58 protein-coding genes (2 of these 58 only partly in view) are annotated in these 54536 nt (G+C 59.1%); 23 read left to right on the plus strand and 35 right to left on the minus strand.

Annotated elements, in window-relative coordinates; all coding sequences use genetic code 11:
* The 5 genes from HYI44_RS06070 to HYI44_RS06090 form a co-directional block, all read right to left on the minus strand.
* Positions 1 to 1123, minus strand: the 5' portion of a protein-coding gene (locus tag HYI44_RS06070) for a nucleoside recognition domain-containing protein (protein WP_122840888.1). The gene continues 107 nt to the left of window position 1, outside the view; only the first 1123 of its 1230 coding nucleotides appear in the window; its start codon is at positions 1121 to 1123; its stop codon lies off the left edge, out of view.
* Between the two features lie 268 nt (positions 1124 to 1391).
* Positions 1392 to 2723, minus strand: coding sequence for a glutamate/aspartate:proton symporter GltP (gltP, locus tag HYI44_RS06075; protein ID WP_122840887.1), 1332 nt, complete (start codon positions 2721 to 2723; stop codon positions 1392 to 1394).
* Positions 2724 to 3436: 713 nt separating this feature from the next.
* Positions 3437 to 3901 (minus strand): inhibitor of vertebrate lysozyme family protein, encoded by a 465-nt coding sequence (locus tag HYI44_RS06080; protein ID WP_122840886.1) that lies wholly within the window; start codon positions 3899 to 3901, stop codon positions 3437 to 3439.
* A gap of 2 nt (positions 3902 to 3903) precedes the next feature.
* Positions 3904 to 4068, minus strand: a complete 165-nt coding sequence (locus HYI44_RS06085; protein WP_003177151.1) for a DUF1328 domain-containing protein — start codon at positions 4066 to 4068, stop codon at positions 3904 to 3906.
* Positions 4069 to 4149: 81 nt separating this feature from the next.
* Positions 4150 to 4437, minus strand: coding sequence for a hypothetical protein (locus tag HYI44_RS06090; RefSeq protein WP_225568957.1), 288 nt, complete (start codon positions 4435 to 4437; stop codon positions 4150 to 4152).
* 433 nt (positions 4438 to 4870) lie between these two features.
* Between HYI44_RS06090 and algB the strand changes: the two genes are divergently transcribed.
* On the plus strand, positions 4871 to 6217 hold the full coding sequence (gene algB / locus HYI44_RS06095) for a sigma-54-dependent response regulator transcription factor AlgB (RefSeq protein ID WP_045059125.1): 1347 nt from the start codon (positions 4871 to 4873) through the stop codon (positions 6215 to 6217).
* Between the two features lie 10 nt (positions 6218 to 6227).
* Positions 6228 to 8018 carry a KinB sensor domain-containing domain gene (locus HYI44_RS06100; protein WP_225568958.1) on the plus strand — a complete coding sequence of 597 codons (1791 nt, stop codon included), beginning with the start codon at positions 6228 to 6230 and terminating at the stop codon, positions 8016 to 8018.
* Between the two features lie 7 nt (positions 8019 to 8025).
* On the opposite strand, the gene HYI44_RS06105 is transcribed toward HYI44_RS06100, so the two are convergent.
* From HYI44_RS06105 to HYI44_RS06135, 7 genes are all read right to left on the minus strand, one after another.
* The gene (locus tag HYI44_RS06105) at positions 8026 to 9639 is read right to left on the minus strand and encodes an EAL domain-containing protein (RefSeq protein WP_122840883.1); all 1614 of its coding nucleotides are present in this window, start codon (positions 9637 to 9639) and stop codon (positions 8026 to 8028) included.
* Between the two features lie 76 nt (positions 9640 to 9715).
* The gene (locus tag HYI44_RS06110; RefSeq protein ID WP_225568959.1) at positions 9716 to 10495 is read right to left on the minus strand and encodes an N-acetylmuramoyl-L-alanine amidase; all 780 of its coding nucleotides are present in this window, start codon (positions 10493 to 10495) and stop codon (positions 9716 to 9718) included.
* A gap of 102 nt (positions 10496 to 10597) precedes the next feature.
* Complete coding sequence (locus HYI44_RS06115) at positions 10598 to 12550, minus strand: GGDEF domain-containing protein (RefSeq protein WP_225568960.1); 1953 nt, start codon at positions 12548 to 12550, stop codon at positions 10598 to 10600.
* 12 nt (positions 12551 to 12562) lie between these two features.
* The gene (locus tag HYI44_RS06120) at positions 12563 to 13426 is read right to left on the minus strand and encodes an endonuclease/exonuclease/phosphatase family protein (RefSeq protein WP_045059120.1); all 864 of its coding nucleotides are present in this window, start codon (positions 13424 to 13426) and stop codon (positions 12563 to 12565) included.
* A gap of 14 nt (positions 13427 to 13440) precedes the next feature.
* Positions 13441 to 14082, minus strand: a complete 642-nt coding sequence (locus tag HYI44_RS06125; protein WP_045059119.1) for a thiol:disulfide interchange protein DsbA/DsbL — start codon at positions 14080 to 14082, stop codon at positions 13441 to 13443.
* 199 nt (positions 14083 to 14281) lie between these two features.
* Complete coding sequence (locus tag HYI44_RS06130) at positions 14282 to 14893, minus strand: c-type cytochrome (protein WP_122840879.1); 612 nt, start codon at positions 14891 to 14893, stop codon at positions 14282 to 14284.
* A gap of 46 nt (positions 14894 to 14939) precedes the next feature.
* A complete protein-coding gene (locus HYI44_RS06135; protein ID WP_045059117.1) occupies positions 14940 to 15230 on the minus strand; it encodes a c-type cytochrome in 291 nt (96 codons plus the stop codon).
* A gap of 191 nt (positions 15231 to 15421) precedes the next feature.
* Between HYI44_RS06135 and yihA the strand changes: the two genes are divergently transcribed.
* A complete protein-coding gene (gene yihA / locus HYI44_RS06140) occupies positions 15422 to 16066 on the plus strand; it encodes a ribosome biogenesis GTP-binding protein YihA/YsxC (RefSeq protein ID WP_045059116.1) in 645 nt (214 codons plus the stop codon).
* A 380-nt stretch (positions 16067 to 16446) separates the two neighbouring features.
* Here the strand turns inward: yihA and polA are convergent, their stop codons facing one another.
* Positions 16447 to 19215 carry a DNA polymerase I gene (gene polA / locus HYI44_RS06145; RefSeq protein ID WP_122840878.1) on the minus strand — a complete coding sequence of 923 codons (2769 nt, stop codon included), beginning with the start codon at positions 19213 to 19215 and terminating at the stop codon, positions 16447 to 16449.
* Between the two features lie 74 nt (positions 19216 to 19289).
* Between polA and HYI44_RS06150 the strand changes: the two genes are divergently transcribed.
* Together HYI44_RS06150 and HYI44_RS06155 are read left to right on the plus strand one after the other, a co-directional pair.
* Positions 19290 to 19580, plus strand: a complete 291-nt coding sequence (locus tag HYI44_RS06150) for a DUF2782 domain-containing protein (RefSeq protein WP_045059114.1) — start codon at positions 19290 to 19292, stop codon at positions 19578 to 19580.
* A 58-nt stretch (positions 19581 to 19638) separates the two neighbouring features.
* Positions 19639 to 20589 carry a homoserine kinase gene (locus HYI44_RS06155; RefSeq protein WP_225568961.1) on the plus strand — a complete coding sequence of 317 codons (951 nt, stop codon included), beginning with the start codon at positions 19639 to 19641 and terminating at the stop codon, positions 20587 to 20589.
* Positions 20590 to 20711: 122 nt separating this feature from the next.
* On the opposite strand, the gene HYI44_RS06160 is transcribed toward HYI44_RS06155, so the two are convergent.
* Positions 20712 to 21632: a zinc ABC transporter substrate-binding protein gene (locus HYI44_RS06160; RefSeq protein WP_225568962.1), complete on the minus strand. Its 921-nt coding sequence runs from the start codon at positions 21630 to 21632 to the stop codon at positions 20712 to 20714.
* 66 nt (positions 21633 to 21698) lie between these two features.
* Here HYI44_RS06160 and zur point away from each other — a divergent pair, with 66 nt between their 5' ends.
* The 4 genes from zur to HYI44_RS06180 are packed head-to-tail and all read left to right on the plus strand — an operon-like array spanning position 21699 to position 24501.
* Complete coding sequence (gene zur / locus HYI44_RS06165) at positions 21699 to 22181, plus strand: zinc uptake transcriptional repressor Zur (protein ID WP_045059112.1); 483 nt, start codon at positions 21699 to 21701, stop codon at positions 22179 to 22181.
* Complete coding sequence (znuC, locus tag HYI44_RS06170; RefSeq protein WP_122840875.1) at positions 22181 to 22966, plus strand: zinc ABC transporter ATP-binding protein ZnuC; 786 nt, start codon at positions 22181 to 22183, stop codon at positions 22964 to 22966. The genes zur and znuC overlap by 1 nt, the downstream gene beginning before the upstream one ends.
* Positions 22959 to 23747: a zinc ABC transporter permease subunit ZnuB gene (znuB, locus tag HYI44_RS06175; RefSeq protein ID WP_225568963.1), complete on the plus strand. Its 789-nt coding sequence runs from the start codon at positions 22959 to 22961 to the stop codon at positions 23745 to 23747. Before znuC ends, znuB begins: the two co-directional genes overlap by 8 nt.
* 37 nt (positions 23748 to 23784) lie before the next feature.
* Complete coding sequence (locus HYI44_RS06180) at positions 23785 to 24501, plus strand: PA5502 family lipoprotein (protein WP_122840873.1); 717 nt, start codon at positions 23785 to 23787, stop codon at positions 24499 to 24501.
* A 121-nt stretch (positions 24502 to 24622) separates the two neighbouring features.
* On the opposite strand, the gene katE is transcribed toward HYI44_RS06180, so the two are convergent.
* Positions 24623 to 26761, minus strand: a complete 2139-nt coding sequence (katE, locus tag HYI44_RS06185; protein ID WP_225568964.1) for a catalase HPII — start codon at positions 26759 to 26761, stop codon at positions 24623 to 24625.
* Positions 26762 to 27023: 262 nt separating this feature from the next.
* Here katE and HYI44_RS06190 point away from each other — a divergent pair, with 262 nt between their 5' ends.
* From HYI44_RS06190 to HYI44_RS06200, 3 genes are all read left to right on the plus strand, one after another.
* The gene (locus tag HYI44_RS06190; protein WP_225568965.1) at positions 27024 to 28031 is read left to right on the plus strand and encodes a methionine ABC transporter ATP-binding protein; all 1008 of its coding nucleotides are present in this window, start codon (positions 27024 to 27026) and stop codon (positions 28029 to 28031) included.
* On the plus strand, positions 28031 to 28705 hold the full coding sequence (locus tag HYI44_RS06195) for a methionine ABC transporter permease (RefSeq protein WP_045059106.1): 675 nt from the start codon (positions 28031 to 28033) through the stop codon (positions 28703 to 28705). The genes HYI44_RS06190 and HYI44_RS06195 overlap by 1 nt, the downstream gene beginning before the upstream one ends.
* 80 nt (positions 28706 to 28785) lie before the next feature.
* Entirely contained in the window at positions 28786 to 29556 is a 771-nt protein-coding gene (locus HYI44_RS06200) for a MetQ/NlpA family ABC transporter substrate-binding protein (RefSeq protein ID WP_225568966.1), read from the plus strand.
* A gap of 117 nt (positions 29557 to 29673) precedes the next feature.
* Here HYI44_RS06200 and HYI44_RS06205 read toward each other — a convergent pair whose 3' ends face one another.
* From HYI44_RS06205 to HYI44_RS06225, 5 genes are read right to left on the minus strand one after another with little or no spacing between them, the layout of a single operon-like run.
* On the minus strand, positions 29674 to 30309 hold the full coding sequence (locus HYI44_RS06205) for an SCO family protein (RefSeq protein ID WP_045059104.1): 636 nt from the start codon (positions 30307 to 30309) through the stop codon (positions 29674 to 29676).
* On the minus strand, positions 30306 to 31205 hold the full coding sequence (cyoE, locus tag HYI44_RS06210; protein ID WP_225568967.1) for a heme o synthase: 900 nt from the start codon (positions 31203 to 31205) through the stop codon (positions 30306 to 30308). Before cyoE ends, HYI44_RS06205 begins: the two co-directional genes overlap by 4 nt.
* Positions 31193 to 32272 (minus strand): COX15/CtaA family protein, encoded by a 1080-nt coding sequence (locus tag HYI44_RS06215; RefSeq protein ID WP_225568968.1) that lies wholly within the window; start codon positions 32270 to 32272, stop codon positions 31193 to 31195. The genes cyoE and HYI44_RS06215 overlap by 13 nt, the downstream gene beginning before the upstream one ends.
* Positions 32273 to 32282: 10 nt before the next feature.
* On the minus strand, positions 32283 to 32876 hold the full coding sequence (locus tag HYI44_RS06220) for a hypothetical protein (protein WP_122841276.1): 594 nt from the start codon (positions 32874 to 32876) through the stop codon (positions 32283 to 32285).
* Positions 32842 to 33582, minus strand: coding sequence for an SURF1 family protein (locus HYI44_RS06225; RefSeq protein WP_225568969.1), 741 nt, complete (start codon positions 33580 to 33582; stop codon positions 32842 to 32844). The genes HYI44_RS06220 and HYI44_RS06225 overlap by 35 nt, the downstream gene beginning before the upstream one ends.
* A 70-nt stretch (positions 33583 to 33652) precedes the next feature.
* Between HYI44_RS06225 and HYI44_RS06230 the strand changes: the two genes are divergently transcribed.
* Positions 33653 to 33856, plus strand: a complete 204-nt coding sequence (locus HYI44_RS06230; protein WP_008064738.1) for a twin transmembrane helix small protein — start codon at positions 33653 to 33655, stop codon at positions 33854 to 33856.
* A gap of 4 nt (positions 33857 to 33860) precedes the next feature.
* Here HYI44_RS06230 and HYI44_RS06235 read toward each other — a convergent pair whose 3' ends face one another.
* The 4 genes from HYI44_RS06235 to coxB form a co-directional block, all read right to left on the minus strand.
* Positions 33861 to 34748, minus strand: a complete 888-nt coding sequence (locus HYI44_RS06235) for a cytochrome c oxidase subunit 3 (RefSeq protein ID WP_122840866.1) — start codon at positions 34746 to 34748, stop codon at positions 33861 to 33863.
* A gap of 25 nt (positions 34749 to 34773) precedes the next feature.
* Positions 34774 to 35325 carry a cytochrome c oxidase assembly protein gene (locus HYI44_RS06240; RefSeq protein ID WP_045059099.1) on the minus strand — a complete coding sequence of 184 codons (552 nt, stop codon included), beginning with the start codon at positions 35323 to 35325 and terminating at the stop codon, positions 34774 to 34776.
* 78 nt (positions 35326 to 35403) lie between these two features.
* The gene (ctaD, locus tag HYI44_RS06245; RefSeq protein ID WP_034149470.1) at positions 35404 to 36990 is read right to left on the minus strand and encodes a cytochrome c oxidase subunit I; all 1587 of its coding nucleotides are present in this window, start codon (positions 36988 to 36990) and stop codon (positions 35404 to 35406) included.
* 82 nt (positions 36991 to 37072) lie between these two features.
* A complete protein-coding gene (gene coxB, locus HYI44_RS06250; protein ID WP_225568970.1) occupies positions 37073 to 38200 on the minus strand; it encodes a cytochrome c oxidase subunit II in 1128 nt (375 codons plus the stop codon).
* 368 nt (positions 38201 to 38568) lie between these two features.
* On the opposite strand from coxB, the gene HYI44_RS06255 reads away from it, so the two are divergent.
* Positions 38569 to 39219 carry a hypothetical protein gene (locus HYI44_RS06255; protein WP_225568971.1) on the plus strand — a complete coding sequence of 217 codons (651 nt, stop codon included), beginning with the start codon at positions 38569 to 38571 and terminating at the stop codon, positions 39217 to 39219.
* A 92-nt stretch (positions 39220 to 39311) separates the two neighbouring features.
* Here HYI44_RS06255 and HYI44_RS06260 read toward each other — a convergent pair whose 3' ends face one another.
* From HYI44_RS06260 to HYI44_RS06270, 3 genes are all read right to left on the minus strand, one after another.
* Positions 39312 to 40841: a SulP family inorganic anion transporter gene (locus tag HYI44_RS06260; protein ID WP_122840863.1), complete on the minus strand. Its 1530-nt coding sequence runs from the start codon at positions 40839 to 40841 to the stop codon at positions 39312 to 39314.
* Positions 40842 to 40931: 90 nt separating this feature from the next.
* Positions 40932 to 41663, minus strand: coding sequence for a carbonic anhydrase (locus tag HYI44_RS06265; protein ID WP_045059094.1), 732 nt, complete (start codon positions 41661 to 41663; stop codon positions 40932 to 40934).
* A 242-nt stretch (positions 41664 to 41905) separates the two neighbouring features.
* Positions 41906 to 42964 (minus strand): PA0069 family radical SAM protein, encoded by a 1059-nt coding sequence (locus tag HYI44_RS06270; RefSeq protein ID WP_225568972.1) that lies wholly within the window; start codon positions 42962 to 42964, stop codon positions 41906 to 41908.
* Positions 42965 to 43164: 200 nt separating this feature from the next.
* Here HYI44_RS06270 and HYI44_RS06275 point away from each other — a divergent pair, with 200 nt between their 5' ends.
* Positions 43165 to 43470, plus strand: coding sequence for a hypothetical protein (locus HYI44_RS06275; protein ID WP_225568973.1), 306 nt, complete (start codon positions 43165 to 43167; stop codon positions 43468 to 43470).
* A 186-nt stretch (positions 43471 to 43656) separates the two neighbouring features.
* Positions 43657 to 44304, plus strand: coding sequence for a tyrosine-protein phosphatase (locus tag HYI44_RS06280; protein ID WP_225568974.1), 648 nt, complete (start codon positions 43657 to 43659; stop codon positions 44302 to 44304).
* A 60-nt stretch (positions 44305 to 44364) separates the two neighbouring features.
* On the opposite strand, the gene HYI44_RS06285 is transcribed toward HYI44_RS06280, so the two are convergent.
* Both HYI44_RS06285 and prlC read right to left on the minus strand, forming a co-directional pair.
* Positions 44365 to 44652: a YheV family putative zinc ribbon protein gene (locus HYI44_RS06285; RefSeq protein WP_122840858.1), complete on the minus strand. Its 288-nt coding sequence runs from the start codon at positions 44650 to 44652 to the stop codon at positions 44365 to 44367.
* Positions 44649 to 46727, minus strand: coding sequence for an oligopeptidase A (gene prlC / locus HYI44_RS06290; protein WP_225568975.1), 2079 nt, complete (start codon positions 46725 to 46727; stop codon positions 44649 to 44651). Before prlC ends, HYI44_RS06285 begins: the two co-directional genes overlap by 4 nt.
* 62 nt (positions 46728 to 46789) lie before the next feature.
* Between prlC and HYI44_RS06295 the strand changes: the two genes are divergently transcribed.
* Positions 46790 to 47335, plus strand: coding sequence for a gamma carbonic anhydrase family protein (locus HYI44_RS06295; RefSeq protein ID WP_122840857.1), 546 nt, complete (start codon positions 46790 to 46792; stop codon positions 47333 to 47335).
* Positions 47336 to 47362: 27 nt separating this feature from the next.
* A complete protein-coding gene (locus HYI44_RS06300) occupies positions 47363 to 48013 on the plus strand; it encodes an HAD family hydrolase (RefSeq protein WP_225568976.1) in 651 nt (216 codons plus the stop codon).
* A gap of 63 nt (positions 48014 to 48076) precedes the next feature.
* Here HYI44_RS06300 and HYI44_RS06305 read toward each other — a convergent pair whose 3' ends face one another.
* Complete coding sequence (locus tag HYI44_RS06305) at positions 48077 to 49153, minus strand: aminopeptidase (RefSeq protein WP_225568977.1); 1077 nt, start codon at positions 49151 to 49153, stop codon at positions 48077 to 48079.
* A 60-nt stretch (positions 49154 to 49213) separates the two neighbouring features.
* On the opposite strand from HYI44_RS06305, the gene HYI44_RS06310 reads away from it, so the two are divergent.
* Both HYI44_RS06310 and HYI44_RS06315 read left to right on the plus strand, forming a co-directional pair.
* Positions 49214 to 49636 (plus strand): hypothetical protein, encoded by a 423-nt coding sequence (locus HYI44_RS06310; protein ID WP_122840854.1) that lies wholly within the window; start codon positions 49214 to 49216, stop codon positions 49634 to 49636.
* 40 nt (positions 49637 to 49676) lie between these two features.
* Positions 49677 to 50096, plus strand: coding sequence for a hypothetical protein (locus HYI44_RS06315; RefSeq protein ID WP_201147186.1), 420 nt, complete (start codon positions 49677 to 49679; stop codon positions 50094 to 50096).
* Between the two features lie 6 nt (positions 50097 to 50102).
* Here HYI44_RS06315 and HYI44_RS06320 read toward each other — a convergent pair whose 3' ends face one another.
* The gene (locus tag HYI44_RS06320) at positions 50103 to 50342 is read right to left on the minus strand and encodes a DUF1161 domain-containing protein (protein ID WP_045059084.1); all 240 of its coding nucleotides are present in this window, start codon (positions 50340 to 50342) and stop codon (positions 50103 to 50105) included.
* Between the two features lie 175 nt (positions 50343 to 50517).
* On the minus strand, positions 50518 to 50949 hold the full coding sequence (locus HYI44_RS06325; RefSeq protein WP_122840852.1) for an OsmC family protein: 432 nt from the start codon (positions 50947 to 50949) through the stop codon (positions 50518 to 50520).
* A 244-nt stretch (positions 50950 to 51193) separates the two neighbouring features.
* On the opposite strand from HYI44_RS06325, the gene HYI44_RS06330 reads away from it, so the two are divergent.
* A complete protein-coding gene (locus HYI44_RS06330; RefSeq protein ID WP_225568978.1) occupies positions 51194 to 52195 on the plus strand; it encodes an LLM class flavin-dependent oxidoreductase in 1002 nt (333 codons plus the stop codon).
* Between the two features lie 65 nt (positions 52196 to 52260).
* Here HYI44_RS06330 and HYI44_RS06335 read toward each other — a convergent pair whose 3' ends face one another.
* On the minus strand, positions 52261 to 52482 hold the full coding sequence (locus HYI44_RS06335; protein WP_045059081.1) for a DUF1161 domain-containing protein: 222 nt from the start codon (positions 52480 to 52482) through the stop codon (positions 52261 to 52263).
* Between the two features lie 122 nt (positions 52483 to 52604).
* Entirely contained in the window at positions 52605 to 52820 is a 216-nt protein-coding gene (locus tag HYI44_RS06340) for a dodecin (RefSeq protein ID WP_045059080.1), read from the minus strand.
* 157 nt (positions 52821 to 52977) lie between these two features.
* Between HYI44_RS06340 and HYI44_RS06345 the strand changes: the two genes are divergently transcribed.
* A complete protein-coding gene (locus HYI44_RS06345; RefSeq protein ID WP_045059079.1) occupies positions 52978 to 53304 on the plus strand; it encodes a DUF883 family protein in 327 nt (108 codons plus the stop codon).
* Here the strand turns inward: HYI44_RS06345 and HYI44_RS06350 are convergent.
* Positions 53301 to 54194 carry a LysR family transcriptional regulator gene (locus HYI44_RS06350; protein ID WP_122840850.1) on the minus strand — a complete coding sequence of 298 codons (894 nt, stop codon included), beginning with the start codon at positions 54192 to 54194 and terminating at the stop codon, positions 53301 to 53303. The two genes, HYI44_RS06345 and HYI44_RS06350, sit on opposite strands and share 4 nt — an antisense overlap.
* A gap of 112 nt (positions 54195 to 54306) precedes the next feature.
* On the opposite strand from HYI44_RS06350, the gene trpB reads away from it, so the two are divergent.
* Positions 54307 to 54536, plus strand: partial view of a tryptophan synthase subunit beta gene (trpB, locus tag HYI44_RS06355; RefSeq protein ID WP_225568979.1) — the 5' end (the start) only. Its footprint extends 1009 nt past the window's final position; the window shows 230 of its 1239 coding nt (coding positions 1-230); the start codon lies at positions 54307 to 54309; the stop codon falls past the right edge of the window.

Genomic DNA, 54536 nt, shown 5'->3' on the forward strand with positions numbered 1-54536 from the left:
CGAAGTAAACCGCCAACACATAAAACGTGGTTTCAGTGCTGCCCTGGATCGTCGCCGCCACTAACGCCGGGAAGCTGTCGACCCCAGACGTTTTCATGGTCTCAATCAACATGGCGCGGGCGGCGCTGCCGGAGAAGGGCTTGACCATCGCGGTCGGTAGCGCGTCAACGAACCGCGTGTCCCAACCCGCCCACTCCACAAGGTGCCGAATGCCATCCAGGCCAAAATCCAGCGCGCCCGAGGCCCGCAATACGCCGACCGCGCAGAGCATCGCCACCAGGTACGGCAACAGATTCTTCGCTACATCGAAGCCTTCCTTCGCACCTTCGACGAACGCTTCATAGACCTTAACTTTGCGTAGCGCGCCAATCACCAGGAACAGCATGATCAGACCAAACAGCGTCAGGTTGCCGAGAATGGAAGACAGGCCGGCCAATGCGGTGGCTGACAGCGTCGCCAGCAGTGCCATGAAGCCGCCGAGTGCCAGGGCACCGGGGATCATGTAGGCAAGCACCACCGGATCCCACAGACGCAGGCGTTGCATGAATGCCACGGATAGCAACCCAACCAGAGTCGAACAGCTGGTGGCCAGCAGGATCGGCAGGAACACCAGGGTTGGATCCGGCGCACCTTGCTGCGCCCGGTACATGAAGATCGTCACCGGCAGCAGCGTCAGCGAAGAGGCATTGAGTACCAGGAAGAGGATTTGCGCGTTGCTGGCAATGGTCGGGCTGGGGTTGAGCTCCTGCAGTGCCTTCATGGCTTTCAAGCCGATTGGCGTGGCAGCATTGTCCAGGCCCAGGCCGTTGGCGGCGAAGTTGAGGGTGATCAGGCCGATCGCCGGGTGACCGGCCGGCACTTCCGGCATCAGCCGCAGGAACAGCGGCCCCAACGCTTTTGCCAACCAGTCGACGATGCCGGCTTTCTCGGCGATTCGCAGAAAGCCCAGCCAAAGGGTGAGGGTGCCAAACAACAGGACCATGACCTCGACCGACAACTTGGCCATGGCGAAAATGCTCTCCACCATCGCGGCAAAGATCCCGGCGTTGCCGCCAATCAACCACTGCGCCAGCGCCGATACGGCGGCCACGATGAAGAAGCCAAGCCACAGGCCATTAAGCATCAGTCAAATCCCCCAAAGAATGCGGCGAATGATAACGGGGTAGCCAGAAACGACAAACCCCGGATTTCTCCGGGGTTTGTCTGGAACTGCTGGCGGCCCATTTACATGGATGGCCTCAATCTACTGTAGGAGCTGCCAAAGGCTGCGATCTTTTGGTTTTTTTAAAAGCCAGATCAAAAGATCGCAGCCTTCGGCAGCTCCTACAGAGTGATCGGCACCCCAAAAGTCATGATGAATGTTCAACATTTTGGGGGCAGACCAGCGTGAGTCAGTTTTTGGAAACTTCACCTGCCGGCAGTTTTTCCTTGCTGCGCCAGTGCGGCAACGAGTTCCAGTAGCGTTGGCCCTTGGCATCGTCGTACATGCCTTCCCAGCGAGAGATGACCAGGACCGCCAAAGCGTTGCCGATCACGTTCAGTGCGGTACGGGCCATGTCCATGATGCGGTCGACACCTGCGATGAACGCCAGGCCTTCCAATGGAATACCCACGCTGCCCAGGGTCGCAAGCAGCACCACGAAGGACACGCCCGGCACGCCGGCGATGCCTTTGGAGGTTACCATCAGGGTCAACACCAGCAGCAGTTGCTGGCTGATCGACAGATCAATGCCGTACAGCTGCGCAATGAAGATTGCCGCGATGCTCTGATACAGCGTCGAGCCGTCGAGGTTGAAGGAGTAGCCGGTCGGTACGACGAAACTGCAGATGGCTTTCGGCGCGCCGTAGGCTTCCATTTTCTCGATAACCCGCGGCAGCACGGTTTCGGAGCTGGCGGTGGAGTAGGCCAGTACCAGCTCATCCTTGAAGATGCGCATCAGCTTGATCACCGAGAAGCCGAACAGGCGAGCAATCAGGCCCAGCACCATGAAGGCGAAGAAGGCAATAGCGAAGTAAACCAGCAGCACCAGTTTGGCCAGTGGCAGCAGGGACGCGAAGCCGAAGTTGGCGACGGTCACCGCGATCAGTGCGAACACGCCAATCGGGGCATAGTTCATGATCATGTGGGTGACCTTGAACATGCTTTCCGACACGCCCTGGAACATGGTGACCAGCGGATCGCGCAATTCCGGTTTCAGGCTCGACAGACCGAGGCCGAACAATACCGAGAAGAAAATGATCGGAAGCATCTCGCCGCGAGCAATGGCCGCGAAGATATTCGACGGGATCAGGTTGAGAATGGTCTCAATGAACGCGTGTTCATGCTGGACCTCGGCAGCTGTGGCCTGGTACTTGGAGATATCCACAGTGCCCAGGGTGCTCATGTCGATGCCGGCACCCGGGTGGAACAGGTTGGCCAGTACCAAACCTACGACGATGGCGATCGTGGTGACGACCTCGAAGTAGATGATGGTCTTGAGCCCGATGCTGCCGAGTTTTTTCGCGTCACCGACGCCGGCAATGCCGACGATCAACGAAGAGATTACGATCGGAATCACAATCATCTTGATCAGACGGATAAAGATATCGCCTGCCGGTTGCAGAACGTTACTGATCCACCAGGCTTTTTCGGCGCCGAAATGGTTGAGCAGCGCACCGATTGCAATCCCCAATACCAGACCGATGAGGATCTGCCAGGCGAGGCTAAGCTTTGCCTTCTTCATATCTTTACCCTTACTTGCGTTTGACTCAGGCAGATGCGCGGAACAGGAACGCTCGTGGCGAAAAAGTCTTGTGCATCGGCCTCCGTATAAGGTGCCCCGGAGCGCTTGTTGGTAGCTCTCTGGCAGGCGAAAAAAGGCGCAACTATTCCGATGCAAGACTGCGACGTCTAATGCCGTAAACGCCTACCCTATGCCGAATCGGCATGAGCTTTTTTAATCGAAACTGGCGTCCCAACCGGTTCGAATACGACATTTCGGCAGGCAAAAGTGCCGTGAACCGGCCATCACAGCGGGGATTGAGTGTTTTTTGATCAACCGCAGAAAGGGATTTTTGGAGCAAAATTCGATGATCAGAAAGTCAAATAGCCTTGAAAAATCAGGTTATTTTTCTCGATGTACGGTCGTCAGGAAACACCGGGAAATGTATTTTTCCGGTGTGGTTGATTCGAATTGTAGAGAGGAAGGTGCAAACGAGGATTGAGTGCTAACCGAATGCCTCGATTGCATAAGCTCTTCGCAGGTTCGTCGACATTGAATATCGCGAACCTGCGTCGCAGCTTTTTTCCTGACCCGGCCCTTGCGCAGGTACTCCCTGTACCCGTAGGTCACTGCGCCCCTGAAACAGGCAGAGCGTCCCGGCCCCCTGGTCATGCGCCTGCCGTCATCGGGCAGTGCATCGGAAAGACGCCTGGCGGCCTCTTTCTATTTCAAACTCAGTACCACTTTGGATCTTTTTTCAGTTGTTCCATCAACAGGTTCTGCATGCCCTCATCGGGCTTGCCGAGGAACCGGTAAGTAGCATGTCGCGTCGGCGACTTGTCAGCCGGCAGCCCGGCTGGCACTTCAACCAGCATCCCGTAGGCGTCATCCTTGTCGAAGCTGACAGCAACGATCAGACGCTTGTTCAGACAGGTCGCCTGCGATTCGCATAGCGGTCCTACAAGGTACTTGTCGCCATCCTCTTGCACTGCATTCATTTGCTCGGCATCTCCGGACAGGTTCATCACCCATTCCGGCAGGCGTTCTTCCTTCTTAACCACGCCTTGCCAGGTTTCGCGATACTGCGGATCGGAATTCAACAGCTCGTTGACCCGCGTCTGGCCATCATTGGCTGCCATCGCCATGGCACTGCCGCCCAGTAGCAGGGCGGCTGCCAGTGTCTTCAACGAGACGTTCATGTTCAGCCTCGACCACGGCGGCCAAAGAAGAACGACGCAATGAACATCACTAGGAACACGACAAAGAGAATCTTGGCGATACCCGTGGCGGTGCCCGCGATACCACCGAAGCCCAGTACGGCGGCGATGATGGCAATGATCAAGAATGTGATTGCCCAGCTCAACATGGTGATTCTCCTTACGCTTCTATTTTAGAGGTGATGCTTTTGGTGCTTTTCCCGGCGCAAGCAGCGCGCCAAGTCTGGTGATCAGAACACCCAGCGCTCCTGACGAGGCATCTCATTCGCAGGCTGTGCCTGGTCGACGTCCATCATCCGCAGGGGGGTGCTATCTGCCGCTTGACTGCTGGCGGCACTGAAGTGGGTTTGAGTCGGATATTTGAATGACAGCTGCGGCGCTTCCTGCTGCTGGCTTTGTTCCCAACGCTGGAATTGCTGGCCGCCAATCAATGTGATCAAAAGCGCAAGTACAGCGAATAGACCTTGCTGGATGTGCAGGGGCGAGATGCGCAATTGGGCGGTACGTTGGCGATTCATCCGGAAACTCCTCCCACTTCGGTGGTGATCTTGTTGTGGGCGATCTTTTGCCCTGATTACCCAGACTATTGCAGCCTGCATGCCAGCTTTTTCATATGAAAAAACTGTTTAAAAACAATGACTTAAAAGATGGTTAAAAATCACATTGAACGCATCCTGCACGATGGGCTCTCTACGGTCGTGCGTAATGCACGATAATGCCGTAGGAACTTTCATTCTTTTTGAATTGAGAGGAGGGCGCGGATGTCAGAAATGGACGTGGGCATTTGCCCAAAAAATCGTATTTCACAAAAAATCCTGTTAAATCAAGCCTTTGTCCGACGAGGCGGTAGATAGCTACCCTTCCTTTGATGAAAAGGCACAGAATTGACCATGCAACTTGCCCGATTTTTCCGGGACTAACCTAAGATCATTCTTTATGGAGCGTAGGAAAATGGAGTCAGCCACGGAGCATCAAGGCCGCATTCTGCTGGTGGACGACGAATCCGCCATCCTGCGAACTTTCCGTTATTGCCTTGAAGACGAAGGCTACAGTGTCGCCACGGCCAACAGCGCTGCCCAGGCAGATGCCTTGCTGCAACGCCAGGTGTTTGACCTGTGCTTTCTGGATTTGCGCCTGGGAGAAGACAACGGCCTCGACGTCCTCGCACAGATGCGCATTCAGGCGCCATGGATGCGTGTCGTCATAGTCACCGCTCATTCGGCTGTGGATACGGCTGTAGATGCCATCCAGGCCGGTGCTGCCGATTATCTGGTCAAGCCGTGCAGCCCCGACCAGCTGCGTCTGGCCACGGCCAAGCAATTGGAAGTGCGGCAACTCTCGGCGCGCCTTGAAGCGCTGGAAGGTGAAGTGCGCAAGCCCAAGGACGGCCTGGACTCCCATAGCCCGGCCATGAAAGTGGTGCTGGAAACGGCCCGCCAAGTCGCCGGTACCGACGCCAACATCCTTATTCTCGGCGAGTCCGGGACGGGCAAGGGCGAGTTGTCCCATGCCATTCATGGCTGGAGCAAGCGCGCGAAAAAATCTTGCGTCACTATCAACTGTCCTTCGCTGACCGCGGAGTTGATGGAGAGCGAGTTGTTTGGTCACAGTCGGGGTGCTTTTACCGGCGCCAGCGAAAGTACTTTGGGTCGAGTCAACCAGGCGGATGGCGGAACCTTGTTTCTTGATGAGATCGGCGATTTTCCCCTCACGTTGCAACCAAAGTTGCTGCGTTTTATTCAGGACAAGGAGTATGAGCGAGTCGGCGACCCTGTCACTCGCCGTGCCGATGTGCGGATTCTGGCGGCGACCAACCTCAACCTCGAAGACATGGTGCGCGATGGGCGCTTTCGCGAAGACCTGCTTTATCGGTTGAACGTCATCACGTTGCATCTACCGCCTTTGCGCGAGCGGCGTGAAGACATCCTAAACCTGGCTGATCGCTTCCTGGCCCGCTTCGTCAAGGAGTACGCTCGTCCGGCGCGGGGTTTCAGCGAGGAGGCCCGCGAGGCGTTACTCGGGTATCGCTGGCCGGGCAACATCCGTGAGCTGCGTAACGTGGTGGAGCGTGCGAGCATCATTTGTCCGCAGGAACGAGTCGAGATCAGCCACCTGGGCATGGCAGAAACGCCGGTGAACAACGCGCCGCGTATTGGCGCGGCACTGAGTCTGGACGAGCTGGAAAAGGCTCACATCGGCGCGGTCCTGGCCACCGCCGACACGCTGGACCAGGCTGCCAAGACCTTGGGTATCGACGCCTCGACGTTGTATCGCAAACGCAAGCAGTACAACCTGTGAGTCATCCCCGATGAAACTGGCGATGAAGTTGCGCACCCGGCTCTTCCTGAGCATTTCCGCGCTGATCACCGTCGCGCTGCTTGGGCTGTTGCTCGGGCTGGTCAGCGTGATGCAGATGGCCAGTTCCCAGCAGTCGCTGGTTCGCAACAATTTCGCCACCCTGGATCTGGGGCTGAAACTGCGCCAGACCCTGGGTGACCAGTTGGTCGTCATGCTCAGCGAGAACCCGGACCGCGCTGCTTTCGATAAATCCAGGGATCACTACCTGCAGTTGCTCGACGAAGGCATTGCCCACGAACAGGTGAGTGACGGCTTCAAGTACGGTTTCAAGCAGGCCAAGGCTGACTACCAGGATTTTTTGCAGGCCTACGCGGATACACGTAGCCCCTCCCATCTGTTGAGCGGAAACGAAGAGCTCACGGAAAAATTCAACAAACTGCGCAATGGTCTGCTTTCCGAGCACAAGCGCGCCCTGGATGCCATCTATGCAACCGAACGTTCAGCGCGAGACCGTGCCTTGTTGGTAGCCGGTCTGATCGGGCTGGTTGGCCTCGCGGTGCTGATTATCGGCTTTGTCACTGCCCATGCCATTGCCCGGCGTTTTGGTGCTCCGATCGAGGCGCTGGCGCAGGCGGCTGACAATATTGGCCAGGGCAATTTTGAAGTCACCCTGCCGATATCGTCAGCTGCGGAGATGAATCTGCTGACCAAGCGGTTTGGCATCATGGCCGAGGCCCTGCGCGAGCATCAGGCAACCAATGTTGACGAATTGCTCGCCGGCCAACAGCGCCTGCAAGCGGTGCTCGATAGCATCGATGACGGTTTGTTGATGATTGACCGCGAAGGACACCTGGAGCATTTGAACCCAGTGGCCCAACGGCAGCTGGGCTGGGACTCGGACCGCTTGGGGCAGGGGTTGGGTTCGGCCCTCGAACGTCCGGAGCTCGATGGGCAGCTGCAGCTGGTGTTGCGCGGCGGCACCCTGGAGCGGGCTCCCGAAGACCTGAGTATTGAGGTCGACGGCGAATCGCGGTTGCTCACCTACAGCTTGACGCCTGTGAGCCACACCCAGGGGCATATCCTCGGCGCGGTGATGGTGCTGCACGACGTAACCGAACAGCGTGCATTCGAACGGGTGCGCAGCGAGTTCGTGCTGCGGGCTTCCCATGAGCTGCGCACACCGGTCACCGGCATGCATATGGCGTTCGGCCTGTTCCGGGAAAGGGCCAAATTCCCGGAGGATTCTCGTGAAGCCGATCTGCTGGATACGGTAAACGAAGAGATGCAGCGGCTGATGCAGTTGATCAACGATCTGTTGAATTTTTCTCGTTACCAGAACGGTCTGCAGAAGCTCACGTTGGCGCCGTGCTCCATCGAAGATCTGCTGGAACAGGCCCGAGTACGTTTCTGTGGGACCGCTTTGGCGAGCAATATCGATCTGGTGGTGGAAGTGCAGGACCCGTTGCCCCGGCTGCAGGCCGACCAGGCGCAGCTGGATCGTGTACTGGATAACCTTATTGATAATGCGCTGCGCCACACCTCCCCGGGCGGGCAGATTCGCCTGCAGGCAAGACGCCACGGCGAACGTGTGATCATCAGCGTAGAGGACAACGGCGAAGGAATTGCCTACGGCCAGCAGGGGCGGATTTTCGAACCTTTCGTGCAGGTCGGTCGCAAGAAAGGCGGCGCGGGCCTCGGCCTGGCGCTGTGCAAGGAGATCGTGCAACTGCACGGCGGGCGAATGGGGGTTTACTCGCGACCGGGGCAGGGCACGCAGTTCTACATGGCCCTGGCGGTCTGAAGCGTGGTCAGGCCTCGTCGTCCAGGCGACGGCCTGCCAGGCGTCGGCCACGGGTAATCAGTTCGATGAACTGCACTGCGCTTAATGCTCGAGCGAATAGCCAACCCTGACCGAACTTCACTCCTTCGCTGCTCAGGAAGGCGGCCTGGGCTTCATGTTCGATGCCTTCGGCAATCACCTTGAGTTGCAGGGCCTGGGCCATGTGGATGATGTGCGGCGCCACGCCGCTGCTGGCGGCGTCATGTCCCAGGGCGTCGATAAACGCCTTGTCGATCTTCAGGCAGTCCACTGGCAGCGTTTGCAGATAGGCGAGGCTGCAATAGCCAGTGCCGAAGTCGTCAATCAGCACCTGGTGCCCGACGTCCCGCAAGGCTTGCAGGTTTTCCCGGGCGACGACTACGTCGATCAATCCGCGCTCAGTCACTTCAAAGGCAATCTGCTTGGCGGCGACCCGGTGCAAGGTCAGCAAGCGGGCCATGACCTGGCCAACGCGCGGCACCATGACATCGCATGCCGCGAGATTGACTGAGATGTACAGCTGGGGGTTGGCGCGCAGCAGTTGGCCCAACTGCTCCAGTAATCGTTGCAGGACAAAATCAGTCATTTGGCGGATCTGGCCGGTATTCTCAGCCATGGGGATGAACAGGTCGGGGCTGGTGAGCGTGCCGTCCGGTCGGCGCCATCGAAGCAAGGCTTCGGCGCCGACGCAGTTGCGGCTGTCGAGGTCGAAAATCGGTTGATATAACACCTGCAGTTCGCCCCGGCGGATGGCGCCGCTGAGCTCGGCATCCATCGACTGGCGCTGCCGCACCAGCAGGAACACCAGAAACCCGACAAAACCACCCAGCACCAGGCTGGCCGGGACCAGCCACCACCAGACCGGCGGCACGTGGATTCCCGTGCGCGGTGAGATCAGCACCAGCTGATAGGCGGGGTTGTTGGTGGGCATGCGGTAGATCAGGTGTGTCTGGGTAATCTGCAAGGCATCGCGGCTTTTTGGCGACCAAACTTCCAGCGGCGGCCAGGCCTGCTCCGCACCGAGAACCGGTATGGCGCGTTTGCCATGGTCGAGCACCACGAGCAGGCTGCTACCTGGCGTCAGGTCGACCATGTCGGTCAAATGGCCACGCGAAGTAGCGACCCGAAAATTGCCGCGCCCCAGCATCAGCGCTGCGCGGTTTTCGTCCGGTTCGGTGGTGGTGTTCAGCCAGTAGCTGTAGGTGGGGCCCTTGATGTCCGGGGCGCGGCTCATCGACAGGCCTTCCTGGCGAGGCCGGTTGGAGCAGATTCGCGAGGAGTCCATGTAGGCGGCTTCGTAAACGAAGCGATAGTTGAATGTCACCTGCTGCAAGGTGGCGATCATTTCATCGTCGCAGGTGCGCAAAGGTTGGGCTTCAAGGTCGTCGAGGCTTTCTCGCAATTGGCCGAACAACTGCTCCAGGCGCGCAAGGAAGCGCTCGCCCTGAGCATTCATCTCTTCGCTTTCGTTTTTATCAATGTGGTGGACGGCGACGAATAGACTGCCTGTAAGCAATAACGTTGCACTGAAGACAGCCGCCAGCGTCGCCAAAAACCATGGGCGATAAAACCAGCTACGTAGTGTCTCTCGAGCAGGTGGCATCCGGTAACATCCGAAGAATTACCAATGAGTTATAGCTGCTGGTTGAGTAAAACGCCCGACCGTCGGGCGGGCGTCATTATTTTGTCTGATTCAAGACTTGTAGCAGTGCCGCAGTCTGCGCATCCGGCGTGCCGTCGAACCGGGAGGGCCGGAAATGCATCTGGAACGCCGACAACACGTGACGAGTGGAAACATCCAGTTCACCGGTTTGCGGTGTGGCATAACCTAGGCGCGCCAGTTGCCCCTGGAACCAGCTGATACTCGGCAGCTGCACATTGAACTGCGCTTGCTGGCGTGCCACGGCTTGTTCGTTCGGCCAAACGCCCAACCCCTGCTCCGCCAGGCGCTTCCACGGGAACAGCGGGCCCGGATCGAGTTTGCGTCCCGGAGCAATGTCACTGTGCCCGATGATGTTGTGAGGGTTGATGCCGTAGCGCTTGCTGATGTCCTTGAGCAGGAAGACCAGGGACTGGATCTGGGCGTTGCTGTAGGGATACCACAGACGGCCGGTCGGCGTGTCCTTGAAGCCCGGATTGACGATTTCAATGCCGATTGAGCTGGAGTTCAGCCAGGTACGGGTTTGCCATTCGCTCTCGCCGGCGTGCCAGGCGCGCAGGCCTTCATCCATCAACTTGTAGATGGTCGCCTTGTTGTCGTCGCCGATCAGGTAATGGCTGCTGACTTCGCCGTGGGTCAGCAGTTGCAGCGAGCGCTCAAGCGACGCCGAGGTGTAGTGCACGACCACGAACTGGATGCGGCTGTCGTGGTTGGCTGACGGATGACTGGTGTCGATGCGCGGGCCACTGGCGCAACCTGCCAGCAGGACGAGCGACACAAGAAGGGCGAAATATTTCATGGCGAGTGACGATACACGTAGGATGATAATGCAACAGTGTAACGTAATGCCGGGCGGGTCGAAGGCCAAAGCGCCGATTTAAACAAAATGGAACAATTGGCCTTACCCCAATTCGATGCGGTTGCGCCCCGCATGTTTGGCCCGATAGAGCGCCTGGTCGGCTCTTTTTAACGCCGCGTCACTGTGCTCGCCAGGCCGGAAGGCGGTCATGCCCATCGAGAGGGTCACCGTTACCGGTTCGCCCTTGAAGTGAAAAGGGCAGGCTTCGATGGCTGCGCGCAATTTTTCGAGCAGACTGGCACCTGTCGCCGGTAAGGTCGCGGGCATCAGCAGGACAAATTCTTCGCCGCCGAATCGGGCAATGAAGTCCGAGCCGCGCAAGCGCTTGCGCAGGACGGTGGCAATGATCTTCAGGACCTTGTCGCCCGCCAGGTGGCCATAGTTGTCGTTGATCCGCTTGAAATGGTCGAGGTCGAGCATGGCCAACAACAGGCTGTTTCCCTGTTGATGCCATTGGCTGATTTCCTGATCCAGGCGCTCGTTCCAGGCAGCGCGGTTGGGCAGGCCGGTCAGCGGATCGATCAGGGCTTTCTGGCGCTGTTCTTCAAGGTGTTCGCGAAAGCCCAGGGCTTCGTGTTCCATGTGGGCCACCCGATCAGCCAGGCCTTGCAGGCGACTCGCCACTTCCTGTTCACGTTCGTCACGCTGTTTCTGGAAATGATCCAGGGTGCCCAGCAGGCCCTCCAGATGGTTCTCCAGGGCATGCTTGAGCCCGTCCAGGTCTGCGGCGTCCTGCATGCTGCTCTGCAAGCCATCGACCTGTTCGCGGATTTGCGAGTCCATCTCGCGCGCAGCAGACCGGTTGTCGGCATGCCCGTCGCTGGCCGCCCTCAGGTTGCTCTGGAAAGCCTCCAGGCGTTCGTTGAGCTGCTGCAGGTAGGTTTCGAATTCATGCTGGCCGCTACCGGTGATCGCCAGCATCAAGGTGGCCAGGTCGTCGAGGATCGGGATCAGCTCATACCAGTTCAATCCATTTTGCAGGCGCAGGCGCATGGCCTCGGCTTGCGGACGATGACGTTCGGGCAGTGTCAGGTCGTCAAGCAGGCCCAGTAACGTGTCTTCAATGTGCCTGGCCACCGAGCTGTAGGTGGGCTCTGGTGAGTCCGGAAGCGCGTAGAGCGTGTCTTGCTCGGGAGGTTGCGCATCGGCGACCGGAGTGTCGAGCGTGTCTGGAGAAGTGGGCACGTCTTCGACGGTGGGCGGTTCAGCGCTGGTCGGCGCAGACGTTTCGGTGGCAATTGCGGGTTGCTCAGGTTGCTCAGGCTCTTGTGGCGGCGGCGCTGGCGCAGGCTGTGCAGCATTTGATGCCGGTGCCGGTGCCGCTACTGGCACTGGCGCCGTAACCAGCGGGGGTTGCTGTTCAGTAGCTGCAGGTGGTTCCGGGGGGGGCTCGGCAGCGGGCACCGCAATCACTGGTGCGCGTACTGGGGCCATCGCTGCTGGCACCTGCGCGGGAGCGGTGTCCTGCGCTTCACGGTTGCCAAAAAGGCGTTGCAACAAGCTTGGTCGTTCCGATTCCTCTGGGCTCTCAAGCCGGCTTAGCGCTTTACCCTGCAGCCCGCTCAACTCGCTAAGTAGCAGCGGCATCTCGCGAGCCTGGCCAACCCGTGCATCCAGTTGCTTGGCAAACTGCTTGAGGGGGCGACTCACTTCTCGCGGCAGCGGCAATGTTTGCAACTGCGCGACCAGTGCCGTCAGTGCGGCGCTGGTTTGATTGACCCGAGTCTCGCGGCGTTGCTCGGAATCGAGCACTGCTTTTTCCAGGCGCGGCAACAATGCGGCCAGGCCGGCGTCCATGTCATCGGTACGCACTACGTCGCGCATTTCCTTCATGCATTCATCGACCGTCCGATCGGTGCCCTCGGCCGCCAGCGTGCTGCGCACCAGCCCACGGCGCAGCAAGTCGAGCCGGGCGTCCCAGCGACGTTCGAGTTTTTCCTGATGTTCGATGCTTTGAAGGTATTTCTCTTTCCAGCGCTGTGCTTCGTCGCTCATTCAGGGGATCCGCTAGGGGGCAGGACTCAACGCGGGGAATGCATCAGCCGTGAGCGAACCCGGCAGACGAATCTCTACCGCGACCGGCAGGTGATCGGAAATGGGTTGTGCCAGGACCTCGACCTTTTCAAGGGTCAGGGTCGGGCTCAGCAGAATATGGTCCAGGCAGCGTTGTGGACGCCAGCTGGGGAAGGTCGCTTCCAGCTGCGGGGCGAGCAAGCCGAGATCGCGCAGCGGCGAATTCTGCAGCAGGTCGCTGGCGTGGGTGTTCATGTCGCCCATCAACACCTGGTGCTTGTACCCGCCAATCAGTTCGCGGATGTAGGCCAGTTGCAGGCTACGCGTCCGCGCCCCGAGCGCCAGGTGCATCATCACCACGACGAGGGCCTCCGGGCCTTCGCCGAAACGCACCAGAATTGCCCCGCGACCCTTGGGCCCCGGCAGCGGATGATCTTCAATCGCCCAGGGGCGCAGGCGGCTGAGCACGCCATTACTGTGCTGGCCGAGGCGACCAAGATTGCGATTGAGCTGTTGGTACCAGTAGGGGAAGGCCCCGAGCTGGGCCAGGTGTTCGACCTGGTTGACATAGCCCGACCGGATGCTGCCACCATCGGCTTCCTGCAAGGCGACCAGATCGAAGTCACCCAGCAGGTCGCCGATCTTTTGCAGATTGGTGGCGCGCCCGGTGTGGGGTAGCAAATGCTGCCACCCCCGGGTCAGGTAGTGCCGATAACGCTCGGTACTGATGCCCACCTGGATATTAAAACTGAGTAGCCGCAGACGGCTGTCAGCGGGCAACCCGGTCGATTCCAGGTGATGTTCGTTGACCCGCGGATCATGCAGGCCAACCACTCGTTCAGTTCCCCAGCGGCGCATGGCAGGCCCCGCGCTTAGTTGGCAGCAGCCTTGTTAGCCGCTCGCTCTTGTTCGACCAGCTTATCGGCCAGTTGCAATGCTTGTTCGGCGCCGCCGGCAGAGCCGATGTCAAAACGGTACTTGCCATTGACGACCATGGTTGGCACGCCAGTAATTTCGTACTTCTTGGCGAGTTCGCGAGCCTGGGTGACCTGGCCCTTGATGGCGAAGGAGTTGAAAGTAGCGAGGAATTTATCCTTGTCGACACCTTGTGTTGCCAGGAACTCGGCCATTTCTTCCGGAGTTACCAGCTTCTTGTGTTCTTCCTGAATTGCCTTGAACACGGCGGCATGAACCTTGTGCTCGACACCCATCGATTCCAGGGTCAGGAACATTTGGCCGTGGGCGTCCCAAGGGCCGCCGAACATCGCCGGGATGCGCTTGAAGTTCACATCGGATGGCAATTTTTCAACCCAAGGGTTGATCACTGGCTCGAATTTGTAGCAATGCGGGCAGCCATACCAGAACAGCTCTACCACCTCGATCTTGCCGGGCACGGCGACCTGAACCGGGTTGCTCAGTTCGACATAGGGGGCGGCAGGTGCTTCGGCTGCCTGTGCAGTCATGCCGAACAGGCTGGCAGCGACGAGAGCGGCGCTGATGATCAGATTACGCATGCTTTACTCCTGGACAATTTTGGTCGCCTCGCGCGACCTGTATTCAGACAGGTCATGGCGGGCTTGAGTTCTGTAGTGTAACGGCAGCGGCCACAAAAAAGGGCGGCCAGAGCCACCCTTTTTATACTTGCTGCGACGGATTAATGGAGCGTTAACATTGCAGGAGATGTCCGTCCCCCTTGATGCTCCATGGACGGCCTTAGTGCAGGCCCTGAATGTAGCTCGACACCGCGGCGATATCTTCATCGCTCAGGCGTTTGGCAATGGTCTGCATGGTCTTGGTGTCGCCGTCGTTGGTGCGGCCGCCTTCTTCCTTGCGGAAGTCGGTCAGTTGCTTGGCAATGTATTGAGCGTGCTGACCGCCCAGGTGCGGGAAGCCGGCAGCAGCGTTGCCGGCGCCGTTAGGCGAGTGGCAACCGGTGCAGGCCGGCAGGCCCTTGGCCAGGTCTCCACCACGGAACAAGGCTTCACCGCGAGACACGACTTTCGGGTCGGCGGCGCCAACGCTGCCTTTCTGGCTGGCAAAGTAGGCGGACATATCAGCCAGGTCCTGATCGCTCAGGTTGGTCAGCAGGCCGGTCATTTCCAGTACGACACGCTTGCCGGACTTGATGTCGTGCAACTGCTTGTTCAGATAACGTTCGCCCTGGCCTGCCAGTTTCGGAAAGTTAGGCGCCATGCTGTTGCCATCCGGGCCATGACAGGCGCCACATACTGCGGCTTTCGCCTGACCAGCAGTCGCATCACCTGCAGCATGGGCAATGCCGGAGATCCCCACGGTCAACAGCAGACTCACGATCAATTTGTTCATCAGCTAATCCAACTACGGCTAAGGGTTAAAGAGTTATGGACCGGGATCACTCGCTCATCCACTGGATGATGGCTTGGTAATCCTCGGCACTGCAGTCCATGCACAAACCACGCGGCGGCATCGCCTTGAAACCCTGGGTCACGTGTTGCACCAGCGTCTCCATACCTTTCGCCAACCTCGGCGTCCAAGCTGCCTGATCGCCCTTTCTGGGCGCCATGGGTAGTTGGCCGGAATGACAGGCACCACAAACACGGTTGTACACAGCTTCCGGATCCTGTGTAGCCTGAGCGCTGTAAAGCGGCATCAAGATACCGGCAGCTAGCAGCCATTTCGTCATAAAACGACCTTTTCAGGGTTGAGAGCGTGCTGCGTTCTGATGCGCAATCAAGGTCTATCGCTCTCGTGTTCTTCATCCTACGCTGGGACAAAGCGCACACAAAATCTGCGGCATTATATACTGGCGTCACTGAAACGGAAACGACACTGCTCGCCGCGTCCATTCCCGGCGCCGCCCACATCGGAAATCCCATGCAACTCAAGAACCCCATCCTCGGCCTGTGCCAACAGTCCACCTTCATGCTCAGCGCTGCCAAAGTCGATCAATGTCCCGACGACGAAGGCTTCGAAGTGGCGTTTGCCGGCCGTTCCAACGCCGGTAAATCCAGCGCGCTGAACACCCTGACGCATGCCAGCCTGGCGCGGACCTCGAAAACGCCCGGTCGCACGCAACTCTTGAACTTCTTCAAGCTAGACGATGATCGCCGTCTGGTCGACCTGCCGGGCTACGGTTATGCAAAAGTACCCATCCCGCTGAAGCTGCACTGGCAGCGTCACCTGGAAGCGTATCTGGGTGGTCGCGAGAGTTTGAAAGGTCTGATCCTGATGATGGACATCCGTCATCCAATGACCGATTTCGATCTGTTGATGCTCGACTGGGCTGTCGCCAGCGGCATGCCGATGCACATCCTGCTGACCAAGGCCGACAAACTGACCTACGGCGCGGCGAAAAACGTGCTGCTCAAAGTGCAGTCGGACATCCGTAAAGGCTGGGGCGACGCGATCTCGATCCAGCTGTTTTCGGCGCCAAAGCGCCTGGGCCTGGAAGACGCCTACACTGTACTGGCGGGCTGGATGGAACTGGCAGACAAGGGTGCGCAAACGGCCGAGCAATAAATCGCACGCAAAAAAAACCCCGGACTTCTATGGGGAGGGGGAAGTTCCGGGGTTCAAGTTCCGGACCGCTAGGGCGGGGTCCAGATATCTGCCAACACTTAACACAACATAGGAGCATCGAAGGGCTTCACCAGCCATTCAGTAAATCTGAGTGGTGTTTTGGCGGTTTAGTTCAGATTATTTTCGAATGCGTTTGGAATAACCCCAAGAACATTGCGGTCTAACCCGCGAGGCCGCGACTAATTGCCGCGGTGCGGTTCCTGTGTAGAGAACTTGCTCCCGGCGATGGTCTAGCGATTCTGCGGGGCGCCAGATTATCTTCGGCGCCCTCAGGTTTTTCGCGAACGAGCTCGCTCCTGCAGTATGAGTTGAATCGGGACTCAGTGAGCCTCATCCCAGTTGTTACCCACACCTACTTCGACCAGCAGTGGCACGTCCAGTTTCGCGGCATTGCTCATGTGCGTACGGATTTCTTCGCGAACCTGATCCACGAGATCCTCACGCACCTCCAGCACCAATTCATCGTGGACCTGCAGGATGACTTTGGCATCCAGGCCGGACGCGGTCAGCCAGTTATCCACCGCCACCATGGCTTTTTTGATGATATCCGCCGCAGTGCCCTGCATGGGGGCGTTGATCGCTGTGCGTTCCGCGCCTTTGCGCAGGGCCGGGTTCTTCGCGTTGATGTCCGGCAGGTACAGGCGGCGGCCGAAGATGGTCTCGACATAACCTTGCTCGGCCGCCTGGGCACGGGTGCGCTCCATGTATTGCAGTACGCCCGGGTAGCGCGCGAAATAACGGTCGATGTACGCCTGGGACTGCTTGCGATCTACGCCGATCTGTTTGGCCAGGCCAAACGCACTCATCCCGTAGATCAGGCCGAAGTTGATCGCTTTGGCACTGCGGCGCTGGTCGGTGGTGACATCGGCCAACTCGACGCCAAACACTTCGGCGGCGGTGGCCCTGTGCACGTCCAGATCATTGCGGAAGGCATGCAAAAGTCCTTCATCCTTGGCCAGGTGCGCCATGATCCGCAGTTCAATTTGCGAATAGTCCGCCGCCAGCAGCTTGTAGCCCTTCGGCGCAACGAACGCCTGGCGAATTCGCCGGCCTTCGGCGGTGCGAATCGGGATGTTCTGCAGGTTCGGGTCGATCGACGACAGGCGTCCTGTGGCCGCCACGGCCTGCTGGTAGGACGTGTGGATGCGGCCAGTACGCGCATTGATTTGCTCTGGCAGCCGATCGGTATAGGTGCTTTTCAGTTTGCTCAGCGAGCGGTACTGCATCAGCACCTTGGGCAGCGGGTAATCCTGTTCGGCCAGTTCGGCCAGTACCGCTTCGGCTGTGGAGGCCTGACCCTTGGCGGTTTTGCTGAGGACTGGCAGACCCAGCTTTTCGTAAAGAATCACCCCCAGTTGCTTGGGTGAGCCCAGGTTGAATTCCTCACCGGCGATGGCAAACGCCTCGCGCTCAAGGGCGACGAGTTTTTCGCCCAGCTCAACGCTCTGGATGCCCAGCAGATTGGCGTCCACCAGCGCGCCCTGACGCTCGATGCGCGCCAGCACCGGCATTAGCGGCATTTCGATTTCGTCCAGGACCGTGCACAGGCTCGGTGTCGCTGCGAGTTTTTCCTGCAGGGCGAGGTGCAGGCGCAAGACCACATCGGCATCTTCGGCGGCGTAGGGGCCGGCGAGTTCAAGGGAGATCTGGTCAAAAGTCAGCTGTTTGACGCCTTTGCCTGCGATCTCCTGAATGTCAGTCTTGCTCTGGCCCAGGTACTTCAGCGCCAGGCTGTCCATGTCATGGCGCGTTGCCGTCGAGTCCAGTACATAGGATTCGAGCATGGTGTCGTAGGCAATGCCCCGGACCATGATCCCGTTGCTCTGATCGCCACCAATGGCGCAGTTGGCCAGGATGTTGGTTTCGAACTTGGCGTGCTGGCCGACCTTGAGTTTGTGCGGATTCTCCAGCAGCGGCTTCAACGCCAGTAAAACACTGTCGCGATCCAGCTGTTCCGGGACGCCCATGTAGGAGTGGGTCAGGGGAATGTAGGCTGCTTCATTTGCGGCAACGGAGAAGGACAGGCCCACCAGTTGCGAGTGCTGCGCATCGCCGCCATTGGTTTCAGTAACAAACGCAATCAACGGAGCGTTGTTGAGCTTGTCCAGCCAGGCTTCGAAGCGTGCCTGGTCAAGGATGGTTTCGTATTGAGCTTCGACGGCGCCCGGCTGTTCCTGGGCAATTTCGACAATCTCCTGGCCCGAGCGCTTGGCCTCACGCTGGTTGTCTTCAAACCAGCTCTTGAATTCGAGCAGCGTGTAGAGCTCGGCGAGTTTGTCGTGGTCCGGCTGGCCCATTTGCAGGTCGTCGAGCCCGATGTCGAGAGGGACGTCGATCTTGATCGTGGCCAGGCGATAGGAGAGGAATGCCATTTCCTTGTGCTCTTCAAGCTTGGCCGGCAGGGTCTTGGCGCCGCGAATCGGCAAGGTCGGAACGATGTCGAGCTGCGCATAGAGCTCGGTTAACCCGCCATTCACGCCGACCAGCAGCCCGGAGGCGGTTTTGGGTCCAATGCCCGGGACGCCTGGAATGTTGTCGGAGGAGTCGCCCATCAAGGCCAGGTAATCAATGATCTGCTCGGGAGCGACGCCGAATTTCTCCTTCACGCCCTCTACGTCCAGCGCGCTACCGGTCATGGTGTTGACCAAGGTAATGTGGCCGTCGACCAGTTGCGCCATGTCCTTGTCGCCGGTAGAGATCACCACCGGACGGTCGGCCGCCGCACTGCTGCGGGCCAGGGTGCCAATCACGTCATCGGCCTCGACGCCGTCTACGCACAGCAACGGAAAGCCTAACGCCTTCACGCTCTGGTGCAGCGGTTCGATTTGCACGCGCATGTCGTCGGGCATACTTGGGCGGTTGGCTTTGTATTCGGCGAACATCTCATCGCGGAACGTCCCGCCCTTGGCGTCGAACACCACGGCGAACGGGCTGTCCGGGTACTGCTTGCGCAGACTCTTGAGCATGTTCAACACGCCTTTGACCGCGCCGGTGGGCAGGCCTTTGGAAGTAGTCAGCGGCGGCAGCGCGTGAAAGGCGCGGTACAGGTAAGAAGAACCGTCCACCAGGACGAGGGGGGCTTGGCTCATGAGCAGGATCAACCTTTTCGGCGGGTCCGGCGCTAGAATAGCGGGACCGTTGACGACAAAGGGACAAGGTTATCATGCGCACACTAAATCGCCTGTTGCTGGCTGGCTTGTTTGCAATTACACCGTTGGCCGTCATGGCAGCGGACGATGCGCCATCCTCGGACCCGGATGTCACCATTCGCACGGAAGGCGACAAGGTCATTCAGGAGTACCGCCAAAATGGCTTCCTGTATGCGATCAAGGTCACGCCCAAGGGCGCGCCGCCGTATTTCCTGGTGCGCGCAGACGGGACCGATGCAAACTTCATCCGCTCGGATCAGCCAGATATGCTGATTCCGTCGTGGAAGATCTTCGAGTGGAAGTAGTTTCTTAATTTCAATTGGCGCTGGCTGATCCGGCGGCGCCCGTACTGGCAGTTAAAACATGTCTGTGTTCACCCCCCTGGCTCGGCCCGAGCTGGAAACCTTTCTCGCCCCATACGGGCTCGGCCGCCTGCTTGATTTCCAGGGGATCGCCGCCGGTAGCGAAAATACCAATTTCTTCATCAGCCTGGAGCAGGGCGAGTTCGTCCTGACCCTGGTTGAGCGTGGGCCGGTGCAGGAAATGCCGTTCTTCATTGAGCTGCTGGACGTGCTGCACGCTGCCGACCTGCCCGTGCCCTATGCCTTGCGCACCACCGATGGCGTGGCCCTGCGTGAGCTGGCCGGCAAACCTGCATTGTTGCAGCCGCGCCTGGCGGGCAAGCACATCAAGGAGGCCAACGCGCAGCATTGCGCTCAGGTCGGTGAGCTGCTCGGCCACCTTCACCTGGCCACCCAGGCCAATATGATCAAGCGCAAGACCGATCGCGGCCTGGACTGGATGCGGGAGGAGGGCACGCAGTTTCTTTCGCACCTGGATGCCGAGCAGAACGAGTTGCTGCAGCGCGCGCTGGACGAAATCAACCGGGAGAAGACGAAAATTCTGGCGCTGCCAAGGGCGAATATCCACGCTGACCTGTTTCGCGATAATGCGATGTTCGAAGGCACGCACCTGACCGGATTGATCGACTTCTACAACGCCTGCTCCGGGCCGATGCTGTACGACGTCGCGATCGCCTTGAATGACTGGTGTTCGGACGAAGACGGAACCATTGATGGGCCGCGGGCCCGGGCGCTATTGGGAGCTTATGCTGGCTTGCGTCCCTTCACCGCGGCGGAGGCCGAGTTGTGGCCCACCATGCTGCGGGTGGCGTGCGTGCGGTTCTGGCTGTCGCGGTTGATCGCCGCCGAGTCGTTTGCCGGCCAGGATGTGTTGATTCACGATCCGATGGAGTTTCAGCGCCGGCTGGCGCAGCGGCAGAAGGTGAGTACGCCGCTGCCGTTTGCCCTGTAACCCCATTATGTGTAGGAGCGCTTGCTCGCGAGGGTCGTCAACGATAACGCGGGGTGCCTGGCACCCCACATTGCTGCAGATTTCTTCGCGAGCAAGCTCACTCCTACAGGGTGTGGTGTTGCTTACAGTGACTCCAGGCACCCCGCCAGATCATTGCCCAACTTCTCCAGCACCTGCTCATAGCCCTGGGCGGTCGCTGGCGTGTATCCGCCCAGCGCATCCAGCTCTGCCAGTTTAACCGGGAGTCCAGCCACCAGGGTTTCCGCCAGGCGCGGGCGTAGTGGAGGTTCGCTGAACACGCAGGTCTTGCCGACTTCCTGCAGTCGCGTGCGCATGGCGGCAACGTGCTGGGCACCCGGTTGCACTTCGGCGGCAACGCTGAACACACCCGCGTGCTTGAGGCCGTAAGCGTCCTCGAAGTAGTCGAAGGCCTCGTGGAACACGAAGTACGGTTTGTCGGCGATGGCTGCCAGGCGCTTTTTCAAACGCAGGTCCAGTGCATCCAGACGCTCATCGAAGGCCTTGAGGTTGCTCTCGTAACGCGCAGCGTTGGCGGTGTCCGCAGCGCTGAGGTCGGCGGCCATTTTTGTGGCGATTACCCGGGCGTTGACCGGGGACAACCACAGATGCGCATCCAGGCTGCCCGGACGATGATCATGATCATGCTCGTCCGCTTCCTCGGCATGAGAATGACTGTCTTGGCCAAAATGGCGCAATTTCAGACCCGGCAGGTCCTGCACAGCGACGCTGGGCAGCGTGCGACCTTTCAGCACGCGAGGCAAAAAGCCTTCCATATCGGGGCCGATCCAGTAGACGAGATCAACGGCCTGCACCTTTCGTACATCGGATGGGCGCAGGGCATAATTGTGCGGAGAGGCGCCCGGCGGCAGGAGCACTTCCGGAATCGCCACGCCGTCCTGGACGGCTGCAGCGATCAGTTGCAGAGGCTTAATGCTGGTCAACACCCGCACCTCGGCATGGGCACTGGCCATCATGATCAAACTGGCGAGAAATGTAACAAAGAAAGAAAAAAGTCGGGACACAATGACCACTCGAAGAGGCGAGAAGGGGTAACATAATAACGTCTCTCACAAAACTCGTCGCCGCTCATGCCAAAAACACCGATAGCCAGCCGTCCCCATGACCACTCTCATTGCGTCCACAGCGCTCTGTCGGAGGCTGACGCCCTGTGCGCGCGTCAAGGCCTGCGCCTGACAGCCTTGCGCCGTCGGGTGCTGGAACTGGTGTGGCAAAGCCACAAGCCGCTGGGGGCATACGACATTCTTGCGGTGCTCAGCGAACAGGACGGCCGACGAGCCGCGCCGCCTACCGTATACCGGGCCCTGGATTTCCTGCTGGAAAACGGCCTGGTGCACCGGATCTCGTCACTCAACGCTTTCATCGGCTGCAACCATCCCGAACATGCGCATCAGGGCCAGTTCCTGATTTGCCGGGAGTGTCACGCAGCTATCGAGCTTGAACAGAAGTCCATCAGCGACGCGATCATCGACAGCGCCAGTGATGTCGGGTTTGTGGTTGAAGGCCAGACCGTTGAGGTCGTCGGGCTGTGCTCGGGTTGCCAGGGGGCTTGATGAGCAACGCGCTGATCCGTCTTGAGCAGGTTACCGTAACCTTCGCTGGGCAAAACGTCCTCGATAACATCGAACTTGGCGTCGAACCCGGGCAGATCGTTACCCTGATCGGTCCCAACGGTGCGGGTAAGACGACCTTGGTCCGGGCCGTTCTTGGTCTGTTGAAACCTGACAGTGGCAGTGTCTGGCGCAAGCCGAAGCTGCGGGTTGGCTACATGCCGCAAAAACTTCACGTCGACCCGACGCTGCCGCTCTCGGTGCTGCGTTTTCTGCGCCTGGTGCCGGGTGTAGACCGTGCCCGGGCCCTGGCTGCTTTGAAGGAAGTCGGTGCCGAGCAGGTGATCGACAGCCCGGTGCAAAGTGTTTCCGGCGGCGAAATGCAGCGTGTGCTGCTGGCCCGCGCGCTGTTGCGCGAACCTGAACTGCTAGTGCTTGATGAACCGGTACAGGGCGTGGACGTGGCGGGTCAAGCCGAGCTCTACAGCCTGATCACCCGCTTGCGCGACCGCCACGGCTGCGGCGTCCTGATGGTGTCTCACGACCTGCACCTGGTGATGAGCACGACCGATCAGGTGGTGTGCCTGAATCGCCACGTGTGCTGTTCCGGGCACCCCGAGCAAGTCAGTGGCGATCCGGCGTTTGTCGAGTTGTTCGGCAAGAACGCGCAAAGCCTGGCGATCTACCACCACCACCATGACCATGCCCATGACCTGCATGGTTCGGTGGTCAGTACGGCCTCACCGGCCTCTACCCATGTTCATGGAGATAGCTGCAAGCATGGCTGATTTTCTGCTCTACGCCCTGCTTGCAGGCCTGGCCCTGGCGCTGGTGGCGGGGCCGCTGGGTTCGTTTGTGGTGTGGCGGCGCATGGCCTACTTTGGCGACACCCTGTCTCATGCCGCCCTGCTCGGGGTAGCCTTGGGTTTCCTGCTGGATGTCAGTCCTGCCATTGCCGTCACCGTGGGCTGTCTGTTGCTCGCGGTGCTGCTGGTGACCTTGCAGCAACGCCAACCACTGGCGTCGGACACGCTATTGGGGATTCTTGCACCAAGCACCCTCTCATTGGGCCTGGTGGTACTAAGCTTCATGCATGAAGTGCGGATAGACCTGATGGCCTATCTGTTTGGCGACCTGCTCGCCATCAGTCCCGGCGATCTGGCCTGGATTCTCGGCGGAAGTGCGGCGGCTCTTGTAGTGCTGTTGGCGATGTGGCGACCTTTGCTGGCCATCACTGTGCACGAGGAATTGGCCAAGGTTGAGGGGTTGCCGGTGGCATCTCTGCGCCTGACCTTGATGCTGCTGATTGCCGTTGTCATTGCGGTCGCGATGAAAATAGTCGGGGTGTTGCTGATCACTTCGCTGCTGATCATTCCGGCGGCGGCAGCGCAGCGTCACGCTCGCTCGCCGGAGCAGATGGCAGTGGGCGCGAGCCTGCTGGGCATGCTCGCCGTGTGTGGCGGCCTGGCGTTGTCCTGGTTCAAGGACACTCCGGCGGGCCCGTCGATTGTGGTGACGGCGGCCGGGCTGTTTCTGCTGAGTTTTGTCCTGCCCCGTCGAGGGGTGTAGACTTGCTCGTTTTTTGCGCAAATAGAGAGTCGCAGGAATGAAGCCGTTCACCTCCCGTTATCTGCTCCTTGTCGCATTTTCCATGCTGCTGGGCGCTTGCCAAAGTACGCCACCGGCGACCCCCGAGGTCACTGATGCGCGAGCTGCGGCTGTCGCGCAACTGGAACAAAGCCTCGCCAGCAGTGAGCTGGCGACTGCCGAAGGGCAACTGGCTGCCTTGCAGGCCGAGGCCCCGAATGACCAATCGCTCGAGCAGTACCAGCGTCAATTGGCCGAGGCTTATCTGCTGCGCAGCCGCATTGTGCTGCAAAAAGGTGATGTGAATGCTGCCGCCACGGCCCTCAGCCGGGCTCGGGCGCTGATGCCCAAGGCGCCCGCGCTGACCGGCGGGGTCAATAATGCCATCGTTAATGCACGCAAGGCCGAACTGGATAAAGCGGAAGCGGCGCTCATGGCGGCCGAAGCCAAGCCTGCAGCCAAAGTCATCGACCCCACGGCCGAAAGCACCACGGTGGCGCTAAACCTGACAGATATGGCCAAGTTGCGCCGCCAATTGGACGCGATCGCTGCCGATGTGGTGAATTACGAGTGCGCAGTGAGCATTCAAGCGCCGCGTACCCAGGATTATCCGTGGTTGGCGACTTTATTGACCAAGCGGGTGAAGAAGCTTGATTCGGAGTTTGATCTGAAGCTCAAGAAGCAGATTCTGCGCAATATTCCTGCGCAGATGGTTTTGATTCCGCGTAAACCTTAAAAGCATCGCGAGCAAGCTCGCTCCCACAGTGGTTAGCGCTGATCACAGCATGTGTGTTCAGCCGTTAACCCTGTGGGAGCAAGGCTTGCCCGCGATGGCATCCTTACTAACGCAACAAATATTAAGCCGGAACCGCCTTGGCTTTCGGCTCACGATCCCAGACCCGATGTTGCCCGATCGCTGCAATAAACGGTTTGAACAGCTTCGTATCCGCTCCCACGATCAATCCCGCATCCGCCTCTAGCTTCAGCACGTCCAGCAACTGCTTGGCTTCGCCGTGCAAGGCGATCGCCTTCAGATGCTTGTAGGCTTCCAGCACGTAATGCAGCGCCACCCCATCGGTGCTCAAGGCCTTGATCGAGGCTGCGCCACCGGGCACGAACACCGCGTCAAACGCCACTGACGGCAACCCTTCCATCGACGCATCCACCGGCAGTGTCTTGCCGTCAGCGGTCTTCACGGGTGCCGAAGTCGGCCCCAGCAGCTTGGCGTGCGCCCCTTCGGCTGCCAGCGCTTTTTTCAGCGCATCAATCGCTGCGCCATCGACACCGTTGGCCGCCAGAATCGCCACCTTGCGGCTTTTGATGTTGCCGGGCAGAAGGTTGGCCTGGCTGAGCGCGGGTGAGCGATCCAGCGAAGTCTTCGGCACATCGACCGTGCCGGCCTTGGGTGCCGGCAAACCGAGGTTAGCGGCTACGCGTGCGGCCAGTTCAAGATCAATGTTGGCGAGGATCTCGTTCACCTGACGGGCACGAATGAACTCACGTTCGACTTTACCCAGCTCGAAGCTGTAGGCCGCAATGATGTGTTCCTGCTCGTGCTTGCTCATGCTGTGGAAGAACAGCCGCGCCTGGGAGAAGTGGTCGCTGAAGGACTCGCTGCGCTGGCGGATCTTGTTGGCGTCGATGCGCTCGGGATAGGACTCGAAACCACCGTCCTGTGCCGCCGGCGGCGTCTCTTTCGGCCAGCCGCCGTCGATGGAGTTAGGCTCGTAGGCCGCACGGCCCTTGTCGATCGTGGTGCGGTGCAGCGCGTCGCGCTGGCCGTTGTGGAACGGTGCGACCGGACGGTTGATCGGGATTTCGTGGAAGTTGGGGCCGCCAAGACGGCTGATCTGCGTGTCGGTGTAAGAAAACAGCCGGCCTTGCAGCAGCGGGTCATTGGAGAAATCGATGCCTGGCACGATGTGCCCCGGGCAGAACGCGACCTGTTCGGTTTCGGCGAAGAAGTTATCCGGGTTGCGGTTCAGCACCATTTTGCCCAGTGGCGTGATAGGCACGATTTCCTCGGGGATGATCTTGGTCGGGTCGAGAATGTCGAAGTCGAAGGAGTGTTCGTTTTCCTCTTCGACAATTTGCACGCCCAATTCCCATTCCGGGTAATCGCCCATCTCGATCGCTTCCCACAGATCTCGACGGTGGAAGTCGGTGTCTTTGCCGGCGAGCTTCTGTGCTTCATCCCAAACCAGCGAGCAGGTGCCGTTGGAAGGGCGCCAGTGGAATTTGACGAAGCGCGATTTGCCTTCGGCGTTGATCAGCCGGAAGGTGTGCACGCCAAAACCCTGCATGCTGCGCAGGCTCTTGGGAATCGCGCGGTCGGACATGGCCCAGATCACCATGTGCGCCGACTCCGGGACCAGCGAAACAAAGTCCCAGAAGGTATCGTGGGCAGAGCCGCCAGTAGGGATTTCGTTGTGGGGCTCAGGTTTCACGGCGTGGACGAAGTCGGGAAACTTGATCGCATCCTGGATGAAAAACACCGGCATGTTGTTGCCCACCAGATCGAAGTTGCCTTCGTCGGTGAAAAACTTCACGGCAAAACCGCGCACATCGCGCACGGTATCGCCCGAGCCGCGAGGGCCCTGCACCGTGGAGAAGCGGGTGAATACCGGGGTTTTCTTGCCCGGGTCCTGGAGGAAACCGGCCTTGGTCAATGCCGCATGGTTTTCGTAGGCCTGGAAGTATCCATGAGCACCGGTGCCGCGGGCGTGGACGATACGCTCGGGAATACGCTCGTGGTCAAAGTGCGTGATTTTTTCACGCATGATGAAGTCTTCAAGCAGCGAGGGCCCGCGCGCGCCGACCTTCAACGTGTTCTGATTGTCCGAAACCTTTACGCCCTGATTGGTGCGCAAGGCCTGGCCTGTGGCGTCGGAGCGGAATGTTTCCAGGCTATCGAGCTTGGTATTGGTATTGCTGCGGTCCAGGGTATCGGTCCCGGCCAGTTCGCTTTTAGGTGTGGCAGGTTTCTTGGTACTCATCAGTCGTAAACTCCTCGTTGCGATCTCGTCCTAGCCGGACTTGTGAGCAATGTTCCAGGCACGGCACCTGGCGATTCTCGAGCTGCCTAATAAATGACTGGTGACTGTTTCAGCCGTTCCTTTTTTCTGACCTTTGATCGCGTTATTGCCAAATCGCTGGTTGAATGCGAAATAAATGCTAAGAACCTCTATACGGACAGGCTAAAATGCGCGCCCGGCTAACCGCTGATCCTTTTCCAACGCGCCCCACAAGGTTCGCTACGTGATCGAGTTTCAAAACGTCCATAAAACCTACCGCGTCGCCGGTAAGGAAATTCCCGCCCTGCACCCGACCAGTCTGACGATTGAGAACGGCCAGGTGTTTGGCCTGATCGGCCACTCCGGTGCGGGCAAAAGTACTCTGCTGCGCCTGATCAATCGGCTGGAGAATTCCACTGGCGGCAAGATCTTCGTCGACGGCGAAGAAGTCACTGCGCTCGACGCCAGCAGCCTGCGACGCTTCCGCCAACAGGTCGGGATGATTTTCCAGCACTTCAATCTGCTGGCCTCCAAGACCGTGGCCGATAACGTCGCGCTGCCCCTGACTCTGGCCGGCGAGCTGTCGCGCAGCGAGATCGACCAGCGCGTGGCCGAATTGCTGGCGCGGGTCGGGCTGTCCGATCACGCCAAAAAATACCCGGCTCAGTTGTCTGGTGGGCAGAAGCAGCGCGTTGGCATCGCCCGCGCCCTGGCCACCAAGCCGAAAATCCTGTTGTGCGACGAGGCCACCAGCGCCCTGGACCCGCAAACCACTGCGTCGGTCCTGCAGTTGCTGGCTGAGATCAATCGCGAGTTGAAGCTGACCATCGTGCTGATTACTCACGAAATGGACGTGATTCGTCGGGTCTGCGACCAGGTGGCGGTAATGGACGCTGGTGTGATCGTCGAGCAGGGCTCGGTTGCCGATGTGTTCCTGCATCCCAAGCACCCGACGACCAAGCGCTTTGTGCAGGAAGACGAGCAGATCGATGAAAGTGAACAACGCGACGACTTCGCTCATGTCCCAGGCCGCATCGTGCGTCTGACATTCCAGGGCGAAGCGACCTATGCGCCTTTACTGGGTACTGTCGCTCGCGAAACGGGTGTGGACTACAGCATCCTCGCCGGCCGCATCGACCGCATCAAAGACGTCCCTTATGGGCAACTCACTCTGGCCGTCACCGGTGGCGACATGGAGGCGGCATTTGCCCGCTTCACCGCGGCTGACGTTCACATGGAGGTGCTGCGCTAATGGAAGCCCTGACAAGTTTCTTCTCCAACATCGACTGGTTCGAAATCTGGCTGGCCACTGGCGACACGCTGCTGATGCTCGGCGGTTCGCTGCTGTTCACCGTGCTGTTGGGCCTGCCCCTGGGTGTGCTGCTGTTCCTGTGCAGCCCGCGTCAACTGCTCGAAGCCAAGGGGCTGTACGCCCTGCTGTCGCTGGTGGTGAATATCCTGCGTTCGCTGCCCTTCATCATCCTGTTGATCGTGATGATTCCTTTCACAGTGCTGATCACCGGCACCTCCCTGGGTGTAGGCGGTGCGATTCCGCCGCTGGTCGTGGGCGCCACGCCGTTTTTCGCGCGACTGGTGGAAACCGCCTTGCGTGAAGTGGATCGCGGCATCATCGAGGCGACCCAGGCCATGGGTGCGACCACTCGGCAGATCATCACCAATGCCCTTCTGCCGGAAGCCCGTCCGGGCATCTTCGCAGCGATTACAGTGACAGCGATTACACTGGTGTCCTACACGGCAATGGCCGGTGTCGTCGGCGCTGGCGGCCTGGGTGACCTGGCGATCCGTTTCGGCTATCAACGTTTCCAGACCGATGTGATGGTGGTGACTGTGGTGTTGCTGTTGGTGCTGGTCCAGGTGCTGCAAACCGTTGGTGACAAATTGGTTGTGCATTTTTCCCGCAAATAAATACTCTCGTCTTTTTGCAAATGAGCCGGCCATTCGCTGGCAGGCGCCGCATAACTGGCGCCTCACATGGAGTTAGCTGAATGAAAAAACTACTTGTCGCATTCGCCGCCGTTGCTGCGTTCTCTGCCCAGGCGGACACCCTGACCGTTGCCGCCACGCCAGTCCCGCACGCAGAGATTCTCGAATTCATCAAGCCAGCCTTGGCCAAGGACGGCGTGGACCTGAAGGTCAAGGTATTCACCGACTATGTCCAGCCCAACGTGCAAGTGGCCGAGAAGCGCCTGGACGCCAACTTCTTCCAGCACCAGCCATACCTGGATGAGTTCAACAAGGCCAAGGGCACCAACCTGGTCGCCATTGCCGGCGTGCACCTGGAACCACTGGGCGCCTATTCCAGCAAATACAAAACCCTGGCCGACTTGCCAGGCGGCGCCAACGTGGTAATCCCCAACGACGCCACCAATGGCGGTCGCGCCCTGTTGCTGCTGCAGAAGGCTGGGCTGATCAAGTTGAAGGATTCGAACAACATCCTGTCGAGCGTCAAGGACATCACCGAGAATTCCAAGGACCTGAAATTCCGCGAACTGGAAGCGGCGACCATCCCGCGCGTGCTGACCCAGGTCGACCTGGCGCTGATCAACACCAACTACGCGCTGGAGGCCAAGCTCGATCCGTCCAAGGACGCGCTGGTCATCGAAGGCAACGACTCGCCCTACGTGAACATTCTGGTGGCCCGTCCGGACGACAAGGACAGCGAAGACATGAAGAAACTGGTCGCGGCCCTGCACAGCCCGGAAGTCAAAGCTTTCATCCTGGAGAAGTACAAAGGCGCGGTATTGCCAGCGTTCTGATCTAGCGGCCAAAAGCAAAAGATCGCAGCCTTCGTCAGCGCCTGCACAAGCATCGGTATCGACCCGATTACGTAGGAGCTGCCGCAGGCTGCGATCTTTTTTTGTGCCTGAAAAAAACTATTGGCGTTTGAGCATCACTGGCAACTGCGCCACCAGCTTCACATTATTCAACGGCGCCCGAATAAACCCGCGCTGCGTTCCATCCGGGCCAATCACCGCCAGGTTGCCGCTGTGATCCACCGTGTAGTTTGGCTTGGTGGTATCTGCCGGGATGAACGGGATGCTCACCGCATTGGCGAATTTTTGCAGGTCGGCGATCGAGGTCGGCGTCAAGCCGATGAACTGCGGGTCGAAGTAGCCCAGGTACTGCTTGAGCTGCTTGGGCGTGTCGCGATTGGGGTCGACACTGACCAGGATGATCTGCAGCTTGTCCACCACGTCCGCCGGCAACTCACTCTTGATCTGGCGCAGTTGGGCGAGGGTGGTCGGGCAGATGTCCGGGCAGAAGGTGTAGCCGAAGAACAGCAGTGACCATTTGTCTTTCAACTCGTCGACCGCCACCGGCTTGCCATCCTGGTCGGTCATGGTCAGATCCGGCAGGTTGCGGCTTTGCGGCAGCAGGATGATGCCGGCGTCGATCAACTCTGTCGGGTCCCCCTGGCCTTTGCCAGACAGCACTTTATTGATGGTCAGGCCCAGCACAAGCGCGATCAGGGCGACGAGGATGAATACGGTTTTCTGGGTTCGAGTCATAGGTTCAACAGTAAGTAGTGGTCTACGAGCAGCGCGATAAACAGCAGGAACAAGTACCAGATAGAGTACTTGAAGGTGTTGATCGCCGCGTGCGGCCGAGTGCCACGGTACAACACCACGGCCCATTGCAGAAACCTCGCGCCCAGGACGAGCGCGCAGGCCAGGTAGAGCAGGCCGCTCATGTGGATCACGTAAGGCATCAGGCTGACGGCCAGCAACGCGAAGGTGTAAAGCAGGATGTGCACCTTGGTGTAGTGCTCGCCGTGGGTCACGGGCAGCATCGGGATGTCGGCCTTGGCGTATTCCTCCTTGCGGTGTATCGCCAGCGCCCAGAAGTGCGGCGGGGTCCAGGCGAATATGATCAGGACTAGCAGCAGCGGTTCGGCGCTGATATGGCCGGTTGCAGCGGTCCAGCCAAGCAGCGGAGGCGCGGCACCGGCCAATCCGCCGATGACGATGTTTTGTGGAGTCGCGCGCTTGAGGAAACCGGTGTAGACCACCGCGTAGCCCAGCAGGGAGGCCAGGGTCAGCCAGGCGGTCAACGGGTTGGTGAACGTCAACAGCAGGGCCTGGCCGAGCACGGCCAGCACCAGGGCAAAGGTCAGCGCGGCGGCCGGTGAAACCCTTCCTTCGGCCAGGGGCCGTTTGTGTGTGCGGGCCATGACTGCATCAATGCGCCGATCCACCACATGGTTGACCGCCGCCGCGCCGCCGGCACACAACGCAATCCCCAGGTTACCGAAGATCAGCACCGTCCAGGGCACCCCGGCGCGGGTCGCGAGGAACATGCCGACCAGTGAGGTGATCAGCATCAGCACCACCACTTTCGGCTTGGTCAGCTCCAGATAATCACGCCAGATCGCCTGACTGTGACGTTCGCCGATCAGAGTCGCCATGGCATCTCTCCTTTTATTGTTATGGGCCCGGCTGAATGTTTACGCGGGCTGAACCGCCAGCGTGCAGGGAATTGCTGTTTGACCCGAACCAGGCTGGTTCGCGCGTGATAATTGACCAGCACCAACGTCAGCAGCAGTGCTGCGCCGCCGGCGTTATGCGCGACGGCCACCGGCAATGGCAGGTGGAACAGCACGTTGCTGATGCCCAGGGTGATCTGGGCGGCGAGCGCGACCAGCACCAGCCCCGCCAGCCGGGTCATGCCGACGATCTTGAGTTGCCACGCCAGGCCGAGCAATACAAGGGTTACCAGCAACGCGCCGATTCGGTGGGTCAGGTGAATCGCGGTGCGGGCATCGCTGTCCAGTTGTCCACCCAGGTAGTTCGGGCCGATGTGTTGTGTGAGGTGAAAGCCGTTGGCAAAATCAGCCGGCGGCAGCCATTGCCCGTGGCAGGTCGGGAAGTCGATGCAGGCTACGGCGGCATAGTTCGAACTGACCCAGCCTCCAAGGGCGATCTGCCCGATCACCAGCAGCAAACCAGCGGTTGCCCAGTGCTGCAGGCGTCGTGGCACGGTCAGTGCCGGCAAAACCCCGGACAGGCGCAAGGTCAGGAGAAACAACAGGCTCAAGGTGGCAAAGCCGCCGAGTAGATGCCCCGTGACCACTTGCGGCCAGAGCTTGAGCGTCACGGTCCACATGCCAAACGCGGCCTGGGCGATCACCACGGCCAACAAAAACAACGGCAACTTCACCGGTTGCCCCGGGTGCCGACGATGCACCCACGCACGGCCGGCCAGTACGGCAATCAGCAGCCCAAGGGTGCCGGCAAAGTACCGATGGATCATCTCGTTCCAGCCTTTATGGGCTTCGACGGGCGTGTCGGGGAAATGCAATTCGGCATGGGCCAGCTGGGCCTCGCTTTTTGGCACGCTGATGAAGCCATAGCAGCCCGGCCAGTCCGGACAGCCAAGGCCGGCGTGGGTCAGGCGGGTATAGGCGCCGAGCAACACCACTATCAGTGCCAGCAGGGTGGCAAACAGCGCGAGGCGAAATCCAGGTTTGGCCATGACGATGCCCTTATCCGATGTTCGACAGTTTCAGCAGGTGGCGCAGGTCGTTGAGCAGGTCCTTGCCCTTGACGGTCGGGTCGTAGCGCAGCACCAGATTGCCGTGGGGGTCGATGATCCACAGCTGCGGCACGGCGTGGTCACCAGTGGTCTTGCTGAACGTGGTCAGGTCCATGGGATAACGTTGCAGTTGTGGGTATTCGCGGGCGAGCTTGGCTTCGTACTCGCTGTTGAGCGGCTGCGCGGCGGCCAGGGCGTGACTGGCCCGTGATGCATCGCGGGAGAGGCCGATCTGCACCTGGCGCGCCAGGTACACCAGCTGCTGGCAGTCAACCGAGCAGTCTTTGGGTGCAGTCACCAGTATTTGCCAGCGTTGCTCCTGAGCCTGCACGCCAAGGTCGGCGCGGGTCTGGCCATTGCCGATGAGTTCGCCGTGATAGCTGCGCCCCTCCGGCACCCAGAACTGCAGTTTGTACATGCCGGTGGCGAGGATCATCGGACCGATCACTCCAAGCAGAATCAGCAGCAGCTGCAAACGGCCTTTGCGCCGACTTGCCGGCGACTTCGCTTCAGACATGCTGGGTGGATTCATGGCCGCTCCCATGGTGTTTCTCCTTTGCGTTGTGCCAGCCGAGGTAGATGAACAGGCCGAGCAGGGCGATCGACATGGCGAACCACTGCACGGCATAAGCGATGTGTTTTTCTGGCCCCATGGCGACCACCGGCCAATCGGCCTGGTAGGTCCCGGGACCCGGTTCTGCACGTAATTCGTAAGGGAAACCATCACGCTCCAATGCTGCCCAGAGCTTCGCCGGCTCAACCGCTGTCACCAGTTGCGGCCAGGTGGTGGTGGCCGGGTCGGCGTGAAGCTGGAAAGTAACGCCCGGAGCAACGTAGACCCAGGCGGTGAGGTTCAATACTTCGCCTGGCGTGGTGAATTGCGCGGGGATGCGCCGGTCCGGCCAGGGCAGCCAACCGCGATTGACCAGCAGCCATTGGCCGCTGGCTTGATCCTGAAACGGCTGCAGCAACTCGACCCCGACCTTGCCGTCCCGTTGGCGGTTATCCAGCAGCAGGCTGTGCGCGGCATCGAACTGGCCACGCAGCACGACCCGGCGGAAGGCAGGATCCTCAGTGTGCTGTAATGCAGTGCTGGCCATTGGTTGCGCCACCCGGCGCTCGGCATAACTGTTCAGCAGCGCGCTTTTTTCCGCGCCGCGATTCAGTTGCCAGAAACCGAGCGAGACCAGCAGTGGCAGCAACAAGGCCACCACCAAACTCGGCACGATACCTGGCCGGAAGCGCTTCATGACGTCGCCAGAATGTCGATAGTCGCGATAGCTATACTCAAGTGCATCGCATTTCCCCTGGAGTCTCACCATGCTCAAAGCAGCCATCGTCCTGATGCTGATTGCCACGGTTGTCAGCCTGTTCAGCGGCCTGTTTTTTCTGGTCAAGGACGACAGCAGCTCGAACCGTCTCGTCATTGCCTTGAGTGTTCGTGTAGCCCTGGCCGCCATCACCGTCGGCTTGATCGCCTGGGGATTCTTCAGCGGCCAGCTGGTGTCTCACGCGCCTTGGTGATGCCTCAAAGTACGTAGACGAAGACGAACAAACCGATCCACACCACGTCCACGAAGTGCCAATACCAGCTCGCCGCTTCGAAGCCGAACTGATGCTCGTTGTCGAAGTGCCCGCGCATCACCCGCATCAGCATCACGAACAGGATTATCGTGCCCATGGTCACGTGGGCGCCGTGGAATCCGGTGAGCATGAAGAACGTCGCGCCGTAGATGCCCGAACCCAGTGTCAGGCCCAGTTCCTTGTAAGCGTGGATGTATTCTTCAGCCTGGAAAAAGAGGAACGCGCAGCCCAGCAGCACGGTAATCGCCAGCCAGATTTTCAGCGCGCCGCGATGGCCCTTCTTCAAGGCGTGGTGGGCGATGGTGACGGTCACGCTGGAACTCACCAACAACACCGTATTGAGCAACGGCAGGCCCCATGGGCTGATGACGTCTTTGGGTGGCGGAAACAGTTTCGAGTCAGGGTTGTTCAGCAACGGCCAGACGAACTCAAAGTTGGGCCAGAGCATGTGAGCTATGCCTTTGGCGCCTTCTCCGCCGAGCGCGGGACCCGAGACTTGCCGTACATAGAACAGTGCACCGAAGAAGGCGATGAAAAACATCACCTCCGAAAAGATGAACCAGCTCATGCCCCAACGAAATGAACGGTCCATCTGCGCGCTGTACAAGCCGCTGCGACTTTCCTTGATCACCGTACCGAACCAGCCGAACAGCATGTACGCCACCAGCAGGCCGCCGACGAAAAAGATCAGCGGGCCGTGGGATTCCGGGCGCGCAGCTTTCAGGTCGTTGAACCAGGTGGCCAGGCCGAACACGGTGACGAACATGCCGACCGTGGCGATGATCGGCCACTTGCTCTGGGAAGGTACGTAATAGTGCTCATGAGTTGCCATTTATTGTTCTCCTTATCGGGCACGCTCAGCCGCCAGTGTTTACAGCTACCGGGGGATGTCGGGCGGTGATATCGAACAGCGTGTAGGACAGCGTCAGGTGCTTCACATCCTTGGGCATGTCACGGTCAACAATGAAACGTACCGGCATCTCGATCCGTTCACCGGGCTGCAGCACTTGCTGGGTAAAGCAGAAACATTCGGTTTTGTGGAAGTACGCTGCCGCAGCGCTGGGCGCGATGCTGGGCACGGCCTGGGCGCTCATCGGGCGATCGGTAGGGTTGTGGGCGATGAAAATCATCTCGTTCACCGCACCGGGGTTGGCGGTCAACTCATCGTGCTTGGGATAGAAGTCCCAGGACATGTCGGCGGAGTTGGTCGACAGGAACTGCACGCGTACCTGGCGAGACAGATCCACCGTCTGTTCACCTTCGTACTGTCCGGAAGTTTTGCCATTGATGCCGAATGCCTTGCACATCACGTCGTAGATGGGCACCAGGGCAAACCCGAAGACGAACATTGCCACCACCACCATCAGCAGGCGGGTGACCAGTTTTTTCATCGAAATCGAGTCAGCCATGATTCCAACTCCATACCGAGACCCCTGTGGGAGCTGGCAAGCCAGCTCCCACAGGAATTCGCGCAAGGCCGAGGGTGTTCATTTCACTTCCGGCGGTGTGGTGAAGGTGTGATAAGGCGCCGGTGACGGGATGCTCCACTCCAGGCCCTCCGCGCCATCCCATGGCTTGGCCGGTGCGGGTGGGCCGCCGCGAATCGTCTTGATCACGATGAACAGGAAGAACAGCTGAGTGGTGCCGAACATGAATGCACCAATCGACGACACCATGTTGAAGTCGGCGAACTGCAGGTTGTAGTCCGGAATCCGCCGCGGCATGCCTGCCAGCCCCACGAAGTGCATTGGGAAGAAGGCCATGTTCATGCCGATGAACGAGAGCCAGAAGTGCAGCTTGCCGAGGGTTTCGTCATACATGTGGCCGGTCCATTTCGGCAGCCAGTAATAAGCCGAGGCGAAGATCCCGAAGATCGCCCCTGGCACCAGCACGTAGTGGAAATGCGCAACCACGAAGTAGGTGTCCTGGTACTGGAAGTCCGCCGGAGCGATGGCCAGCATCAAGCCGGAGAAGCCGCCAATGGAGAACAGGATCACGAACGCCACGGCGAACAACATCGGCGTCTCGAAGGTCAGCGAGCCTTGCCACATGGTGCTGGCCCAGTTGAACACCTTGACCCCGGTCGGTACCGCGATCAGCAGCGTGGCGTACATGAAGAACAACTCGCCGACCAGCGGAATGCCGACCACGAACATGTGGTGCGCCCAGACGATGAACGACAGGAACGCGATGCTCGCCGTGGCGTAGACCATCGAGGTGTAACCGAACAGGGGCTTGCGTGAAAAGGTCGGGATGATCGAGCTGACGGCACCGAAGGCCGGCAGAATCATGATGTATACCTCGGGATGCCCGAAGAACCAGAACACGTGCTGGAACAACACCGGATCACCGCCCCCGGCCGCACTGAAGAAGCTGGTGCCGAAGTGGATGTCCATCAGCATCATCGTCACGCAACCGGCCAGCACCGGCATCACCGCAATCAGCAGGAACGCGGTGATCAGCCAGGTCCAGACGAACAGCGGCATTTTCATCAACGTCATGCCAGGGGCGCGCAGGTTGAGGATGGTGGCGATCACATTGATCGCGCCCATGATCGAGCTGATCCCCATCAGGTGGATGGCGAAGATGAAGAAGGTCACGCTTTCCGGTGCATAAGTTGTCGACAGCGGGGCGTAGAACGTCCAGCCGAAGTTAGGTCCGCCGCCGGGCGTGAACAGGGTCGATACCAGCAGGATGAACGCAGCTGGCAATAGCCAGAAGCTGAAGTTGTTCATCCGCGGCAGCGCCATGTCCGGCGCGCCGATCATCAGCGGGATCATCCAGTTGGCCAGCCCGACAAATGCCGGCATCACCGCACCGAAGACCATCACCAGGCCGTGCATGGTGGTCATCTGGTTGAAGAATTCCGGCTGGACGATCTGCAGGCCCGGCTGGAACAGTTCGGCGCGAATCACCATCGCGAACGAACCACCGAGCAGGAACATGGAAAACGCGAACCACAGGTACAGTGTGCCGATGTCCTTGTGGTTAGTGGTCAGCACCCAGCGCATCAGGCCTTTGGCGGGGCCGTGGGCGTGGTCGGCATGACCATGGTCATCGATGACGGCGCTCATGGCGTGTCTCCTGCAAACAGATGGGCTGGGCAGGCCGGGGCACGCTGCCCCGACCGGTTCCTTGGGTACGCAATAGACCGGGTCATTTGCTTTCCGCCTGTTTCAGCTCCAGCACTTCTTTTGGCGTGACCATGTCGCCTTTATTGTTGCCCCAGGCGTTACGCTCGTAAGTCACGACTGCTGCGATGTCGACTTCCGAGAGCTGCTTGCCGAACGCTGCCATGGCGGTGCCTGGTTTGCCATGGAAGACAATGCCCAAGTGCCCTTCTTTCGGTCCGGTGGCGATTTTCGAACCTTTGAGTGCCGGGAACATTGGCGGCAGGCCCTGGCCTTCGGCCTGGTGACAGGCTACGCACGCGGTGTGATAGACCTTGTCGCCGCGTTCCTTGAGTTCATCGAGCGTCCATTCCTTGCTGGTCAGCTCCTTGAGCTGCGCCGCTTCAGCCTTGCGTTCGCCCAGCCATTTTTCGTAGTCGGCCTTTTCCTTCACCTCGACCACGATCGGCATGAAACCGTGGTCCTTGCCGCACAGCTCGGCGCATTGGCCGCGGTAGATGCCGGGCTTGTCGATACGGGTCCAGGCTTCGTTGACGAAACCCGGAATGGCATCGCGCTTGACCGCAAAGGCGGGCACCCACCAGGAGTGGATAACGTCGGCGGAGGTCACCAGGAAACGCACCTTGGCGCCAATCGGCAGCACCAGCGGCTTGTCGACTTCGAGCAAATAGTGCTCGCCCTTGGTTTCCTTGTTGTGGATCTGCTCGGCGGGGGTGGCCAGGTTGCTGAAGAACTCGACGTCCTGGCCCAGGTATTTGTAATGCCACTTCCACTGATAACCGGTGACCTGGATATCGATATCCGGCTCACTGGTGTCGTACATCTTGATCAGGGTTGCAGTCGCGGGAACCGCCATGGCCACCAGGATCAGGAAGGGCACGATGGTCCAGAGGATTTCTACGGTCGTACTTTCATGAAATTTTGCGGCCACCTGCCCGGTTGAGCGGCGGTGGAGGATCATCGACCAGAACATGGCGCCGAAGACGATGATGCCGATCACTACACAGATCCAGAAAATGGTCATGTGCAGGTCAAATACTGCGTGACTGATTTCAGTCGCTCCAGGCGCCATATTCACAGTCCAGGCCGCTTGCGCCTGACTGAAAATCGACCACAACAGGAGGCCCATCCAGACGTGTGGATGTCGCATCATTGCGGGTTCCCCTTATCGTTCTTGTTATCCCGCCGGCTTTCACCAGTGGCAAGGGAGCGGCTTTTCAGACTACGAACTTGATTGCCGGGCCTTGCTGCGTGTGCAGTCGGGCGTCATCAGCTAACTCCATTCCAACCCGAGTATAGACAGCGACTGAGACCTCGCAATGCGATGGGGTAAATGAACTGGGACAGGACGCACTTGCGCTCAAGGGCACGAATGGAGAAGGATGCAGACGAGTGGTGGCAAATGGATATAACTTTGATGTCTTAAGGGTGAAATAATTATGACAAATGCGTCTGAAGAATTTTCCTGCGCCAGCTAAGTTATGTCTTCCCTATTTCTTTGCCTTGTTTCCTGGAGTTTTCATGAACACCGCCGCATTGCGCGAGCAGATCCAAAAAGCCCAACAGCACGAAGCCGAGACTGGCTTGCTGACGCGTCAGCTGGAAAGCAAACTGCCACATCTGCACCCGTCCATCCAGCTGCCGGAGACGGACGCCAAGGGTGTGCTCACTCGTTTTGTTGCCGCCTACATTGACGAGGTGCCTGACCTGCTGGATGCAGCCAACGAAGTGGCCAAGGAAGCGGGTATCCAGTCGCAGATCACACCGGTGTTGAAAATCGCCGAGCAGTATTTCCTCCAGCCGCCCGCCATCATGGCCGGCCACATCGGGCTCGACAGCCTGCTGGATGAAGCCTACCTGGCGCATCGCTTTGTCGAAGAGGTCAATGACCTGTACATCAAGCATCTTGGCCAGCCCTTGATCCCATTGGACATGACTGTTGCCAACCTGATCGCCCACCAGTTGATCGGTGAGGAATTTGCCAACCAGCTGGACGAGGCCGTGCATCACGCGCTTGACGAAATGCTCGACGACCAGAGTTTTGCGCTGGAGTCGGTTGAAGCCTATCGCGAGAAGCTCAGCAGCCCGGACACGGGCGCTGCGTGGAAACGCTGGCCATGCATGTCGCGCCGGTTAGGCGTGGGCCTGGACCTGGATCAGCCGGCGGCTTAACCGTAATACTTGAAAGATCGCAGCCTCCGGCAGCCCCTACGGAATGCACACAGGTCCAATGTAGGAGCTGCCGAAGGCTGCGATCTTTTGCTTTAGACCCCTGCAGACCCTACGCCAGTAGTGGTCCGTAAACGCCCTTCCAGCCTGCGCTTCAACCCACGGGCCTCGATCAGCAGCTTCGAACCCTTCGCCGCATTCGCTCGTCCCCACTCTTCAAGTAGTTCCAGGCACGAGTGATCGATGTAGCTCAGGTTATTGAGCGGCACGTGCACAGTCGCGCCCGGCGGAATAGTCCCCAGCACCTGCGTCAGCGCCGGTACCTTCAGAAAGGTCGCGGCACCGCTCAGGCGCAACTCCATCTCGCCATCGGCAGGCAGGTCGATCAGGCTGATCTTCAAGCGCGAAGCTTTCCACGCCAGCTTCGCCAGCGTCAGGCCAAAGCCGATCAACACGCCAGTCAGCAGGTCGGTGAAGACAATCGCCAATGCGGTCGCCGCGTAGGTGAACATCGGCATCCTGCCGTAACGCCCCAAGCCGCGAAACGCCTTGAGGTCGACCAGTTTGAACCCGGTGTAAACCAGAACGCCCGCCAGGCTCGCTACCGGAATGCTCTGCAGCACACTGGAGAGCAACAGGACGAAAGCCAGCAACCACAGCCCGTGGAAAACCGTCGACAGTCGCGTGGTCGCGCCGGCTTGCACGTTGGCCGAGCTGCGCACGATCACGCCGGTCATTGGCAACGCACCCAGCAGGCCGCAGAGCATGTTGCCCACACCTTGGGCAGACAGCTCCCGATCGAAGTCAGAGCGCTGGCCACTGTGCATGCGGTCGACGGCGGCGGCGGAGAGCAAGGTTTCGGCGCTGGCGATAAATGCCACGGCAAACGCGGCGATCAGCAGGGTGGGGTCGGCCAGGTTCAGCAAGTCCGCCGGCTTCAGCCAGTCGATCGCTTCCGCGAGGTTAGCAGGGACTTCCACTCGTTTGACCTGCAAGGCCAACACCAGGCTGGCCCCGGTTGCCAGCCCTACGCCGAGCAAGGCGCCAGGTATGAAGCGCAGGGAATGCGGACGAAATTTTTCCCACAGCCACATCACTGCAATCGTCCCCAGGCCGAGCAAGCCAGCCTGCCAGCCAACCGATGGCAAAGCTTGCGCAACGGCTGCGGGGAAGGCGGACAGGTTGTCCAGGCCGGATGGTTTGGGCACGGCGTCGAGCATCACATGCACTTGTGACAACACGATCAGCACGCCAATGCCTGCGAGCATGCCGTAGACCACGGCGGGTGCCGTCACCCGAAACCAGCAGCCCAGTTTCAACCGGCCGGCCACCAGTTGCAGAAAACCCGCTAACAGCAGGATCGGCCCCAGCATGGCAATGCCATGCTGACGCACGAGTTCGAAGACGAGTACCGCAAGCCCGGCGGCAGGACCACTGACTTGCAAGGGGGAGCCGGCGAGCCAGCCTACAACCAGGCCGCCGATGATCCCGGTGATCAGGCCTTTGGCGGGTGGCAGGCCGGAAGCGATGGCGATGCCCATGCACAAGGGCAGGGCCACCAGAAATACGACCACCGAAGCCAGCAGCTCCCGCGGCAGTGCAGCTTTGAGTTGCGCAGCACGCATGTTGATTCTCCCGACATTTCTTCAGGCGTGGCAAAGCCAGGCTGCTTATTCAGCGGCCTCGGCTTTGCTACACAGGGGGTTTAGGAGGCGTTAGAAGCGCGCTTTGGGCGTCGCCACCGGGATCGGATGGCTGCCATCCAATGGCAGGAAACAACCTTTGTCCGCGTCGTAAGCTTTTATTTCACTGGTTTCGATGTTGTAGACCCAGCCATGGATGAACAGTTGGCCGTTGGCCATGCGCGAAGCCACGGATGGGTGCGTGCGCAGGTGCTGGAGTTGCGCGATCACGTTCTCTTCAGTGAGGACATGCATGCTTTCGTTTTCGTCGGCGCAGTTGCAGTTCTCATGGACCATGGTTTTCGCAACTTCTGCGTGCCGCAGCCAGGCTTTGACCGTCGGCATTTTCTCCAGGCTGTCGGGGTTCAGCACTGCGCGCATGGCGCCGCAGTCGGAATGTCCGCAGATGATGATGTGCTGCACACCCAGCGCCAGCACCGCATATTCGATGGCAGTGGAAACGCCGCCGTTCATTTGCCCATAAGGTGGCACGACGTTGCCTACGTTACGGGTCACAAACAGATCGCCGGGCGCGCTTTGAGTAATCAGTTCAGGAACGATGCGCGAGTCGGCGCAAGCGATGAACATTGCCCGGGGACTCTGTGCCGTCGCGAGCTTTTTGAAGAGTTCTTCCTGCTGGGGGAAGACGTCGTGATGAAAATGCAAGAAGCCATCAACGATATGCTGCAGCGCTGCATCGGCAGACTCCGCTTCGGGTTGGGCGGAAGCCGACGCAGCCAGCGGCTGTTTATCCTTGTCACTCATAAATTCATCCTCTTGGGCGGAGTCGGGGAATTGTCCCGTGTTGTCCGATGTGAAGCCAGTGGCTGTTAAAAACATCCAGGCCAAGAAATCTCGACCCGTCAGTCACTCGATGAACAAGGTAGCCCGCGAAACTTAACTCAAACTGAATCAACCGCTCTAGAACATGTGTTCCAGGTCACAAAAAACGTGACTGGTGTGGTGGCCAGATGCTTTGTCCCGCTTCAACAATAGGCTAATTCTCCCTAAATCAGCGACATTTGGCGACCCGGGGGACAGAAGGCACTGCAGTCCAGATCAAAACCTTCCCGACGATTGAGCCCCAGGCGTTTGATGGTCTTGGCGAAGCGCTGCGCCAGCAAGTCGGCAAAGGGGCCTTCGCCGCGCATTCGAGCGCCGAATCGACTGTCGTACAGCTCCCCCCCACGGCTTTGGCGGATCAGGCTCAATACATGCGCAGCCCGCTGAGGATAATGCGCGGCCAGCCATTCCTCGAATAGCGGTGCCACCTCCAGAGGCAGGCGCAACATCATGTAGGCGGCACTCTGGGCACCGGCTGCCTGCGCTTCGGTGAGCAGGCTTTCGAGTTCGCTGTCGTTGATCATTGGAATCATCGGCGAACACAGCACCCCTACAGGAATACCGGCGTCACGCATCACACGGATTGCCCGCAGCCGGGCCTTCGGTGCTGCTGCGCGGGGCTCGAGAATGCGCTTGAGCTCATCGTCCAGCGTGGTCAGGCTGATCATCACCGCCACCAGCCGCTGCCGGGCGAGTTCGGTCAACAGGTCCAGGTCTCGAAGAATCAGCGAACCCTTGGTGATGATGGTGACCGGATGGCGGTAGCGCAGCAAAACTTCAAGGGTTTTTCGGGTAATCCCGTGTTCGCGTTCGATCGGCTGGTACGGGTCGGTGTTGGAGCCCAGGTTGATGGGCGCACACTGATAGCCCCGTCGTGACAGCTGTTCTTCCAGCACGTCGGCGGCATTGGTCTTGGCGATCAGCCGGGTTTCGAAATCGAGTCCGGGCGACATGTCCCAATACGCATGGCTGGGCCGGGCATAGCAGTAAATGCAACCGTGTTCACACCCGCGGTAAGGGTTGATCGAGCGATCGAAGGGCAGGTCTGGCGAGGTGTTACGGGTGATGATGGTCTTCGCCGTTTCGAAGCGTACTTCCGTGCCTTGGGTGAGCGGTACTTCCTGGTACCAACCGTCGTCCTCGGCGACCGAACGATTCGGCGCAAAACGATTGTGCGGGTTGGTGGCGGTGCCCCGGCCACGCGGCGGAAGTGAAGTAGCCATCGAAAGCGCCTCTTAGACTGTATGCCCATACAGTATATGGCGATGGCGCGTTCGGCCAGTGCCATTGGGCGCCTGCCCATGATTGAGTGGTTCAGGTCATCTTGAGAAATATATCGCGGCTGGCGTGATCAGCAGCACTGTCAGTATGCTCCTGGTTCACGGAAAGTGTTCATGCCCCAATTATTAAAAGGATTTAATAAATGTCTTTCTACAACCAGCGCGGCATCTTTCTTCAATTGCTGAGGCCTTCAGTCGTAAGTCCGATGGAAGTTCGGGTGTCCATGCAGTTCGCGACAAAAGAGGAGGGCTATCATCCCGTTAATGGCGATAGAGTCGACTATCTCTTGAAGTGCATTCATCGTGAAGCCGTATCGAACGATGGCGCGGTAACCTTCACCATGGGCCCAGCCCACTGCGATCTGGATGGCGACGGCGATTTTGATCCGCAGGATAAGGCCATTCTTCTGGCATTGGCTAAAGCGTATTCAAAAATCGTTAACCCCTGATGTAAGCATTACGCTGTTCTAACTTTATAAAACGAATACTTGTCGAGCGGGTTCGCTGACTTTCGGCGCGAATCTTTGCGCCGTTGTTTTTCATTCACGGTTCTTTGACAAATGCCTCACATATCATTGACTGGTCGGCAGTGAAACTGTGGTCAATTATCCACATCTGCCCATGGTCGTTCGAGCATGTTCCCACCCGGTTTTTCACCTGCTGCACTTTTATGCTTGCTGGCCGCCATTTTCGGTTGCTCGTACGCTCATGCCGAAGACACGGGGTCGACGCGTCCGGAAGAATGGGCGCAACCGGTGGAAATTCGGTACAACCTGTTTCAGATGACCCCGACGCTATACCGCAGCGCGTTGCCAGATCGAGAGGCACTGCCCCTACTGGGACGGCTCAAGGTAGCCACGGTCATTAACTTCCTGCCCGAGCCAGATTTGGGCTGGTTGTCGTCACCTGGAGTCACCCAGGTACAACTGCCGTATCGGACTAATCACGTCGATGATGCAGATGTATTGAAGGCGCTTCGAACTATCCGCGATGCAGAAAGCAAGGGACCTGTGCTGATGCACTGCAAGCATGGCTCCGATCGTACCGGTTTGATGGCGGCGATGTATCGAGTCGTCATCCAGGGATGGAGCAAGGAGGAGGCCCTGGATGAAATGACCCAAGGCGGCTTCGGAGACAATTCCCATTACCGCGATGGTGTGCGTTACATCCTGCAAGCCGATACCGGCAAACTGCGTACCGCATTGGCCAATGGTGATTGCAGCACCAGCCCTTTCGCAGCTTGCTCGATGAAGAGTTGGCTCAAGTCGGCAAATGTTGAATAAACGCGCGCTGGGGGAGCAGTGCCACCCCATTCCCATTCACGGGTAAAGGGTGGCGGTAACTCATTGTGGCTCGTCAGGCTTCTTTTTTAATTTTGGATTCGGGAAAAACTGCACCGCCTGAACTTTCGCGTCCGCGACTTTCAGTGCTGAAGTGTTGACCCGGGTGCCCAATTCCTTGGGCACTGACAAACCTTGTTCATTGAGGGTGTCGGCATAACCGCAAGCCACACATTCTCGATGGGGAACGTCGTTTTCGCTCCACATCATCAGCTTGTCCGGCTCGCTACAAGCCGGGCAAACTGCGCCGGCGATGAAGCGTCTCTTGGTAATCACAGGCCCCTCGCTCATGCTGCTGCGTCCTCACCCAGGCCGCTGTGGCGCAAGAGTGCGTCAATCGATGGCTCACGGCCACGGAAGTCGACGAACAGCACCATAGGCTCCTGGGAACCGCCGCGTGCCAGGATCGCCTCGCGGAAGGCGCGACCGGTTTGTTCATTGAGTACGCCGTCTTCTTCAAATTTGGAGAAAGCGTCGGCGGACAACACTTCAGCCCACTTGTAGCTGTAGTAACCCGCCGCGTATCCGCCGGCGAAGATGTGCGCGAAGCTGTTGGGGAAGCGGTTGTAGGCCGGTGGACGCATCACCGAGACTTCGTCACGCACCCCTTCGAGTACTTGCAGTACGCTGCGGCCATCACCGTGGGTGGCGTGCAGCTCGAAATCGAACAGCGAGAACTCCAGTTGACGGACCATCATCAGCCCGGACTGGAAGTTTTTCGCGGCCAGCATTTTTTCCAGCAGGTCCTGAGGCAACGGTTCGCCGGTCTCGTAGTGACCCGAGATTAATGCCAGCCCTTGGGGCTCCCAGCACCAGTTCTCCATGAACTGGCTTGGCAGTTCGACCGCATCCCAGGCCACACCGTTGATGCCGGATACGCCGGCGTGTTCGACGCGGGTCAGCAGGTGGTGCAGGCCGTGGCCGAATTCGTGGAACAGCGTGGTCACTTCATCGTGGGTCAACAGGGCTGGTTTGCCACTGTCGGCTGGCGTGAAGTTGCACACCAGGTTGGCCACGGGACTCTGCAGCAAACCGCCAGCGGTGCGACGACGATCTCGGGCGCCGTCCATCCAGGCTCCGCCGCGCTTGTTGGCGCGGGCATACAGGTCAAAGAAGAACCGGCCCACGTGCTGACCATTTTCCTTGATCTCGAACAGGCGTACATCCGGGTGCCAGGTGTCGAAACCTTTCTGCTCGGCGATCTCGATGCCGTATAGACGCTGCACGATAGCGAACAAGCCGCTGAGTACTTTATCGATCGGGAAATAGGCGCGAAGTGTTTCCTGGGCAACGCTGTAACGTTGCTCGCGCAGTTTTTCCCCATAGAAACCGCTGTCCCAGCTTTGCAGGTCCGGGCAGCCTTGTTCGGCGGCGTAAGCCTTGAGCTGTTCGAGGTCCTGGGCAGCGAAAGGCTTGCTGCGCTTGGCCAGGTCGCGCAGGAAGCTGATGACCTGGTCGCTGGACTCGGCCATTTTGGTGGCCAGGCTCAGTTCTGAAAAGCTGGCGAAGCCCAGCAGTTTGGCGAGCTCCTGGCGCAGGTCGAGGATTTCTTCCATGACCGGGCCGTTATCGTTCTGGCCAGCATTTGGGCCCTGGTCCGAAGCACGGGTGCAGTAGGCGGCGTAGACTTCTTCACGCAGGGCGCGGTCGTGGGCGTAGGTCATCACTGCGTAGTAGCTCGGGAACTCCAGGCTGATCAGCCAGCCATCGAGCCCCTTGGCCTGCGCGGCGGCGGCCATCTGCGCCTTGGCGGAATCCGTCAGGCCGGCCAGGCTGGCCTCATCGGTGACGTGCTTGGTCCACGCCTGGGTGGCGTCAAGCAACTGGTTGGAGAAGCGGCTGCCCAGCTCCGACAGCTTGCTCTGTACATCAGCGTAACGCTTCTGCTCGGCTTCCGGCAGGTCGATACCCGACAGACGGAAGTCGCGTAGCGAGTGTTCCAGGATCGTTTTCTGAGCAACGTCGAATCCTTCAGCTTCCGGGCTGTTGGCCAATGCTTCGAAGGCCTGGAACAGCTCGCGATTCTGGCCCATCTCGGTGGAGTAGGCGCTCAAGGCTGGCAGGCAGGACTCGTAGGCTTCGCGCAATTCAGCGCTGTTGCACACCGCATTCAGGTGGCTGACAGGGCTCCAGGCGGCGCCCAGGCGATCGTTCAATTCGTCCATCGCCAACACCAGGCCGGCCCAGGTGGGTTGTTTGCCCTGGGTCTTGAGGATCTCGATAATGGCGGCGCGGTTATCCGCCAGGATCTGTTCAATGGCCGGTTGCACGTGCTCGGCACGGATCGCGGAGAACGGCGGCAGGTCATAGGACTGCAAAAGAGGGTTGTTCACGCTCACGGTTGGCACCTTGGCTGGAAGAAACATTGCCCCATCTTAATTACAATCGACGCCGACCGCAGCTATCAGCAACAGAGAGAGAGCCTATCGTGACGCTTCGCAAGTATCAGAACCACACGCCATCACTGGACAAGGGCGCTTTTGTCGACAGTTCGGCGGTGGTTATCGGTGACGTCGAAATCGGCGAAGACAGTTCCGTCTGGCCGCTCACGGTGATTCGTGGCGACATGCACCGCATCCGCATTGGTGCGCGTACCAGTGTCCAGGATGGCTGCGTGCTGCACATCACCCATGCCGGCCCATTTAATCCTGATGGCTTCCCGTTGCTGATCGGCGACGACGTGACCATCGCGCACAAGGTCATGCTTCACGGGTGCAGTGTGGGCAGCCGGGTATTGATTGGCATGGGCAGTATTGTCATGGACGGTGCGGTGGTCGAGGACGATGTGATCATCGGTGCAGGCAGCCTGGTGCCGCCTGGAAAACGTCTGGAAAGCGGTTTTCTTTATGTAGGCAGCCCGGTGAAGCAGGTTCGTGAGCTGACTGACAAGGAACGCGCTTTTTTCACTTACAGCGCGGCGAACTACGTGAAGCTCAAGGACCTGCACCTGGCTGAAGGCTACGACCAGCTCTGACCCGGCACACTCAACTCAGGATTGCACATGCATTACCAGAACGTTTTGTTCGACCTTGATGGCACGCTGACCGACCCTCGCGAGGGCATCACCCGCTCGATTCAGTTCGCCTTGGCCAAACTGGGGATCGACGAGCCCGACCTTTCCCGGCTTGAACACTTTATTGGTCCGCCATTGCTGCAGGCCTTCATGCAGTTTTACGACTTCGACGAGCCCAAGGCCTGGGAGGCGGTGAATTTTTACCGTGAGCGCTTCAAGGTCACCGGATTGTATGAAAACAGGGTCTTCGACGGGGTTACACCTCTGCTGGAAACCCTCGGCGGGCAGGGCCGCCAGCTGTATATCGCGACCTCCAAACCATGGATTTTCGCCCGTGAGATTGCCCGGCATTTTGATTTCGCCAAACATTTCAAGGTGATCTACGGCAGTGAACTGGACGGTACCCGCACCAATAAGGTCGAGCTGCTTGCTCACCTGATGGCCGAAGAAGGTCTGGACCCGACCACCACCCTGATGATCGGCGACCGCAAGCACGACCTCATCGGCGCGCGCAGCAACGGTCTGGATGCGGCTGCGGTGGGGTATGGTTTTGGCAGCCGTGAGGAGCTGAGTGCACAAAGCCCTGCTTATCATTTCGAAACGCTGGATGAGCTGCATCAGGCGTTTTTGCGGGGCTAAACAGTACGCCATCGCTGTAAAGGCTTGCCCGCGATGGCGTACTTGCAGCGCAGCTGCAAATTCTCATGGTCCTGCCAACACCTTCAGCGCCGCCTTGCGCTCTGCCACCGGCAGTGCTCCGAGTTTTTCTGCGGCCGCATAAAAAGCAGGCCAGTCCCCATGCGCCTGTCGGAACAGCGCCTCGAACGCCGGCACCCATTGGTCATACAAGCCGAATGGCAGCAGCCGGGCGTTGTTCAGCGGGGCGTTGAACCAGGCGTCATAACGTTTGTCTCCTGCCCACTGGCTGTCACGGACACTGCGGTATTGAGCGCGTAACCGTTCAAATTCCGCCGCCTTGCGCTGGCGCATTTGGTCAGGTGGCAGAGGCAGGGCGTAGAGCTGTTCGAGTCGCGACCGGGTCGCCAGTACCAGTTCGATGAATTGATCACGTTGCCGGGCTTGTGCGCCGTTATCCGGAGGCAGGCGACGCAAGGCGCGCCATTGCCTGGTGCCTTCCTGCTCCACGAATGTCGCAAAGGACTCGTTGAATTCGGTGTCGTCTTTGACATAAAGACGTTGATGGGCGAGCTCATGGAAGATCAACGTTGCCAGCCGCTCGTCGCCCCAATTCATCATGGAGCTGATGATTGGATCGTTGAACCAGCCGAGCGTCGAATAGGCCTCGACGCCGCCAATCGAAACGTCCATACCTTGCAGTCGCTGCAAGGCAGCCTCGCCGCGGGCTGCACCCTGGCTGTAGTAACCGCGATAGGCCACGCAGCCGGCAATCGGAAAGCAGTGATTTTGCGCTGCCAGGGAAAACTCAGGTGTGGCAAAGACGTTCCAGACCACAAACGGGCGACCGATGTCGGCATACAGGCGGTAACTCTGGTTGTCCGGCAGGCGCAGATGATCGCTGGCAAACGAGCGGGCCTTTTGCGACTGGGTCAGATGCGCGCGTAGCTGCTGGTCGCGCCGGGGATCGGCGATCACTTCGGACACAGGCTCCCGAGAGCGCAACAGCTGCAACTGTCCGCTGGCCAATTGGCTGTAATAGCTGACGCTGGCGCAGCCATTGAGCAACAAAAGCAGCACACCCGGAAACAAAATGCGTAAAACGCGATCAAGTAACCCATGGCTTGGAAAAGGCCTGATCAAAATGAAATTATTCCTGGAAAGTCTGCCCGCAAGACTATCCCGCCGCACTGGAGCTCCGCTATGCGCAAATTGATGCTGACGGGCGGCCTGTTGATGCTGACAGGCTGTGCTGGATTCGGATTGCCTCATCACGATCCATCCCAGGCCTGGGTCGACCTCGACTCGCAGCAGGAAGACACCGCGCTGCAAGCATTGCAGGTCGATGCCAAAGCTTCCACAGACAAGCGTTACTTCGAGGTTGAGCCCGGCAGCCACGAATTGACCGTGCGTTATCAGTTCCCGGTCGACCCTGCCAACATCGGTCCTGACGCCGAGCCGTTGTGGCGCGATTGCCAACTGCATGTGAAATTCAAGGATTTCAACGCCGGCGAACGTTATCAGCTGCAAGCGGGCAACATCGGCTTCAGGCCATGGGCCAAACTCTACGATCAACAGCGCAAAGTCGTAGGCCAAGGCGCACCGGCAGGCTGCCAGCGTACTTGATCGGCGCTATGCTGAATGTCTACGCCCTAGGACATTTATCATGCGCAGGTTGCTGCTATTGCTCGCCGCCAGTGTCGTCGCCGGTTGCCAAAGCCCGATGCCAGCCATCAATCCGCAGATGGCGTGGGTAGACTTCGCGACGCCGAGTCCTGGTGGCAAGTTGCTGATGGCCGAGCGCCTGGATAAGCAGCGGTTGCGCGATGGCCGCTTTTTCCAGGTCGCCCCGGGCAGCCATGAACTGCTGGTACGTTTCGACTTCGAGGTATTTGGCGGCGGCGGGAGCCTGATGACCGGGCCGGTAGAGCGCCTGTGTTACCTGACCATCAACTACGACCATTTCGAGGCTGGCCAGCGTTATCTGCTGGAGGCCCGGAATCTGGCGTTCACCCCCAGCGCCAGGTTGTATAACGCCAAGCGCGAGATCGTGGCCGAGGACCGGGAGGTCAACTGCCTGATGTAAGTCGGATCAGTTATCGTTCTTTTGGTACACGATGGCTTTGGTGCCGTTTTCGCAGGTCCCCACAACCATGGCCACGTCATGCTTCTCGGCTTCTTCCCGGGACACGATTTCAAGCGTGTAGGAAGGCACTGCATTGGCCTGGATCTTGATTTCGATCTCTTTCCTGAGTTCTTCGCAATCCTTGGGCGCCGCCATGGCCGAAGTCGCCAGTGCACCGCAGATGATCGCCAAGGCAAAACGTTTCATGTGAAGCTCCTTTTCTGGCAGCGCGCACGGTCGTGCGCTAGAGCTGCTGTCATTTATTCGACCACAGTTTGACCTGGCTGGTTTTGTTTCAGGACAAAAAAGATCGCAGCCCATGGTCACTTTTACCTGGGTAAAAGCGACTGCAGGCTGCGATCATTGTCACGCCTGGGCCAATTTAGCCGACCAGGGTCGCATCCAGAGTAATCTTGGCATTCAGCACTTTGGACACTGGGCAGCCTTCTTTGGCCTTATTGCTCAATTCTTCGAACTGCTCCTGAGTGGCGCCCGGGATCTTCGCCTTCAGGATCAATTTCACCGCCGTGATCGCAAACCCTCCATCAACCTGGTCCAGGGTCACTTCGGCATTGGTATCGATGCTGTCAGCCTTGAGCCCGGCATCGCCGAGGATCATCGAAAAGGCCATGGAAAAACAACCTGCGTGGGCCGCGCCGATCAATTCTTCCGGATTGGTACCTTTACCGCCTTCGAAACGGGCCTTGAAGCCATAGGGGGCTTCGCGCAGTACGCCGGTTTCCGTGGAAATCGAGCCGATACCGGTTTTCAGGTCACCTTCCCAATGAGCCGATGCTTTCTTTGTGATAGCCATGTCTGCCTCCTCAAGATCGGGCGCGAATCGTCGCGCCTTCGTGGTTTTCGGTTGCTAGGGTTCTGAGGATAGACGCAGGTGCAAAGTTCACCCGATCTGAAAAGTCCTACCATTTTCGTAGGTTTTTTTGCCTTGGCTATTGAAACTCGGGTATATGCCCTCATTGCATGAAACACGCTTATGGATTCGGCAGGTTTTCGTTCGCAAGAAAAAACCTGCTCCCCCCGATTGGAGAAGCAGGTTTATGAAACGATTGACCGACGTAAAGTTTTCTACCCTGGACCTTGTACCTGTAAGGGAAAACGGCAGTGTGGCCCAGTCCCTGCGCAATTCCCTCGACCTGGCACAGCATGTCGAAAAACTCGGCTACAACCGCTTTTGGGTGGCCGAACACCACAACATGGACGGCATCGCCAGTTCGGCCACCTCGGTTTTGCTGGGTTACCTGGCAGGTGGTACCTCGACCATTCGTGTCGGTTCCGGCGGCGTGATGCTGCCCAACCACGCGCCTCTGGTGATTGCCGAACAGTTCGGCACTCTGGAAAGTCTTTACCCCGGCCGTATCGACCTCGGTCTGGGGCGTGCGCCCGGTTCCGATCAAATGACCGCCCGCGCGCTGCGGCGGGAACGCTCCGGCAGCGCCGACGATTTCCCGTCTGACGTGGCGGAGCTGATGCGCTACCTGGGGCCCCGCACGCCGGATCAACGGATCATCGCCATGCCTGGCACGGGCACAAATGTTCCGGTGTGGCTGCTGGGTTCAAGCCTGTTCAGTGCGCAACTGGCCGGTGAACGCGGTTTGCCCTACGCCTTCGCTTCCCATTTCGCACCGCGCTTCATGCATGAGGCGATTCGCGTCTATCGCAATCATTTCAAGCCTTCTGCGGTGCTGGACAAGCCATACGTGATGCTGGGCGTGCCATTGGTGACTGCCGATACCGACGAGCAAGCCGATTACCTGGCGACGTCGGTCTACCAGCGAATCCTCGCGCTGATGCGTGGCCAGAGCCTTGTGCAGCGTCCACCGGTTAAAACCATGGACGGTCTGTGGTTGCCCCATGAGAAGGAGGCGGTGGCTGATTTCCTCGGCCTGGCGATGGTTGGCAGCCCGCAGAAAATTCGCGCCAAACTGGAGGTGCTGATCGAGCAAACCCAGGCGGATGAGCTGATCTTCACCTGCGACCTGTATGAACATGCCGATCGCGTGCATTCCTACGAGCTGTTGGCGCAGGTCATGAAAGGCTGACACTCAGACGCCAGGCGTAAAAAAGCCGACGCCATTGCGTCGGCTTTGAGTGCGGCGCAACCCGCTTACTTCTTGTAGACGATTTCCTTGGCGCCACCTTCGCAGGTGCCAACGACCTGGCCGCCAGCCGCAGCGCCTTTATCGACAATTTCCAGCGAGTAACCAGAAACGCCCTTGGCATCGAGCTTCGCGGCGATTTCGGCTTTGAGCTCTTCGCACGGTTTGCCAGCTGCGAATGCTGTACCGGCGAGGCTCAGCAGACCTACCGCCAAAATAAACTTCTTCATCGGATGCATTCTCTGGTCGGATAATAGGGGCACCCAAGTTTCACAGGGGTGCACTCATGTAGCGCTTTTGCCATTCCCTATGGCATTCGGCCAGCGCGCAAGTTCAGAAGACTAGCTCAAACTCAGCTGCTGGCAATCCGGAAGCCGACCTTGAGTGTTACCTGAAAATGCGCGGCCCGACCATTCTCGATATGCCCACGGGTCTCGGTCACTTCAAACCATTCCAGGTGCTTGATGGTCTTGCTTGCTTCGGCCAGTGCGTTGTTGATCGCGTCTTCGATGCTGGTGGCAGATGAGCCGACCAGTTCGACTTTTTTGTACGTATGGTGATCAGTCATGGCGTTCTCCTTGGGGTATGAAATACAGACTAGCAGTGAATTTTCGTATTACTTCTGTCGGTCAACTCGATACAGAAGTTCAGATTTACTGCACTTTCTCAAACGGCTGTAGTCCCAATCAACACACGCCACTCATCACCAATGCAGGAGAGCCACCATGGCCAACACCTCTTTACGTAAAGCCTCATTGCAAAGCATGGAAGCCGAGATCGAGAGTCTTCTGAAGTCTTTGGAAAGCCTGAAGGACGACGCCTCGGACGAGTCGCGCAAAACCCTGAAAGTCTTGAAAGCCAACGCTGAGAGCGCGCTGAAGCACTCGCGCCACCTGCTTAGCGATGCCTACGAAGAAGTCAAAGTCAAAACCCGTGAAACCGGGATTGCCACTCGTGACTACGCTCAGGAACACCCTTGGACGACAGCCGGTGTCGCTGTCGGTGCACTGGGTTTGCTGGCCGCTTATCTGCTGTGCAAACGTGGTGACTAATCCGCTTGGCGCAGCTCGTTTTTAAGCCACTGCGCCAACTGCCTGGCGCGCCCGTCTGCGGCGCGCTTGGGTAACCACAACGCCAGTTGCGCCGTCGTTTCAGTGAAACCCCATGGTGCAACCAGGCGACCCGCCTTCAAATCTTCGATCACCAGCGGTTCAGGTGCAATTGCCACGCCCAGCCCTGCTACTGCCGCCTCCAGCAAATAATACAAATGCTCAAAACCCTGTCCGTACGTCAGTGCCTTGGCGTTGAGGTCGCTTTGCTGTGCCCAGCTTGGCCATGCTTGCGGGCGGGAGGTGGTGTGCAATAACGGCTCACCGAGCAGTGCGCTGGCCGGTGCATTCTGCAAATGTGCATAACCGGCGAAGCGCGGGCTCATTACCGGGCCGATCCGTTCACTGGCCAGGGCATACACCTGCATGTCCGCCGGCCAGGGCGGCTCGGCGAATACCAACAAGGCATCCAGACCGGGGCGCCGTGGATCGAGGTCACCTTCGCCCGCTGAAAGGTGCAGGCGCAGGTCCGGCAGGTCTGCATTCAGTCGGCCCAGGCGCGGAATGAACCAGCGCGCCAACAGGCTCCCCGAACAGCCCAGCACGAAAGGCGCGTCGGCGGTGCTTTGAGTCAACTCTGCGCAAACCGTACGCAAGCGCTCGAACGCTTCACTGCTGGCATCTCGCAGTCGAACGCCTGCATCTGTGAGTTTCAAGCCGCGCCCGTCCTTGATGAACAGGCTGACGCCCAGATGTTCCTCGAGTACCTTCAATTGCCGGCTAACTGCCCCATGGGTGACGTGCAACTGCTCGGCAGCCTGGCTCACGCTGTTCAGGCGCGCAGTGGCCTCAAAGGCGCGAAGGGCATTTAACGGCGGGAGGTCATGGCTCATGGGATATGTGAGTTTTCCTGACAGGTTGTAGCGATCTTATCGGTTTTCAGTGCAGGACGTCAGGGGTAAAGTGAGCGTCATTGTCATCACACGAATTCAACTGGAGCAACTCATGACCCAGACCAATCTGCGCAGTGGCCCCGATGCCAGCGGCCTGTTCGGCGGCTTCGGCGGCCGTTACGTTGCTGAAACCTTGATGCCGTTGATCCTCGAGCTGGCCCGTGAATATGAACTGGCCAAGGAAGATCCGGCCTTCAAGGAAGAGCTGGCGTACTTCCAGCGCGACTACGTCGGTCGTCCGAGCCCGCTCTACTACGCCGAGCGTCTCACTGAGTTCTGTGG

This window comes from Pseudomonas sp. Y24-6 (assembly GCF_020295325.1).
GTDB classification, from domain to species: Bacteria; Pseudomonadota; Gammaproteobacteria; order Pseudomonadales; family Pseudomonadaceae; genus Aquipseudomonas; species Aquipseudomonas gregormendelii.

Excerpts from the sequence above, each read along its gene's own strand:
- HYI44_RS06105 (WP_122840883.1), bottom strand. The coding sequence starts at position 9,639 with ATGCCACCTGCTCGAGAGACACTACGTAGCTGGTTTTATCGCCCATGG.
- HYI44_RS06300 (WP_225568976.1), top strand. The coding sequence starts at position 47,363 with ATGCATTACCAGAACGTTTTGTTCGACCTTGATGGCACGCTGACCGAC.
- katE (WP_225568964.1), bottom strand. The coding sequence starts at position 26,761 with ATGAGTACCAAGAAACCTGCCACACCTAAAAGCGAACTGGCCGGGACC.
- ctaD (WP_034149470.1), bottom strand. The coding sequence starts at position 36,990 with ATGAGCGCCGTCATCGATGACCATGGTCATGCCGACCACGCCCACGGC.
- HYI44_RS06330 (WP_225568978.1), top strand. The coding sequence starts at position 51,194 with ATGAAACGATTGACCGACGTAAAGTTTTCTACCCTGGACCTTGTACCT.
- HYI44_RS06310 (WP_122840854.1), top strand. The coding sequence starts at position 49,214 with ATGCGCAAATTGATGCTGACGGGCGGCCTGTTGATGCTGACAGGCTGT.
- HYI44_RS06130 (WP_122840879.1), bottom strand. The coding sequence starts at position 14,893 with ATGAACAAATTGATCGTGAGTCTGCTGTTGACCGTGGGGATCTCCGGC.
- HYI44_RS06315 (WP_201147186.1), top strand. The coding sequence starts at position 49,677 with ATGCGCAGGTTGCTGCTATTGCTCGCCGCCAGTGTCGTCGCCGGTTGC.
- HYI44_RS06280 (WP_225568974.1), top strand. The coding sequence starts at position 43,657 with ATGTTCCCACCCGGTTTTTCACCTGCTGCACTTTTATGCTTGCTGGCC.
- polA (WP_122840878.1), bottom strand. The coding sequence starts at position 19,215 with ATGAGCCAAGCCCCCCTCGTCCTGGTGGACGGTTCTTCTTACCTGTAC.
- HYI44_RS06195 (WP_045059106.1), top strand. The coding sequence starts at position 28,031 with ATGGAAGCCCTGACAAGTTTCTTCTCCAACATCGACTGGTTCGAAATC.
- HYI44_RS06240 (WP_045059099.1), bottom strand. The coding sequence starts at position 35,325 with ATGGCTGACTCGATTTCGATGAAAAAACTGGTCACCCGCCTGCTGATG.
- HYI44_RS06350 (WP_122840850.1), bottom strand. The coding sequence starts at position 54,194 with ATGAGCCATGACCTCCCGCCGTTAAATGCCCTTCGCGCCTTTGAGGCC.
- HYI44_RS06205 (WP_045059104.1), bottom strand. The coding sequence starts at position 30,309 with ATGACTCGAACCCAGAAAACCGTATTCATCCTCGTCGCCCTGATCGCG.
- HYI44_RS06135 (WP_045059117.1), bottom strand. The coding sequence starts at position 15,230 with ATGACGAAATGGCTGCTAGCTGCCGGTATCTTGATGCCGCTTTACAGC.
- HYI44_RS06115 (WP_225568960.1), bottom strand. The coding sequence starts at position 12,550 with ATGAGCGACGAAGCACAGCGCTGGAAAGAGAAATACCTTCAAAGCATC.
- HYI44_RS06275 (WP_225568973.1), top strand. The coding sequence starts at position 43,165 with ATGTCTTTCTACAACCAGCGCGGCATCTTTCTTCAATTGCTGAGGCCT.
- algB (WP_045059125.1), top strand. The coding sequence starts at position 4,871 with ATGGAGTCAGCCACGGAGCATCAAGGCCGCATTCTGCTGGTGGACGAC.
- HYI44_RS06100 (WP_225568958.1), top strand. The coding sequence starts at position 6,228 with ATGAAACTGGCGATGAAGTTGCGCACCCGGCTCTTCCTGAGCATTTCC.
- HYI44_RS06345 (WP_045059079.1), top strand. The coding sequence starts at position 52,978 with ATGGCCAACACCTCTTTACGTAAAGCCTCATTGCAAAGCATGGAAGCC.
- znuB (WP_225568963.1), top strand. The coding sequence starts at position 22,959 with ATGGCTGATTTTCTGCTCTACGCCCTGCTTGCAGGCCTGGCCCTGGCG.
- HYI44_RS06120 (WP_045059120.1), bottom strand. The coding sequence starts at position 13,426 with ATGCGCCGCTGGGGAACTGAACGAGTGGTTGGCCTGCATGATCCGCGG.
- znuC (WP_122840875.1), top strand. The coding sequence starts at position 22,181 with ATGAGCAACGCGCTGATCCGTCTTGAGCAGGTTACCGTAACCTTCGCT.
- yihA (WP_045059116.1), top strand. The coding sequence starts at position 15,422 with ATGCAACTCAAGAACCCCATCCTCGGCCTGTGCCAACAGTCCACCTTC.
- HYI44_RS06125 (WP_045059119.1), bottom strand. The coding sequence starts at position 14,082 with ATGCGTAATCTGATCATCAGCGCCGCTCTCGTCGCTGCCAGCCTGTTC.
- HYI44_RS06325 (WP_122840852.1), bottom strand. The coding sequence starts at position 50,949 with ATGGCTATCACAAAGAAAGCATCGGCTCATTGGGAAGGTGACCTGAAA.
- HYI44_RS06080 (WP_122840886.1), bottom strand. The coding sequence starts at position 3,901 with ATGAACGTCTCGTTGAAGACACTGGCAGCCGCCCTGCTACTGGGCGGC.
- HYI44_RS06110 (WP_225568959.1), bottom strand. The coding sequence starts at position 10,495 with ATGAAATATTTCGCCCTTCTTGTGTCGCTCGTCCTGCTGGCAGGTTGC.
- HYI44_RS06265 (WP_045059094.1), bottom strand. The coding sequence starts at position 41,663 with ATGAGTGACAAGGATAAACAGCCGCTGGCTGCGTCGGCTTCCGCCCAA.
- zur (WP_045059112.1), top strand. The coding sequence starts at position 21,699 with ATGCCAAAAACACCGATAGCCAGCCGTCCCCATGACCACTCTCATTGC.
- HYI44_RS06320 (WP_045059084.1), bottom strand. The coding sequence starts at position 50,342 with ATGAAACGTTTTGCCTTGGCGATCATCTGCGGTGCACTGGCGACTTCG.
- HYI44_RS06155 (WP_225568961.1), top strand. The coding sequence starts at position 19,639 with ATGTCTGTGTTCACCCCCCTGGCTCGGCCCGAGCTGGAAACCTTTCTC.
- HYI44_RS06235 (WP_122840866.1), bottom strand. The coding sequence starts at position 34,748 with ATGGCAACTCATGAGCACTATTACGTACCTTCCCAGAGCAAGTGGCCG.
- HYI44_RS06285 (WP_122840858.1), bottom strand. The coding sequence starts at position 44,652 with ATGAGCGAGGGGCCTGTGATTACCAAGAGACGCTTCATCGCCGGCGCA.
- HYI44_RS06180 (WP_122840873.1), top strand. The coding sequence starts at position 23,785 with ATGAAGCCGTTCACCTCCCGTTATCTGCTCCTTGTCGCATTTTCCATG.
- HYI44_RS06230 (WP_008064738.1), top strand. The coding sequence starts at position 33,653 with ATGCTCAAAGCAGCCATCGTCCTGATGCTGATTGCCACGGTTGTCAGC.
- prlC (WP_225568975.1), bottom strand. The coding sequence starts at position 46,727 with ATGTTTCTTCCAGCCAAGGTGCCAACCGTGAGCGTGAACAACCCTCTT.
- HYI44_RS06255 (WP_225568971.1), top strand. The coding sequence starts at position 38,569 with ATGAACACCGCCGCATTGCGCGAGCAGATCCAAAAAGCCCAACAGCAC.
- HYI44_RS06150 (WP_045059114.1), top strand. The coding sequence starts at position 19,290 with ATGCGCACACTAAATCGCCTGTTGCTGGCTGGCTTGTTTGCAATTACA.
- HYI44_RS06270 (WP_225568972.1), bottom strand. The coding sequence starts at position 42,964 with ATGGCTACTTCACTTCCGCCGCGTGGCCGGGGCACCGCCACCAACCCG.
- HYI44_RS06090 (WP_225568957.1), bottom strand. The coding sequence starts at position 4,437 with ATGAATCGCCAACGTACCGCCCAATTGCGCATCTCGCCCCTGCACATC.
- HYI44_RS06260 (WP_122840863.1), bottom strand. The coding sequence starts at position 40,841 with ATGCGTGCTGCGCAACTCAAAGCTGCACTGCCGCGGGAGCTGCTGGCT.
- HYI44_RS06220 (WP_122841276.1), bottom strand. The coding sequence starts at position 32,876 with ATGGGAGCGGCCATGAATCCACCCAGCATGTCTGAAGCGAAGTCGCCG.
- HYI44_RS06200 (WP_225568966.1), top strand. The coding sequence starts at position 28,786 with ATGAAAAAACTACTTGTCGCATTCGCCGCCGTTGCTGCGTTCTCTGCC.
- HYI44_RS06215 (WP_225568968.1), bottom strand. The coding sequence starts at position 32,272 with ATGGCCAAACCTGGATTTCGCCTCGCGCTGTTTGCCACCCTGCTGGCA.
- cyoE (WP_225568967.1), bottom strand. The coding sequence starts at position 31,205 with ATGGCGACTCTGATCGGCGAACGTCACAGTCAGGCGATCTGGCGTGAT.
- coxB (WP_225568970.1), bottom strand. The coding sequence starts at position 38,200 with ATGATGCGACATCCACACGTCTGGATGGGCCTCCTGTTGTGGTCGATT.
- HYI44_RS06085 (WP_003177151.1), bottom strand. The coding sequence starts at position 4,068 with ATGTTGAGCTGGGCAATCACATTCTTGATCATTGCCATCATCGCCGCC.
- gltP (WP_122840887.1), bottom strand. The coding sequence starts at position 2,723 with ATGAAGAAGGCAAAGCTTAGCCTCGCCTGGCAGATCCTCATCGGTCTG.
- HYI44_RS06335 (WP_045059081.1), bottom strand. The coding sequence starts at position 52,482 with ATGAAGAAGTTTATTTTGGCGGTAGGTCTGCTGAGCCTCGCCGGTACA.
- HYI44_RS06340 (WP_045059080.1), bottom strand. The coding sequence starts at position 52,820 with ATGACTGATCACCATACGTACAAAAAAGTCGAACTGGTCGGCTCATCT.
- HYI44_RS06225 (WP_225568969.1), bottom strand. The coding sequence starts at position 33,582 with ATGAAGCGCTTCCGGCCAGGTATCGTGCCGAGTTTGGTGGTGGCCTTG.